54 protein-coding genes (1 of these 54 cut by a window edge) are annotated in these 56,251 nt (G+C 71.3%); 25 read left to right on the plus strand and 29 right to left on the minus strand.

Annotation, left to right across the window (positions count from 1 at the left end):
* Positions 1-1,512 (minus strand): formate-dependent phosphoribosylglycinamide formyltransferase (gene purT / locus ACM9LD_RS21400; RefSeq protein WP_415678552.1); only part of this gene is annotated, 1,512 nt, incomplete at its 3' end.
* A gap of 139 nt (positions 1,513-1,651) precedes the next feature.
* On the opposite strand from purT, the gene ACM9LD_RS21405 reads away from it, so the two are divergent.
* The 3 genes from ACM9LD_RS21405 (at position 1,652) to ACM9LD_RS21415 (ending at position 4,519) form a co-directional block, all read left to right on the plus strand.
* Entirely contained in the window at positions 1,652-3,055 is a 1,404-nt protein-coding gene (locus ACM9LD_RS21405; RefSeq protein WP_415678553.1) for a sugar porter family MFS transporter, read from the plus strand.
* 1 nt (position 3,056) lies between these two features.
* Positions 3,057-4,007 carry a carbohydrate kinase family protein gene (locus ACM9LD_RS21410; protein ID WP_415678554.1) on the plus strand — a complete coding sequence of 317 codons (951 nt, stop codon included), beginning with the start codon at positions 3,057-3,059 and terminating at the stop codon, positions 4,005-4,007.
* 128 nt (positions 4,008-4,135) lie between these two features.
* Entirely contained in the window at positions 4,136-4,519 is a 384-nt protein-coding gene (locus ACM9LD_RS21415) for a hypothetical protein (RefSeq protein WP_415678555.1), read from the plus strand.
* A 4-nt stretch (positions 4,520-4,523) separates the two neighbouring features.
* Here the strand turns inward: ACM9LD_RS21415 and ACM9LD_RS21420 are convergent, their stop codons facing one another.
* Positions 4,524-5,810, minus strand: a complete 1,287-nt coding sequence (locus tag ACM9LD_RS21420) for an adenylosuccinate synthase (protein WP_415678556.1) — start codon at positions 5,808-5,810, stop codon at positions 4,524-4,526.
* A gap of 81 nt (positions 5,811-5,891) precedes the next feature.
* On the opposite strand from ACM9LD_RS21420, the gene ACM9LD_RS21425 reads away from it, so the two are divergent.
* The gene (locus ACM9LD_RS21425; RefSeq protein WP_415678557.1) at positions 5,892-6,536 is read left to right on the plus strand and encodes a hypothetical protein; all 645 of its coding nucleotides are present in this window, start codon (positions 5,892-5,894) and stop codon (positions 6,534-6,536) included.
* Positions 6,537-6,542: 6 nt separating this feature from the next.
* Here the strand turns inward: ACM9LD_RS21425 and ACM9LD_RS21430 are convergent, their stop codons facing one another.
* Positions 6,543-7,733 (minus strand): FUSC family protein, encoded by a 1,191-nt coding sequence (locus ACM9LD_RS21430; protein ID WP_415678558.1) that lies wholly within the window; start codon positions 7,731-7,733, stop codon positions 6,543-6,545.
* Positions 7,693-8,112: a DUF3151 domain-containing protein gene (locus tag ACM9LD_RS21435; RefSeq protein WP_415678559.1), complete on the minus strand. Its 420-nt coding sequence runs from the start codon at positions 8,110-8,112 to the stop codon at positions 7,693-7,695. Before ACM9LD_RS21435 ends, ACM9LD_RS21430 begins: the two co-directional genes overlap by 41 nt.
* A 152-nt stretch (positions 8,113-8,264) precedes the next feature.
* Here ACM9LD_RS21435 and ACM9LD_RS21440 point away from each other — a divergent pair, with 152 nt between their 5' ends.
* Both ACM9LD_RS21440 and ACM9LD_RS21445 read left to right on the plus strand, forming a co-directional pair.
* Positions 8,265-10,295, plus strand: coding sequence for an Rv0361 family membrane protein (locus ACM9LD_RS21440; protein WP_415678560.1), 2,031 nt, complete (start codon positions 8,265-8,267; stop codon positions 10,293-10,295).
* Positions 10,292-10,753, plus strand: a complete 462-nt coding sequence (locus tag ACM9LD_RS21445) for a hypothetical protein (RefSeq protein ID WP_415678561.1) — start codon at positions 10,292-10,294, stop codon at positions 10,751-10,753. The genes ACM9LD_RS21440 and ACM9LD_RS21445 overlap by 4 nt, the downstream gene beginning before the upstream one ends.
* An 8-nt stretch (positions 10,754-10,761) precedes the next feature.
* On the opposite strand, the gene fbaA is transcribed toward ACM9LD_RS21445, so the two are convergent.
* Positions 10,762-11,790, minus strand: a complete 1,029-nt coding sequence (fbaA, locus tag ACM9LD_RS21450; protein WP_415678562.1) for a class II fructose-bisphosphate aldolase — start codon at positions 11,788-11,790, stop codon at positions 10,762-10,764.
* 47 nt (positions 11,791-11,837) lie between these two features.
* Between fbaA and ACM9LD_RS21455 the strand changes: the two genes are divergently transcribed.
* From ACM9LD_RS21455 to ACM9LD_RS21475, 5 genes are all read left to right on the plus strand, one after another.
* The gene (locus tag ACM9LD_RS21455; RefSeq protein WP_415678563.1) at positions 11,838-13,709 is read left to right on the plus strand and encodes a Na+/H+ antiporter; all 1,872 of its coding nucleotides are present in this window, start codon (positions 11,838-11,840) and stop codon (positions 13,707-13,709) included.
* A 58-nt stretch (positions 13,710-13,767) separates the two neighbouring features.
* Positions 13,768-14,451 carry a DedA family protein gene (locus ACM9LD_RS21460; protein WP_415678602.1) on the plus strand — a complete coding sequence of 228 codons (684 nt, stop codon included), beginning with the start codon at positions 13,768-13,770 and terminating at the stop codon, positions 14,449-14,451.
* A 9-nt stretch (positions 14,452-14,460) separates the two neighbouring features.
* On the plus strand, positions 14,461-15,096 hold the full coding sequence (locus tag ACM9LD_RS21465; protein WP_415678564.1) for a DedA family protein: 636 nt from the start codon (positions 14,461-14,463) through the stop codon (positions 15,094-15,096).
* Between the two features lies 1 nt (position 15,097).
* Positions 15,098-16,744, plus strand: a complete 1,647-nt coding sequence (locus ACM9LD_RS21470) for an ABC-F family ATP-binding cassette domain-containing protein (RefSeq protein WP_415678565.1) — start codon at positions 15,098-15,100, stop codon at positions 16,742-16,744.
* A gap of 197 nt (positions 16,745-16,941) precedes the next feature.
* The gene (locus tag ACM9LD_RS21475) at positions 16,942-17,832 is read left to right on the plus strand and encodes an oxygenase MpaB family protein (protein WP_415678566.1); all 891 of its coding nucleotides are present in this window, start codon (positions 16,942-16,944) and stop codon (positions 17,830-17,832) included.
* 6 nt (positions 17,833-17,838) lie between these two features.
* Here the strand turns inward: ACM9LD_RS21475 and ACM9LD_RS21480 are convergent, their stop codons facing one another.
* The 6 genes from ACM9LD_RS21480 to ACM9LD_RS21505 are packed head-to-tail and all read right to left on the minus strand — an operon-like array spanning position 17,839 to position 22,339.
* Entirely contained in the window at positions 17,839-18,762 is a 924-nt protein-coding gene (locus ACM9LD_RS21480) for an alpha/beta fold hydrolase (RefSeq protein ID WP_415678567.1), read from the minus strand.
* Complete coding sequence (locus ACM9LD_RS21485; protein ID WP_415678568.1) at positions 18,716-19,831, minus strand: glycoside hydrolase family 76 protein; 1,116 nt, start codon at positions 19,829-19,831, stop codon at positions 18,716-18,718. Before ACM9LD_RS21485 ends, ACM9LD_RS21480 begins: the two co-directional genes overlap by 47 nt.
* Positions 19,832-19,888: 57 nt before the next feature.
* Complete coding sequence (locus ACM9LD_RS21490) at positions 19,889-20,596, minus strand: TrmH family RNA methyltransferase (protein ID WP_415678569.1); 708 nt, start codon at positions 20,594-20,596, stop codon at positions 19,889-19,891.
* Positions 20,593-21,141 carry an orotate phosphoribosyltransferase gene (gene pyrE, locus ACM9LD_RS21495; RefSeq protein ID WP_415678570.1) on the minus strand — a complete coding sequence of 183 codons (549 nt, stop codon included), beginning with the start codon at positions 21,139-21,141 and terminating at the stop codon, positions 20,593-20,595. The genes ACM9LD_RS21490 and pyrE overlap by 4 nt, the downstream gene beginning before the upstream one ends.
* Positions 21,138-21,833, minus strand: a complete 696-nt coding sequence (locus tag ACM9LD_RS21500; protein ID WP_415678571.1) for a type III secretion system chaperone family protein — start codon at positions 21,831-21,833, stop codon at positions 21,138-21,140. The genes pyrE and ACM9LD_RS21500 overlap by 4 nt, the downstream gene beginning before the upstream one ends.
* A 32-nt stretch (positions 21,834-21,865) precedes the next feature.
* Positions 21,866-22,339: a hypothetical protein gene (locus ACM9LD_RS21505; RefSeq protein ID WP_415678572.1), complete on the minus strand. Its 474-nt coding sequence runs from the start codon at positions 22,337-22,339 to the stop codon at positions 21,866-21,868.
* An 86-nt stretch (positions 22,340-22,425) separates the two neighbouring features.
* On the opposite strand from ACM9LD_RS21505, the gene ACM9LD_RS21510 reads away from it, so the two are divergent.
* Positions 22,426-22,812, plus strand: coding sequence for a YidH family protein (locus ACM9LD_RS21510; RefSeq protein WP_415678603.1), 387 nt, complete (start codon positions 22,426-22,428; stop codon positions 22,810-22,812).
* On the plus strand, positions 22,809-23,051 hold the full coding sequence (locus tag ACM9LD_RS21515; protein WP_415678573.1) for a hypothetical protein: 243 nt from the start codon (positions 22,809-22,811) through the stop codon (positions 23,049-23,051). Before ACM9LD_RS21510 ends, ACM9LD_RS21515 begins: the two co-directional genes overlap by 4 nt.
* A 107-nt stretch (positions 23,052-23,158) precedes the next feature.
* Here the strand turns inward: ACM9LD_RS21515 and ACM9LD_RS21520 are convergent, their stop codons facing one another.
* On the minus strand, positions 23,159-23,533 hold the full coding sequence (locus ACM9LD_RS21520) for a PPOX class F420-dependent oxidoreductase (protein ID WP_415678574.1): 375 nt from the start codon (positions 23,531-23,533) through the stop codon (positions 23,159-23,161).
* Positions 23,530-24,555 (minus strand): alpha/beta hydrolase, encoded by a 1,026-nt coding sequence (locus tag ACM9LD_RS21525; protein ID WP_415678575.1) that lies wholly within the window; start codon positions 24,553-24,555, stop codon positions 23,530-23,532. Before ACM9LD_RS21525 ends, ACM9LD_RS21520 begins: the two co-directional genes overlap by 4 nt.
* Before the next feature lie 64 nt (positions 24,556-24,619).
* Here ACM9LD_RS21525 and ACM9LD_RS21530 point away from each other — a divergent pair, with 64 nt between their 5' ends.
* A complete protein-coding gene (locus tag ACM9LD_RS21530) occupies positions 24,620-26,089 on the plus strand; it encodes an FAD-dependent oxidoreductase (RefSeq protein WP_415678576.1) in 1,470 nt (489 codons plus the stop codon).
* Between the two features lie 63 nt (positions 26,090-26,152).
* On the opposite strand, the gene clpB is transcribed toward ACM9LD_RS21530, so the two are convergent.
* The 3 genes from clpB to ACM9LD_RS21545 all read right to left on the minus strand — a co-directional run bounded on the left by clpB (position 26,153) and on the right by ACM9LD_RS21545 (position 30,633).
* Positions 26,153-28,705 (minus strand): ATP-dependent chaperone ClpB, encoded by a 2,553-nt coding sequence (gene clpB, locus ACM9LD_RS21535; protein ID WP_415678577.1) that lies wholly within the window; start codon positions 28,703-28,705, stop codon positions 26,153-26,155.
* Between the two features lie 234 nt (positions 28,706-28,939).
* On the minus strand, positions 28,940-29,581 hold the full coding sequence (locus tag ACM9LD_RS21540) for an SGNH/GDSL hydrolase family protein (RefSeq protein WP_415678578.1): 642 nt from the start codon (positions 29,579-29,581) through the stop codon (positions 28,940-28,942).
* A gap of 227 nt (positions 29,582-29,808) precedes the next feature.
* Complete coding sequence (locus ACM9LD_RS21545; protein WP_415678579.1) at positions 29,809-30,633, minus strand: SGNH/GDSL hydrolase family protein; 825 nt, start codon at positions 30,631-30,633, stop codon at positions 29,809-29,811.
* A gap of 189 nt (positions 30,634-30,822) precedes the next feature.
* Between ACM9LD_RS21545 and ACM9LD_RS21550 the strand changes: the two genes are divergently transcribed.
* On the plus strand, positions 30,823-31,971 hold the full coding sequence (locus tag ACM9LD_RS21550; protein WP_415678580.1) for an FAD-binding oxidoreductase: 1,149 nt from the start codon (positions 30,823-30,825) through the stop codon (positions 31,969-31,971).
* Between the two features lie 95 nt (positions 31,972-32,066).
* Here ACM9LD_RS21550 and ACM9LD_RS21555 read toward each other — a convergent pair whose 3' ends face one another.
* From ACM9LD_RS21555 to dnaK, 4 genes are read right to left on the minus strand one after another with little or no spacing between them, the layout of a single operon-like run.
* Complete coding sequence (locus ACM9LD_RS21555) at positions 32,067-32,462, minus strand: heat shock protein transcriptional repressor HspR (protein ID WP_415678581.1); 396 nt, start codon at positions 32,460-32,462, stop codon at positions 32,067-32,069.
* A gap of 2 nt (positions 32,463-32,464) precedes the next feature.
* Positions 32,465-33,703: a molecular chaperone DnaJ gene (gene dnaJ / locus ACM9LD_RS21560; RefSeq protein WP_415678582.1), complete on the minus strand. Its 1,239-nt coding sequence runs from the start codon at positions 33,701-33,703 to the stop codon at positions 32,465-32,467.
* Positions 33,704-33,718: 15 nt separating this feature from the next.
* Positions 33,719-34,270: a nucleotide exchange factor GrpE gene (grpE, locus tag ACM9LD_RS21565; RefSeq protein ID WP_415678583.1), complete on the minus strand. Its 552-nt coding sequence runs from the start codon at positions 34,268-34,270 to the stop codon at positions 33,719-33,721.
* Complete coding sequence (gene dnaK, locus ACM9LD_RS21570) at positions 34,270-36,114, minus strand: molecular chaperone DnaK (RefSeq protein ID WP_415678584.1); 1,845 nt, start codon at positions 36,112-36,114, stop codon at positions 34,270-34,272. The genes grpE and dnaK overlap by 1 nt, the downstream gene beginning before the upstream one ends.
* 382 nt (positions 36,115-36,496) lie before the next feature.
* Here dnaK and ACM9LD_RS21575 point away from each other — a divergent pair, with 382 nt between their 5' ends.
* Complete coding sequence (locus ACM9LD_RS21575; protein ID WP_415678585.1) at positions 36,497-36,811, plus strand: hypothetical protein; 315 nt, start codon at positions 36,497-36,499, stop codon at positions 36,809-36,811.
* A 238-nt stretch (positions 36,812-37,049) separates the two neighbouring features.
* Here the strand turns inward: ACM9LD_RS21575 and lon are convergent, their stop codons facing one another.
* Both lon and ACM9LD_RS21585 read right to left on the minus strand, forming a co-directional pair.
* On the minus strand, positions 37,050-39,386 hold the full coding sequence (gene lon, locus ACM9LD_RS21580; RefSeq protein WP_415678586.1) for an endopeptidase La: 2,337 nt from the start codon (positions 39,384-39,386) through the stop codon (positions 37,050-37,052).
* Positions 39,387-39,475: 89 nt separating this feature from the next.
* Positions 39,476-41,494: a heavy metal translocating P-type ATPase gene (locus ACM9LD_RS21585; RefSeq protein WP_415678587.1), complete on the minus strand. Its 2,019-nt coding sequence runs from the start codon at positions 41,492-41,494 to the stop codon at positions 39,476-39,478.
* Positions 41,495-41,562: 68 nt separating this feature from the next.
* On the opposite strand from ACM9LD_RS21585, the gene crtI reads away from it, so the two are divergent.
* Entirely contained in the window at positions 41,563-43,011 is a 1,449-nt protein-coding gene (gene crtI / locus ACM9LD_RS21590; protein WP_415678588.1) for a phytoene desaturase family protein, read from the plus strand.
* Between the two features lie 62 nt (positions 43,012-43,073).
* On the opposite strand, the gene ACM9LD_RS21595 is transcribed toward crtI, so the two are convergent.
* The 3 genes from ACM9LD_RS21595 to ACM9LD_RS21605 form a co-directional block, all read right to left on the minus strand.
* Entirely contained in the window at positions 43,074-44,399 is a 1,326-nt protein-coding gene (locus tag ACM9LD_RS21595) for an MFS transporter (protein ID WP_415678589.1), read from the minus strand.
* Positions 44,400-44,556: 157 nt separating this feature from the next.
* A complete protein-coding gene (locus ACM9LD_RS21600) occupies positions 44,557-45,036 on the minus strand; it encodes an SRPBCC family protein (protein WP_415678590.1) in 480 nt (159 codons plus the stop codon).
* 11 nt (positions 45,037-45,047) lie between these two features.
* Complete coding sequence (locus ACM9LD_RS21605; protein ID WP_068523556.1) at positions 45,048-45,386, minus strand: ArsR/SmtB family transcription factor; 339 nt, start codon at positions 45,384-45,386, stop codon at positions 45,048-45,050.
* 157 nt (positions 45,387-45,543) lie between these two features.
* Between ACM9LD_RS21605 and ACM9LD_RS21610 the strand changes: the two genes are divergently transcribed.
* The 4 genes from ACM9LD_RS21610 to ACM9LD_RS21625 are packed head-to-tail and all read left to right on the plus strand — an operon-like array spanning position 45,544 to position 49,349.
* A complete protein-coding gene (locus ACM9LD_RS21610) occupies positions 45,544-46,440 on the plus strand; it encodes a metal-dependent hydrolase (RefSeq protein WP_415678591.1) in 897 nt (298 codons plus the stop codon).
* Positions 46,437-47,573: a PDR/VanB family oxidoreductase gene (locus ACM9LD_RS21615; protein WP_068523554.1), complete on the plus strand. Its 1,137-nt coding sequence runs from the start codon at positions 46,437-46,439 to the stop codon at positions 47,571-47,573. The genes ACM9LD_RS21610 and ACM9LD_RS21615 overlap by 4 nt, the downstream gene beginning before the upstream one ends.
* Before the next feature lie 10 nt (positions 47,574-47,583).
* Positions 47,584-48,480: an alpha/beta fold hydrolase gene (locus ACM9LD_RS21620; protein WP_068627081.1), complete on the plus strand. Its 897-nt coding sequence runs from the start codon at positions 47,584-47,586 to the stop codon at positions 48,478-48,480.
* Positions 48,477-49,349, plus strand: coding sequence for an alpha/beta fold hydrolase (locus ACM9LD_RS21625; RefSeq protein WP_415678592.1), 873 nt, complete (start codon positions 48,477-48,479; stop codon positions 49,347-49,349). Before ACM9LD_RS21620 ends, ACM9LD_RS21625 begins: the two co-directional genes overlap by 4 nt.
* Before the next feature lie 381 nt (positions 49,350-49,730).
* Here the strand turns inward: ACM9LD_RS21625 and ACM9LD_RS21630 are convergent, their stop codons facing one another.
* Complete coding sequence (locus tag ACM9LD_RS21630; protein WP_415678593.1) at positions 49,731-50,549, minus strand: phytoene/squalene synthase family protein; 819 nt, start codon at positions 50,547-50,549, stop codon at positions 49,731-49,733.
* A 59-nt stretch (positions 50,550-50,608) separates the two neighbouring features.
* Between ACM9LD_RS21630 and ACM9LD_RS21635 the strand changes: the two genes are divergently transcribed.
* From ACM9LD_RS21635 to ACM9LD_RS21645, 3 genes are all read left to right on the plus strand, one after another.
* On the plus strand, positions 50,609-51,475 hold the full coding sequence (locus ACM9LD_RS21635) for an exodeoxyribonuclease III (RefSeq protein ID WP_415678594.1): 867 nt from the start codon (positions 50,609-50,611) through the stop codon (positions 51,473-51,475).
* A gap of 140 nt (positions 51,476-51,615) precedes the next feature.
* On the plus strand, positions 51,616-52,935 hold the full coding sequence (locus ACM9LD_RS21640; protein WP_415678595.1) for an alkane 1-monooxygenase: 1,320 nt from the start codon (positions 51,616-51,618) through the stop codon (positions 52,933-52,935).
* Between the two features lie 110 nt (positions 52,936-53,045).
* Complete coding sequence (locus tag ACM9LD_RS21645) at positions 53,046-54,296, plus strand: oxygenase MpaB family protein (protein ID WP_415678596.1); 1,251 nt, start codon at positions 53,046-53,048, stop codon at positions 54,294-54,296.
* Here ACM9LD_RS21645 and ACM9LD_RS21650 read toward each other — a convergent pair whose 3' ends face one another.
* The 3 genes from ACM9LD_RS21650 to ACM9LD_RS21660 all read right to left on the minus strand — a co-directional run bounded on the left by ACM9LD_RS21650 (position 54,297) and on the right by ACM9LD_RS21660 (position 56,112).
* On the minus strand, positions 54,297-54,791 hold the full coding sequence (locus tag ACM9LD_RS21650) for an FBP domain-containing protein (RefSeq protein ID WP_415678597.1): 495 nt from the start codon (positions 54,789-54,791) through the stop codon (positions 54,297-54,299). It abuts the gene before it with no gap.
* Positions 54,792-55,090: 299 nt separating this feature from the next.
* Positions 55,091-55,609 (minus strand): TetR/AcrR family transcriptional regulator, encoded by a 519-nt coding sequence (locus tag ACM9LD_RS21655; protein WP_415678598.1) that lies wholly within the window; start codon positions 55,607-55,609, stop codon positions 55,091-55,093.
* The gene (locus ACM9LD_RS21660) at positions 55,606-56,112 is read right to left on the minus strand and encodes an SRPBCC family protein (protein WP_415678599.1); all 507 of its coding nucleotides are present in this window, start codon (positions 56,110-56,112) and stop codon (positions 55,606-55,608) included. The genes ACM9LD_RS21655 and ACM9LD_RS21660 overlap by 4 nt, the downstream gene beginning before the upstream one ends.
* A gap of 131 nt (positions 56,113-56,243) precedes the next feature.
* On the opposite strand from ACM9LD_RS21660, the gene ACM9LD_RS21665 reads away from it, so the two are divergent.
* Positions 56,244-56,251: the beginning of a flavin-containing monooxygenase gene (locus tag ACM9LD_RS21665; protein WP_415678600.1), read on the plus strand. Its footprint extends 1,504 nt past the window's final position; 8 of the gene's 1,512 nt are visible here — the first part of the coding sequence; its start codon is at positions 56,244-56,246; its stop codon lies off the right edge, out of view.

Below are 56,251 nucleotides of genomic sequence, written 5' to 3' on the forward strand. Positions count from 1 at the left end.
CGACGAGGGCTGCTGCGGCGGCACGACCGGGGAGGCCGCGGTCGGCGGGGCGGGCGGCACGACGGGCGAAGCCGCGGTCGGCGGGGCCGGCGGCGGCGTGGGCTGCTGCGGCTTCTGGGCAGGAAACTGCTGGGCCGGGGGCTGCTGCGCCGGAGTCGGCTGAGCGGGGCGCTGCACCGGCATCGCCCGGGTCGACGGGTCGTCGAGCGGCTGCGGCCGCTGGATCGGCACGGCGGTGGTCTCGGGCGCGCCCTGCTGGATCGGATCCGCGCTGTCGACGACGACCACCCGGCCCGCCGCCTCCGCGGCGTTGGCGCGCGCCACCTCGACGGTGTCGGCGGTCGCGACGGCGACGCCGAGCCGCCGCTTGGCGTAGCCCTCGGGCTTCCCGAACAGGCGCAGGTCGCTCTCGGGCACGTCGAGCGCGCGGGAGACGCTGTCGAAGGCGACGGAGCTGCTGTCCTTCGTCCCGTAGATCACCGCCGACGCGGCGGGCGACATGAGCGAGGTGTCCACCGGCAGGCCGAGGATGGCGCGGGCGTGCAGCTCGAACTCGGAGAGCCGCTGCGAGCCCAGGGTCACCAGGCCGGTGTCGTGCGGGCGGGGCGAGACCTCGGAGAAGTAGACGTCGTCGCCCTTGACGAAGAGCTCCACGCCGAAGACGCCGCGGCCTCCGGTGCCGCCGTCGCCGAGGGCGGTGGTGATGCGGCCCGCGACGGACGTCGCCGCGTCGTACGCGGCCTGGCTCATCGCCTGCGGCTGCCAGGACTCGACGTAGTCACCGTCGGACTGCCGGTGCCCGATGGGCTCGCAGAAGCGGGTGACCACCTTGCCGCGCTCGGCGTCGTAGACGCGCACCGTGAGCAGCGTGATCTCGTAGTCGAAGTCGACGAAGCCCTCGACGATCACCCGCTCGTTGCGGACGCGGCCACCCTCCACGGCGTACTCCCAGGCACCGTCGAGCTCCTCGATCGAGCGGACCACCGACTGGCCCTTCCCCGAGCTCGACATCACCGGCTTGATCACGCACGGGAAGCCGACCTCCCGGGAGGCGGCGCGCACCTCGTCGAGCGACGAGGCGAAGGCGTACGGCGAGCACGGCAGGCCGAGTTCCTCGGCGGCGAGCTTGCGGATGCCCTCGCGGTTCATCGTCAGCGCGACGGCCCGCGCCGTCGGGATCACCTCGGCGAGCCCGTCCTCGTCGACGGCGACCAGGGCGTCGGTGGCGAGGGCCTCGATCTCGGGGACCACGAAGTCCGGCTTCTCCGCCTCGATCACGCGGCGGACCTCGGCGGCGTCGGTCATGTCGATGACGTGACTGCGGTGCGCGACCTGCATCGCGGGCGCGTTCGCGTAGCGGTCGACGGCGATCGTCTCCACGCCGAGGCGCTGGAAGGCGATCACCACCTCCTTGCCCAGCTCGCCCGAACCCAGCATCAGCGCCTTCGTGGCACCGGAGGTGAGCGCCGTGCCGATCCGGGGGTTGCCACCGGTGTCGCTGAGGTTCGTCATGGGTCCATTCTGGCAAACGCGGCGCCCCGCGGTGCGCCTGCCGACCCGTCGATTCGTGTTTGCTTCCGATCGTTCTGCGGTGGTGAACGTTTCGCTTGTTATCGCTCGGGGTGCCGCGGAAGGCGCCTACGTTCGGGGGATGAAGGCACTCGTGATCAGGAGCGCCGTGGTCGCGGCGACCGGCGGACTCATCTTCGGCTTCGACACGGCGGTGATCTCCGGCGCCGAGGAGCAGATCCAGGAGCAGTTCCACCTGTCCGACGCCGCGATCGGTTTCACGGTGACGACCGCGCTGATCGGCACCATCGTCGGCGCGATCGTGTCCGGCAGGCTCGCGGACCGGTTCGGCCGGAAGAAGGTGCTGTACGCGATCGGCGTGCTGTACGTGGTGAGCGCCGTGGGCTGCGCGCTGGCGCCCACCTCGTCGGTGGAGGTGCTGCAGGCCTTCCGCTTCCTCGGCGGCCTCGGCATCGGCGCGTCGAGCGTCTGCGCCCCGATCTACACCGCCGAGATCGCGCCCCCGAAGTTCCGCGGGCGGCTCGTGGGCCTGGTGCAGTTCAACATCGTGCTGGGCATCCTGGTCGCCTACGCGTCGAACGCGATCATCCGCACCGTCCTGGGCGACGATCCGAACGCCTGGCGCTGGATGCTCGGGGTGATGGTGGTGCCCGCGGTGCTGTTCCTGGTCCTGCTCCCGACGGTGCCGGAGACGCCCCGCTGGCTCGCCGGGCACGGCGACCTGGCCGCGGCGCGCGCCACGTCCGAGCGGCTCTGCTCCACGCCGGCGGAGGCCGACGCGCAGATGGCGGAGATCCAGGAGACGCTCGCCGCCGAGCAGGGCGAGAAGGCGAAGTTCTACACCCGCGGCCACCGCAAGGTGATCCTCCTGGCCGTCGCGATCGCCTTCTTCAACCAGATGTCCGGCATCAACGCGATCCTCTACTACGCGCCGCGCGTCATGCAGGACGCCGGCGCCAGCACGAACGCCGCGTACCTGATGTCCGTCGCGGTGGGCGTGATGAACCTGGTCGCCACGATGGCCGCGCTGACCGTGATCGACCGGCTCGGCCGCCGTCGGCTCATGCTGGTCGGCTCCGTGGGCTACCTGGTCTCGCTCGGGTTCATGGCCGCCGTGATGTTCTACTACGAGAGCGACGGCCGCTCGTTCGACGGCACCTCGTCGATCCTGGTCCTGTTGGGCCTGATGGTCTTCATCGCCTCGCACGCGTTCGGCCAGGGCGCGGTGATCTGGGTGTTCCTCTCGGAGATCTTCCCCAACAGCATCCGCGGCCGCGGGCAGGCGCTCGGTAGTCTCACGCACTGGGTGTGGGCCGCCATCACGAGCTTCGCGTTCCCGCCCATCATCGGCGCCTTCGGCGGCGGCGTCGCCTTCTCGATCTTCTTCGGGTTCATGGTGCTGCAGCTGCTCTGGGTGATAAAGGTGATGCCGGAGACCAAGGGCATTCCGCTCGAGGAGATGGCCGAGCGGCTGGGCCTCGAGGCGGAAGCGACCGCCCCGCCACCGGCCACGAAGGGGAACTGAGATGACCGATCGGACGCTGTGCCTGGGCGAGGCGCTCGTCGACGTCGTACTGCGCGACGGTGCCGAGCCGTCCGAGCACGTGGGCGGAAGCCTGTTCAACGTCGCGTGCGGGCTGGCGTCGCTGGGCGATCCGACGTCGATCCTGTCGTGGTGGGGGCGGGACGTCCGCGGCCACCGGATCGCCGAGACCGCGGCCCGCGCGGGCGTCGACGTCGTCCCCGGGTCCGACGGTGCCGCCAACACCCCGCTCGCCTACGCGCACGTCGACGCCGAGGGTCGCGCGACGTACGAGTTCGACCTCACGTGGGAGGTGCCGCCTGTCGAATCGCTGGAGCGCTACGGGCACCTGCACACGGGCAGCTTCGCCGCGACGCTCGCGCCGGGGTCCGACGGCGTGCGCGATGTGGTCTCCCGGATCCGGGACCACGCCACGGTCTCCTACGACCCGAACATCCGGCCCGCGCTGATGGGCACGCCGGCCGAGGTGCTGCCGCGGGTGATGGAGATGATCGCGCAGTCCGACGTGGTCAAGGCCAGCGACGAGGACATCGCCTGGCTGCACCCCGACGAGCCCGTCGAGGACGTGATGCGGCGCTGGGTCGCGGCCGGCCCGGCGATGGTGGTACTGACCCGCGGGCCCTGGGGCGCGTACGCGCTGCTCGCCGGCAACCGGGACATGCTGCACGTCGACCAGCTGACCGTCGAGGTGGGCGACACCGTCGGCGCGGGCGACTCCTTCATGGCCGGACTCGTGTCCGGCCTACTCGACGCCGGCTACCTGGGCTCGCGGTACGCCGCCCGGCGGCTGCGGGCCGCGCAGTGGAGCGACGTGCAGCCCGCGCTGCACCGCGCCGTCATCACCTCCGCGCTCACCGTGAGCCGGGCGGGCGCGTACGCACCGTCGATGGACGAGGTGCACGCCGTGCGCGCGCAGGACCCGACGCTGCGCTGACAGGGCGCGGACCGGGCCCGGTCACGGACGTACGGATTCGCAGCGGCCTGCCAGGGAATCCGCAGGTAGCCGGATCATCATCGGTTCCAGCGCGGTCGCGGTGACCGCACCGACCGAAGCGAGAACCCATGACCGAGCCCACCGATCCGCATCCGACGCCCACCGCGCCGATCCCGCCCGCGCCGGCGGCCGCCCCCGCAGCCGCGGCACCCACCCCGGCCCAGCAGGAGGCGGCACCGTCGACGACCGGCCCGTCGAGGAAGCTGCTCATCGCTGCGATCGTGTTCGGGCTCATCGGGATCAGCGGCGTCAGCTTCACCGCCGGTTACTGGGTCAACGAGGCCACGGGCAAGCACAAGGGGCACTCGATGCAACAGCGCGGGCCGGGCGGCCAGGACGCCCAGCGGCACGGGCCCGGCCGCGGCGAGGGTCCGCGGATGTACCGCGTGACCCCGACCGCGGGCGCCCCGACCACCTCGCCGGCGCCGACCACTCAGGCTCCGACGCCCTAACGGCTCAGACGATGGCGCGGCGGACGATGGTCTCGTCGCGGCCCGGGCCCACGCCGATGCAGGAGATGTGCGCGCCGGAGAGCTCCTCGAGCCGCAGCACGTAGTCCTGTGCGTTCTTCGGCAGGTCCTCGAACGTACGGCACTCGGAGATGTCCTCCCACCAGCCGGGCATCGTCTCGTAGATCGGCTTCGCGTGATGGAAATCGGTCTGGTTGGGCGGCATCTCGTCGTACCGCACACCGTCGATCTCGTACGCGACGCAGATCGGCACGTTCTCGATGGAGCTGAGCACGTCGAGCTTGGTGAGGAAGTAATCGGTGATGCCGTTGACGCGGGTCGCGTAGCGGGCGATCACCGCGTCGAACCAGCCGCAGCGGCGCGCGCGGCCGGTGGTGACGCCCACCTCGCCGCCGTGCTTGGCGAGGTACTCGCCCCACTCGTCGAAGAGCTCCGTCGGGAACGGGCCCGAGCCGACGCGGGTGGTGTACGCCTTGAGGATGCCCAGCACCGTCGTGATGCGGGTCGGGCCGATGCCCGAGCCCACCGAGGCGCCGCCCGACGTGGGGTTCGACGAGGTGACGTACGGGTACGTGCCGTGGTCGACGTCGAGCAGGGTGCCCTGCGAGCCCTCCAGCAGGATCGTCTCGCCGCGCTCCAGCGCGAGGTTCAGCTCGAGACGGGTGTCGGCGATGCGGTGCTTGAAGCTCTCGGCCAGCTCCAGCGTCTCGTCGACCACCTGGCGCGGGTCCAGCGCGCGCCGGTTGTAGATCTTGGTGAGCACCTGGTTCTTGAACTCCAGTGCCGCCTCGACCTTCTGGGTGAGGATCGACTCGTCCAGCACGTCCTGCGCGCGGACGCCGACGCGGGCGATCTTGTCCTGGTAGCAGGGGCCGATGCCGCGGCCGGTGGTGCCGATCTTCTTGTTGCCGAGGAAGCGCTCGGTGACCTTGTCGATGGCCACGTGGTACGGCATGAGCAGGTGCGCGTCGGCCGAGAGCAGCAGGTTCGACGTGTCGACGTCGCGCGCCTCGAGGCCGTCGAGCTCGGCGAGCAGGACCGACGGGTCCACCACGACGCCGTTGCCGATGACGTTCTTCACGCCCGGGGTCAGGATGCCCGACGGGATGAGGTGCAACGCGAACTTGTCGCCGTTCGGCAGGACCACCGTGTGGCCGGCGTTGTTGCCGCCCTGGTAGCGGACCACCCACTGGAGCTTCTCCCCCAGCAGATCGGTGGCCTTCCCCTTACCCTCATCGCCCCACTGGGCGCCGATCAGCACGATCGCAGGCATGGACGATCTCCTTCCGGCCCGCACTCCTCGAAGATTCACCTGGATAACGTCGAGCCGTGCCGCAACCTTACAGTAGGTGCGGTGAGCTCCGTGACCCAGAGCACCGTCGTGGTGCGCGCCCCCGATGTCCGTATCCCGGGCAGCCTCCGCGACCTCGAAACGATCACCGTCGACCTCGACTCCGCCAAGGCGGAACTGAAGCAGAAGCTGACGTTCCCGAAGCGGATCGTGGTCGCGGGGCCCGATGACCTGCTGGCGGCGGTGATCGCCCGGCTCATGGCGTCGGAGCGGCTCGACGTGGAGGTCGCCTACGTCCCGACCGAGAACTCGCACGCCTCGTCGATCTATCCGCCCGGCGACCCGCTCACCGGCACCCCGCGCGCCATGCCGCTGATCCGCGACGACCGCGGCTTCGTCCTCGTCGGCAAGGCCAAGATCACGGGCCCCGACGGCGGTCCGCTCACCGGCGAGACCTTCGTGGACTCGGAGAAGCTGTTCACCGGGCAGGCGAAGGCCGTCATCATCGAGCCCTACGGCGCGGCGGGCGAGACCGGCGGGGTGCGGGCCCGGCTCGCGAAGGGCGTGCGCCGACGGTGGCTGTCCGGTCGCGCCGCGCAGACCGGCGGACTCGAACTCGTGGTGACCCGCGACGGCCGCACCGACTCCAGCGTCGTGACCCGGGCGACCTTCTACCGCAACACCGACGACTGGCTGCTCATCAGCTGACGCGCGCTACTCGGGCGGCTTCGGCGCGTCCTTCTTCTTCGGTACCTCCCGCATCTGCGCGACCGCCGAGGTGCGGGAGAGGCCGGCGACCTGCAGCAGGTCGACGATCGTCGAGCGCAGTTGCCCGTAGATCATCACCTCGTTGAGCGATTCGCTCTCGGAGATCTCGTCGTGCATCGGCAGCGCGTTGGCGCGCCGCGCCGCGGACCGGAGCACCCGCGCACCGTCGGCCTGATCGGGGTGCGCGCCCGGCTCCGCGAGCACCACGTCGCGCATCGTCTTGAAGGACTCGGCGAGCCGGCCGACCTCGGTGACCAGGGCGGGGTCGATCCGCTCGCCGTTCTGGTTCGAGGCGAGCGCGCGCCGGGCCATGACCCGCACGTTGCGCACGGCGTTGTCGAGGGGATCGGCGATGGCCTGGAGCTTGTCCATCCGGGGCCGCGAGCTCCAGAACATCGGCGAGACCTTCGCGATCTCGAGGCCGCCCGCGAGGTCGCTGGAGAGCTGGTCCAGGTCGGGCTGGGTGGCGCGGGCGGTCTCCAGGGCCCATTCCAGCGAGGAGATGTCCCGGTCGGTGAGGCCGGCGGCGATCGAGGCGACGACGCGCCGCATGGTGTCCAGCACCTTGGCGGCGTCCTTGCGCGGCCGCCGGGCCGGGTTGTTCGGGATCAGCGCCGCGATCACGACGCCGACGAGGCCGCCGATGAGCGCGTCGAGCATCCGCGTCCAGCCGCCCGTCGACCCGGGTGGGATGAGCGTCGCGACGAGCACCGCCGACGACGCCGCCTGCATCGGGACGAGCGGGCCCCGGTCGGCGAGCACCGCGACGGCCATCGCGATCGCGACGACGAGCGCGAGCTGCCAGGGCCCGGTGCCGATCACGGAGATCAGCAGGTCGCCCACACCGATGCCGACGGTGACGCCGCCGACCAGTTCCAGCGAGCGGCGCAGCCGCTGCTGCAGGGACAAGCCCAGCGAGATGATCGCGGCGATCGGCGCGAAGAACGGCGAGACGTGCCCGATCACGTCGTTCGCGATGAACCAGGCGATGCCCGCGGCGACCGCGCACTGCAGGATGGGCAGCTTGGCGTTCCAGAGCCGCTTGGTGCGGCTCTGGATCACCTGCGGCAGCGCGTTGTGCCGCCGGAGGAGTCGGCTACGCGCCGAGTCCGAGGGCGCCGGCGGCTTCGGGGTCACAGTCGTTCAACAGGTCCAGGCAACGGAGGTACTCGTCTTCCTCGCCGATCGACTGCGCGGCGCGGGCCAGCGCGGCCACCGCCCGCAGGAAACCGCGGTTGTTCTCGTGGCTGTAGGGCACGGGGCCGAAGCCACGCCAGCCCTGGCGGCGCAGCTGGTCGAGGCCGCGGTGGTAGCCGGTGCGCGCGTAGGCGTAGGCGGTGACGGCCTGCTCCTCGTCCAGCGCGCCCTCCGCGAGCACGGCCCACGCCAGCGACGAGGTGGGGGCGTCCGCCGCGACCTCGACCGCCGGGCGGCCCTGGTTCAACTGGAGTTCCGGCTCTTCGTCGATGTCGAGCAGGACCGGGGGCGGGCCGAGGAGATCACCGAAGGACGTCATTGCTCCAGTCTTCCATGCTGCGCCCGGCGGAGGGTGGACGACGTGCGTGCCCGCTCGCCGCGCCGGTCACCGCGGGTGCGCGCCCGCTAGGGTGTCAGGTGTTCCGTGTGCGGCGCGCCGCCGCGGAGGAGGAACGATTCACGAATGAGGGGATGGCGGAAGCGATGGCGCGGGATGACAACCGGGGACCTCTGTCGCGACTTCGTGACCTGCGCGGACGCCTCGCGGCGTGGCCCGCGGCGCCCCTCCACGATCACCCGGAGACCGCCGGCACGCTCGGCAACGCGCCCGCCGACGCCGTGATCCCCTCGCAGTCCGATTCCCTCGCGCAGCTCGTGCAGGACGCCGCGCCCGCCCCGTCGCCGGGAGAGGCCGAGACCACCGTCATCCCCGTCGACGGTGCCGCCGCGCCCGGCGGGGAGGGCTCCGGCGAGGCCGGAGCCGCGCCGTCCGACGCGGAGACGCGGGTGCTGCCCGCCGCCGGTCGCGCACTGGACGACGAGGACGCATCCGCCGACTCCGAGGACGGGGACGAGGCAGAGGCCGAGAACGGGGACGCCGAGACCGCGGCCGAGGCCGACGAGGCAGCGGATGCGGAGGCCGATGCCGACGACGAGGCCGAGGGCGCTACCGCGTCACCGCTGCGAACCGTCGGGCCCGTCGTCACCACCTCGCCCGCCGCCGACGAGTCGGAGACCACCGTGCTCCCCGTCGTGCAGCGCCCCAGCACCGCCGAGACCACCGCCTTCCCGGCGCAGAGCCGGCCGGCCGAGGAGACTCCCGCGGAGCCCGCCGACGATGCGGCGAGCGCTGACGACAACGCGGACGCGACCGCTGACGGCGACGAGCAGGATGCGGCCGACGAGCGCACCACCGTCGCGGACGACGAGGACGGCGCGGACAGTGCCGACGGGTCCGACAGCGCCGACGGAGCCGATAGTGCCGAGGAGGCCGAGGACGACGGCCCGTCGGTCGCCACCGCGGGCGCCGGGGTCGCGGGAGCCGCGGCCGTCGTCGCCGGCGCCGCCGCGCTCGCCGGCGACGAGGACGACAACACCGCAGAGGACGACAGCGCCGCGGAGGACGAGGCCGCCGACGACGGCGCGCGTTCGACCGAGAGCGACGACGAGCCTGAGCCCACTGCGGAGGGCGAAGCATCGGACGAGGCCGGTGACGAGGAGACCGCCACCGTCGAGGAGGGCGACGAGCCGGCCGCCGAGGACGAGGCGGCCGAGGACGACAGTGACGTCGACGACGCGGCCGTCGTCGAGGACGAGACGGCCGAGGCCGACGCGGACGAGGGCGTCACCGACGAGGCCGGCACGGACGAGGACGCCGCCGACGAGGAGGCCGCGTCGCCACTGCGGACCGTCGGACCGGTCGAGACCGAGGCGCCCGCGCCGGAGGCGACCACCGAGGACGAGACGGACCGGGCCACGACCGACGAGGCCGACACGACCGACGAGGCCGAGGATGCGGACGAGGCTGCGACGACGGCGATTCCGGCGGCTCCGCGGCCGGACCAGGCCACCATCGACACCGAGCAGAACGAGCTGCCGGACGCGACGCCCGCGACCGAGGCGATCCCGCTCGCGCCCCTTCCCGTGCCGGCGGCGACGGCCCCCGACCTCACGAAGCCCGCCCCCGACCTCACGAAGCCCGAGACGCCGCAGGAGAGCGCTGCGCGGCAGTCGCCCGAGTACTACGCGCCGCAGGGCGGGCAGGACGCCCCGGCGAAGGGCAAGCGCACGCTGTGGATCGTGGCGGCCGCGGTGGTGGCGGTCGTGGTGATCGTCGCGGCGATCGCGCTGCTGGTGCCCAAGTCGGGCTCCGGCTCCTCGAGCGATCCGCGGCAGCAGGCGGCGAATGCGACGACGTCGTTCATCGACGCCGTGGGCCGCGGCGACCTCGCCGCACTGCGCCAGCAGACGTGCGGCAACGCCAAGGCGTACTACGACGGGCTCAACGACGGCCAGTGGCAGCGCGTCTACGGCAACGCCAAGACCGACGGCCTGCTGCCCGAGCTCGACGGCCTGCAGGCCGTGGACGTGCGCGGCGACAAGGCCGAGGTCCAGGTCGAGGTGCACTACGCCAACAACCCGAGCGCGAAGGTGCGCAACACGCTCACGCTGGAGAAGGACGCGGACACCTGGAAGGTGTGCACCCGCGTCGGAGCACGATGAGCACCCCGTCGGAGGACCCCACGCTCCGCAACCCGAAGCCGGAGCCGCGGACGGCACCGTCGGAGCCCAAGCTCGCGTACTCCGAGGTGCCGGAACGCCCCACGCCCCGGACCGACCGGATCGCGCGCGGCGCGGGCCGCGTGACGCCGCCCCGGCGCACGGCGACCCCGCCGATGGCGGCGCCGCACCGGATGGCGCCGCGCCCGCACCCGACGCACGGCCCGCAGCCGCACCGTCCGCCCGCCCCGCAGGGCCGCGCGCCGCAGGCCCGGCCCCCGCAGGCTCCCCACCGACCCGCCGGGCTTGCGCAGGGCACACCGTCGAACCAGCCCGCCCCGCCCGCGCCGGATCCGGCCCCGAAACGCGCACGGCCGCTGCTCACCGGCCCGGAGTGGGCGGCGGCAGCGGCCATGATCGTGCTCGTGCTGGCGGTCCTCCTGGGACTGGCGCTGGCCTGAGCTACTAGCTATTTCGCGCTGATGGACTTGCCGGCGGAGTGCAGGTCGTTGCACGCCTCGACGACCCGCTCGGCCATGCCGGTCTCGGCCTTCTTCAGGTAGGAGCGGGGGTCGTAGGTCTTCTTGTTGCCGACCTCACCGTCGATCTTGAGGACCCCGTCGTAATTGGCGAACATGTGCCCCGCCACCGGACGGGTGAACGCGTACTGGGTGTCGGTGTCGACGTTCATCTTCACCACGCCGTAGCTCAGCGACTCCTCGATCTCGCTCTTCAGCGAGCCCGAACCGCCGTGGAAGACGAAATCGAAGGGCTTGCTGCCCGCGGGCAGGCCCAGCTTCTCCGAGGCGACGGTCTGGCCGTCGCGGAGGACCTCGGGCCGCAGCTTCACATTCCCCGGCTTGTACACACCGTGGACGTTGCCGAACGTCGCCGCGAGCAGGTAGCCCTCGGCCCCCAGCGCGTCGACGGTCTTCGCGAAGTCCTCGTTGCTGGTGAACAGCTTGTCGTTGATCTCGTTCTCGATGCCGTCCTCCTCGCCGCCGACCACGCCGATCTCGATCTCGAGGATGATCTTCGCGGCCTTCGACTTCGCCAGCAGTTCCTGCGCGATCTCGAGGTTCTCCTCCAGCGGCACGGCCGAGCCGTCCCACATGTGCGACTGGAACAGCGGGTTCTGGCCCTTGTCCACCCGCTCCTGCGAGATCGCCAGCAGCGGGCGCACGTAGGAATCGAGCTTGTCCTTCGGGCAGTGGTCGGTGTGCAGCGCGACGGTCACGTCGTACTGCGCCGCCACCACGTGCGCGAACTCCGCCAACGCGACCGCACCGACCACCATGTCCTTGACACCCAACCCGGAACCGAACTCGGCGCCGCCGGTGGAGAACTGGATGATCCCGTCACTGCCCGCATCGGCGAAACCCTTGATCGCCGCGTTGATCGTCTCGCTCGACGTGCAGTTGATCGCCGGATAGGCGTAACCGCCCTCCCGGGCGCGGTCCAGCATCTCCCGGTAGGCCTCGGGGGTGGCGATGGGCATGTCTGTCCTCCTGAGCGGTTCGGCGTTTCAGTGAAAGACTATCGCCCATGGAGCTCGCTGTTGGGCTGGTCGCCCTCGTCGCCACCGTTCTGGTGGTCAGTGCATTCTGTGACCGTCTCGGTCTCGCCGCGCCGTTGGTGCTGACGGTGGTCGGCATCGGGGTGTCGTTCATCCCCGCGGTGCCCGAGGTGCCGCTCAACCCGGACGTGGTGCTGCTCGGCCTGTTGCCGCCGCTGTTGTACGCGGCCGCGTCGAAGGCCTCGCTCGTCGACTTCAAGGAGAACATCCGGCCGATCGGGATGCTCTCGGTCGGGCTGGTGCTCTTCACGGCCGGCGCCGTCGGCGTGGTGGCGTCCTACCTGCTCGACATCCCGTTCGCCGCCGGGCTCGCGCTGGGCGCCATCGTCGGGCCGCCCGACGCGGTGGCCGCGACCGCGGTGGGCCGGCGCATCGGCCTGCCCCGCCGGGTGACGACGCTGCTCGAGGGCGAGTCGCTGTTCAACGACGCCACGTCGATCGTGCTGCTGCGGACCGCCATCGCGGCGGTCGCCGGCACCATCGGCTTCTGGCAGGTGCTGGGCTCGTTCGCGCTCAGCGCGGTGGGCGGCGTGGCCGTCGGTGTCCTCGCCGCCCTGCTCATCCGGTTCGCGCTGCGCCGACTGACGGACCCGGTGCTCACCACCGGCATCAGCCTGATCAGCCCCTGGATCGCCTACCTGCCCGCCGAGCACATCCACGCCTCGGGCGTCGTCGCGACGGTCGTCGCGGGGCTCATCGTCGCGTACCGGGCGCCCACCGACCAGACCGCGATCGGCCGGATGTCGGCGCGGATCAACTGGAGCACCATCCAGTTCCTATTGGAGAACGCCGTCTTCCTGCTCATCGGCCTGCAGATGCGGACGATCTTCGTGGGCGCGGACAACTCGCCGATCGGCTGGCCACTGATCATCACCACGTGCATCGCCGTGATGCTCACGGTGATCCTCGCGCGGATGGTGTGGTGTGCGCCGTCGGCCCTCATCGCGATCAAGGTGGACGACGCGGACGAGCGGCTCACCGCCGGCGAGACGACGGTGCTGTCCTGGGCCGGGATGCGCGGCGTGGTCACCCTCGCGGCCGCGTTCATCCTCCCGCTGGACTTCCCCGACCGCGAAGTGCTCGTCTTCGCCGCGATGGTCGTGGTGGCCGGCAGCCTCCTGATCCAGGGGTCGACGCTGCCCGCGCTCGCCAAGCTGCTCAAGGTGCAGGGGCCGAACGCCCGCACCGATGCGCTGCAGCAGGCCGTCGTCATGCGGGCCGCCCTCAACGCCGGCCTCGCGCGACTCGACGAGATCGCGGCGAGCACGGAGAACACCGTGCCCGCCACCGTGCTCGACGGGGTGCGGGAGCACACCATCAACCGCGAGCGCGCCTTCTGGGAGCGGCTCGGCCCGGACTCCGCGAACACCCCCGCCGCGCAACTGCGCGCGGTCCGGCTGCAGATGATCGACGCCGAGCGGGCGGAGGTGCTGCGGATGCGCGACGCCGGCCAGGGCGACCACGAGGTCCTCGAGCAGGTGCTGTCCAACTTCGACGTCGAGGAGGCGATGCTGGAGGTCTCGGCCGTCCGCAGCGAGCGCATCGCGGTGGCGGAGTTGCTCACCCCGCCGTGGGCGCAGGACGAATGTGACCATCTTCGCGTTTCGGACGATTTCGCCGACCCGGTGCCGCTCAGCGAGACCTGTCTCGAGTGCATCGCGGCGGGCCAGAACCCGGTCGCCCTGCGACTGTGCCTGACCTGCGGACACGTCGGCTGCTGCGACTCCTCCGAGGGCAAGCACGCGACGGTCCACCACGAGCTCACCAACCACCCGGTGATCCGCAGCTTCCAGCCGGGGGAGTCGTGGCGCTGGTGCTACATCGACGAACTCCTCAAATAGAGCCGGTATCCTGGCAGGCGTGCCTTTCAACGACCTGACTCTGGCCGCCTCGACCACCATGCAGGCGTTCGCCCTCAAGGACATCACCGATCCGGTGGCCGTCCTCAACGCCTTCGGCGGCATCGCCCTGGTGGGCCTGCTGCTGGTGGTGTTCATCGAATCCGGCGTGCTGTTCCCGGTGCTCCCGGGTGACTCGCTGCTGTTCGTCGCCGGCCTGCTGACCGCCGCCGGCACCGGTACCGCCGTCGGCGAGGCCACGTACACGGGCTCGGCGATGTCGCTGCCGGTGCTGCTGATCGCGACGCCCATCGCGGCGATCCTCGGCTCCCAGGTCGGCTATTTCATCGGCCGGTTCGGCGGCGAGAAGTTCTTCACGCCCGACGCACGCTTCCTCAAGACCAAGTACCTCGACGAGTCGCACGAGTTCTTCGAGAAGTACGGCCCCGCCACGCTGATCCTGGCCCGCTTCGTCCCGTTCGTGCGCACCTTCGCGCCGATCGCCGCCGGCGCCGCGAAGATGAGCTACGCCAAGTTCGTCATCTGGAACGCGATCGGCGCCGTCATCTGGGCCGACGGCATCCTGCTCCTGGGCGTGTGGCTCGGCAAGATCGACTGGGTCCGCACCAACATCGACAAGATCTTCATCGGCATCGTGCTGGTCTCGGTGCTGCCGATCGTGTGGGGCGTCGTCAAGAAGTACCTCGCGGGGCGGCGCGAAGCCGCCGCCGACACCGGCGCCTAGGCCCCGCCCGTGCTCGAATTCGTCCAGACCGCCGGGCCGGTGATGATCTGGCTCGTCGTGGCCGGGTTCGTGTTCTGCGAGTGCGCCTTCATCATCGGGCTGTTCCTGCCCGGCGATTCGCTGTTGCTCACCGCCGGCCTCGCCATGGCCACCACCGGCCACTCCGCGGCGTCGGTGTGGGGCCTCGCGCTGGCCGCGTTCCTCGCGGCGATCGCCGGTAACCACGTGGGCTACGGCATCGGCGTCAAGATGGGCGACCACGTGCTCGCCAAGCAGGACGGCCGCTATCTCAACGCGCACAACCTGCACCGGGTCAAGGAGCTGATGGACAAGCACGGCTTCTTCTCCGTGCTCATCGCCCGCTGGATCCCGTGGGTCCGCACGCTGTGCCCGTTGGTCGCCGGCGCGGTCGGCATGGACAAGCGGAAGTTCACCATCGCCTCGGTGCTCGGCTCGCTGATCTGGGCGCCGTTCCTGCTGCTGGTGGGCTACTACGCCTCGTCGGCGCTGCAGGACTACAAGTGGGTCCTCGACTGGGCGCTGCGCGGCATGATCGTCATGCTCGTCGCCGGCACCATCGTCGGGATCGTCGGCTACCGGCGCGAGATGCGCAAGCCGAACGTCACCGTCGACCTCGACGACTGACATGACCGTCCTCCAGACCCGCGACCTCTCGGTCGCCTACGCCGACCGCACCCTCTTCTCCGGCCTCGACCTCGTGATCGCGCCGGGCGACGTGGTGGGCCTCGTCGGCGCCAACGGCGCCGGGAAGTCGACGCTGCTCAAGCTGCTCGCCGGGGTGGGCGCGGACGGCGGGCCCGACGTCACCGGCACCGTCGACCTCTCCCCCGCCGACGCGGAGGTCGGGTACCTGGCGCAGGAGCACGAGCGCCGACCCGGCGAGACCGTCGCGCAGTTCGTCGCGCGGCGCACCGGCGTCGCGGCCGCGCAGGAGGCGATGGACGCGGCCGCTCTCGCCCTCGCCGACGATCCCGACACCGACCTCTACACGCCCGCCCTGGACCGGTGGCTCGCCCTCGGCGGCGCCGACCTGGAGCAACGCCTCGACGCGATCCTCGCCGACGTGGGGCTGGACCGCCCGGACGCGGAGATGACGGGGCTCTCCGGCGGGCAGGCGGCGCGCGCGGGCCTCGCGGCCGTGCTGGCCTCGCGGTACGACGTGCTGCTGCTCGACGAGCCCACCAACGACCTGGACCTCGCGGGCCTGGAGCTGCTGGAGCGCTTCGTCGCGGAGGCGGCGACCGCGATCGTCGTGGTCTCGCACGACCGGGAGTTCCTGGCGCGGACGGTGACCACCGTGGTGGAGCTGGACCTCGCGCAGCAGCAGATCGGCGTCTACGGCGGCGGTTACGAGGCCTACCTGGTGGAGCGGGAGGTCGCGCGGCGACATGCGCGCGAGGAGTACGACGAGTACGCCGGGAGGCTCTCCGACCTGCAGGATCGCGCGCAGATGCAGCGGAACTGGATGGAGCACGGCGTGCGCAACGCGCGCCGGAAGATGAAGAACGGCTCCGACCCGGACAAGGCCGGCCGCAAGGCGCGCCTCGAGTCGACGGAGAAGCAGGCGTCGAAGGCGCGGCAGACCGAGCGCGCGATCGAGCGGCTCGAGGTGGTCGCCGAGCCGCGCAAGGAGTGGGAGCTGCGGATGTCGATCCTCTCCGCTCCCCGCAGCGGCACGGTCGTGGTGACCGCGTCCGGCGCGTGCGTCACCTATCCCGGGCTGACCGTCGGGCCCGTGACCATGTCGGTCGAGTACGGCGACCGGATCCTGCTCACCGGCCCGAACGGCGCCGGCAAGTCGACGCTGCTGGGGCTGCTGCTCGGACGCCTGACGCCCTCCGCGGGGACGGTCACGCTCGGTGCCGGGGTCGAGGTCGGCGAGGTCGACCAGGCCCGCGGCCGCTTCCTCTCCGACGGTCCGCTGCTCGACGCCTTCTGCGCGGAAGTACCGGAGACGCCGCCCGCCGACGTGCGGACGCTGCTCGCGAAGTTCGGGCTGCGCGGGCACCACGTGCTGCGGCCCGCCTCATCGCTCTCCCCCGGTGAACGGACCCGCGCCGCGCTGGCGCTGCTCCAGGCCCGCGGCGTGAACCTGCTGGTCCTCGACGAGCCGACCAACCACCTCGACCTGCCCGCGATCGAGCAGCTCGAGGAGGCCGTCGAGTCCTTCGATGGCACCGTCATCCTGGTGACCCACGACCGCCGGATGCTCGACACCGTGCGCGCGACGCGCCGCTGGCGCATGGCCGACGGTGACCTGACCGAGGACTGAATCCGGTGCGGCGCTGCTGCGCGCCCTGTTCGTTCGGAGCGCTCTCGGATTCTGTCCGTTGCGGACACGATGTCCGTCGTGGACAGGATCCGAGAGTCACGCCGTCGCTCCCCACACCCGTTGTCGATCACCTGTGTGACCTCTTGCACATCTGTATAAGTCGACTTACAGTGAGGTCAGCCCACCGAGGAGACGTCATGCAGAAGATCGACCGCAACCGCGGCCTCAATCCCGAGACCGACTTCGTCGAGATCTCGCGGAACCTCGGGACGTACGACTTCCCGTGGGACATCACCCAGGCCCTGAGCTTCGCGCTGTTCCGCACCTACGCCGTGCCCAGCATCGGCCGTCTCCTGGCGGACACGGGCGAGTTCACCGAGCGGGTGCAGAAGCGCTACGACGACACGGCCCTGCTCCTCGAGGTGCCGCTGCTCAAGGGGTTCGCCAGCCCCGAGGGCAAGGCCGCCGTCCGGCGCATCAACCAGATGCACAAGATGTACGACATCTCCGACGACGACATGCGGTACGTGCTGTGCACCTTCGTGGTGGTGCCGATCCGGTGGAACGCCGACTACGGCTGGCGCGCGCTGACCGAGGCGGAGAACCTCGCGACGGTCCGCTACTACCAGACCCTCGGCAAGCACATGGCGATCCCGGACATCCCCGCCACCTACGACGAGTTCGCCGACTACATGGACCGCTACGAGGCCGAGCACTTCGCCTTCGACGAGGGCGCCCGGCGCGTCGCCGACTCCACCCTCGAGCTGCTCAAGAGCTTCTACATCGCGCCCGTGCGCCCAGCGATCGGCGTCTTCAGCCGCGCCCTCATGGACCCGCCGCTGCTCGCCGCGTTCCACTACGACGATCCGGGGCCCGTCGTGCGCCGCCTCTCCGTCGGGGCGATGAAGCTCCGCGCCCGGCTCCTCGCGGTCCTGCCGTCCCGGCGCCGCCCCGCGCTGGTGCAGAACAACCACCGGATCCGCAGCTACCCGAAGGGCTTCCGCACCGAGGGCCTCGGCACGTTCGCGCCCGGCTGCCCGGTGCACCGGGGCGCCGCGGCCGACGCCCCGACCCTCGAAGCGCGCTAGCCGCGCTCAGCCCTCCCCACCCAGCACGTGGCGGCGGAGCTCCGGGATCACGACGTCCCACGTCGCGGGCGGCGGGATCTCGTGGCCGGCGCCGTGCAGCACCACGAGGCGCGCGCCCGGGATCAGCCGCGCCAACGCCTCGCCGTGCGGCAGCGGGAACAGCGGGTCGTCGGCGCTGTGGATCACCAGCGTCGGTGCGACGATCGCCGCGGGGTCGACGGGCGGCGCCGGTTCCGCGAGGAAGTGGTTGTTCAGCGACGACTCCATCGTCCGCGTGCGGCGCACCTCGCGGGTCGCGATCGCCCGCGTCCGCTCCTCGTCGAGCCCCGCGGGCCCCGCGTAGGGCCGCTCGACGTCGACCCGGTAGTCGATGACCGCCGCCTCGTCGGACCAGTCGACCTCGGGCGGCGGCTCCGTGAAGGTCGCCGCCACGGCGGGGGTCGGGCCGGGCAGCGGGCCGGGATCGCCGCCCGCGGGGCTGGATTCGATCAGCGTCAGCGACAGCACTCGGGCGGGCGAGCCGACCGCCAGCGTCTGCCCGATCCCGGCGCCCATCGACATCCCGACGACGTGCGCGGCGCCGACGCCGAGGGCGTCGAGGATCCGCAGCGGGTCGGCCGCGAGGTCGGCGCCGGTGTAGGTGGGGGCGCCGGGCGGCGAGGTCGACGATTCGCCGCTGTCGCGGTGGTCGTAGCGGATCACCCGCAGGTCGTCGCCCGCGAGCCGCGCGCAGAACTCGGGCGTCCACCAGTCCATGGATTGCCCTCCGCCGGCGACGAGCAGCACCGTCGGACCGCCGGAGCGCCCGATGACGTCCACCGCGAGCGCGGCACCGTCGACCTCGATGACCTGCGTGGCGGCCTCCTGGGTCTCGGGGCCCGGCTCACTGTCGCGCGAGCGCTGCCGCGGCCTCCATCGCCATCCAACCACCGACCTGCACGGACAGGTCGCGTTCGGGCGTCTCGCTGGAGCGGACGGTGCCGCCGGTGAAGTACGCGGGCGCGTCGGTGCTGCCGGGGATGCGGGCGTCGCGGGTCCAGTCCGCGGAGAACAGCACGCGGCCGTCGAGCTCCCGCGTGCCGTGCCAGGCCGCCTCGGCGGAGGCGAAGACGATCTCCGACGCCAGGGTGCGCGCGTCCTCCGCGTCGGGACCGCGCAGGGCGCGGGCCGCAACAGCGAGGTACCGGATGAGGATGCCGTTGAACAGGCCGCCGTCGCCTCCGTCCCCGCCGGTGATGACGGCGCCGTCGGTCATGTGCTCGGCGACCGCGGCGATGAGGCCCGCGGCGCGGACCGCGTGCGTGGGCGCCAGGTCCGAGGAGAGCTCCGCGTCCAGGCCGATGGTGACGCCCTGGTTGTAGGAGTACTTCTCCGGATAGATCTTCCCGACGTCGGGGCTGTCGTAGTCGCCGTCGACACCGTCGTTGATGAGGCCCGTCTCCAGGTCCAGCAGGCGCCGGTACAGCCAGTCGGAGGTCTCCTCCGCGCGCTCGAAGCGGCCCATCCGGGCGAGGAAGATGCCGGCCGGGCCGTTGGCGGGCGCGTTGAGGAACAGGCCCTTGGTCCGCCAGGTGATGCCGCCGCCGGCGTCGGGCACCCAGGCGTCGTAGAGGGTGTCGCGCAGCACGCGCAGCCGTCGCGCCGAGTTCAGGCCCGCGTGCCGCTGCGCCCGCTCCAGCGCGAGCCCCATCCACGCCATGTCGTCGTTGTAGGAGTTGGTGACGCGGAACAGGTTCCGCACGCGGTGGCCGCGCGCGATGCGCAGCACCAGCTTCCGGGTCGACGGTGCGCCGTCCCGGACGTAGGCGTCGACCGCCACGTCGAGCAGGTGGGCCTGCCACCAGTAGTTCCAACTGACGAACAGCGAGTCGCGCCGGGTGGCGGGGTACGCGGGCGTGCCGAGCAGGGTGCCGGGGATGCCCCACACCGGTTTCAGGTGCCGCTCCACGACCGCGGCCTGCGCCGCGGCCGCGCGCTGATTCCACTCGACCGAACTCATGATGACATCACATCACGGGTCACCGACGAGTGCACGTCGCCGCAGGTCAGCGCACGGTCACCAGGCGGCGTCGAGGTCCGCGTGCTCGCGGACCCAGGCGTGCATGGCGATCCCGGCGGCCACGCCGACGTTGATCGACCGGGTCGAGCCGAACTGGGCGATCGACACCGTCGTACCCGCGACGTGCCGCGCGCCGCCGGAGACGCCCGGCCCCTCCTGCCCGAACAGGAGCAGGCACCGTCGGGGCAGGGAGGCGCGCTCGAGCGGCACGGAGCCCGGCAGGTTGTCGACGGCGACGATCGGCAGGTCGCGCTCCGCGCACCACGCGGCCAGCGCGTCCGTGTCCTCGTGGTGGTGCAGGTGCTGGTAGCGGTCGGTGACCATGGCGCCGCGCCGGTTCCAGCGGCGCCGCCCGACGATGTGCACGGCCCGCGCGCCGAAGGCGTTCGCGGTGCGCACGACGGTGCCGATGTTGGCGTCGTGGCCCAGGTTCTCGATGGCCACCTCGAAGGGGTGCCGGCGGGCGTCCAGGTCGGCGACGATCGCCTCGCGCGTCCAGTACCGGTAGGCGTCGACGACGTTGCGCCGGTCGCCCTCCGCGAGCAGGTGGGGGTCGTACCGGGGGTCGGTCGGAGCCGGGACGCCCGGATTCTCCGCAGCCCACGGACCCAGCCCGACGGTGTGCGGTCCGGGCAGGCCCGTCACCCACTCGGTCGGCCCGAGCTGCTCGTCCGGGCCGCCCTCGGCGTCGGACGGGTCGGTCACAGCCCCAGGTCGGCGAGGCCGAGCACCGAGCGGTACTCGAGGCCCTCGGCGGCGATGACGTCGGCGGCGCCGGTCGCGCGGTCCACGACGGTCGCGACGCCGATGACCTCGGCGCCGATGTCGCGCAGCGCGCGGACGGCGGTGAGCGGCGAGTTGCCGGTGGTCGTGGTGTCCTCGACGACGAGGACGCGCTTGCCGACCACGTCGGGGCCCTCGACCTGGCGCTGCATGCCGTGCGCCTTGGCGGCCTTGCGGACGACGAAGGCGTCGATCGGCCGGCCGGCGGCGTGCATGACGGCGGTGGCGACGGGGTCGGCGCCGAGGGTGAGGCCACCGACGGCCGTGAAGTCCCAGTCGGCGGTGAGCTCGCGCAGCAGCGCGCCGATCAGTGGGGAGGCCTCGTGGTGCAGCGTCGCGCGGCGCAGGTCGACGTAGTAGTCCGCCTCGCGGCCGCTGGAGAGCGTGACCTTGCCGTGCACGACGGCCAGCTCACGCACGAGCTCGGCGAGCCGGGCCTTGGCGGCCGGGTCGAGAGGTGCGGTCACCGGCCGGACTCCTTGCCCGAGCGGACGGGCACGGGCTGGCCCGGATCGCGGGGGCCGCCCGACGTGACGACGCGGGCGTGGCCCTCCGGCGGGAGGACGCGCAGCAGGTCGCCGAAGCGGCGCACGGCCTCGAGCGCCTCGTCGAGGTCATCCGGGTCGTCGGTCGCGGCCATGGACGCCACGGTCCACTCGCCTTCGTTCCACAGCGACTCGATGTAGTCGGGCACCTGCTCGGCGAACGTGATCATCCGGCGATCGGCGACGCGGCGCGCTACCTCGGCGTTGTTCGTGTACAGCACGCGCGGCCCCAGGGCGCCGAGCGGCTCCATACCGGGCTCCGCGGGGGCGGGGCGGCCCTCGGCCCGCAGGTCCAACAGCGCGCCGGACGCGGCACCGCGGCTGACCGCCACGATCGTCGCGGCCTCCTGCAGGTCGAAGACGTAGGCGGCGGCCCCGAAGTAGGCGCCGTGGGCCACGTCGACGATCGCGGGGTCACCGGGGACGGCCATGCCGCCGCGGTGGAATTCGTCGTGCAGCGACGGGTCGGCCGCGCTGTAGACGAACTCGCGCTGCGCGGCCCAGTCGGCGCGCTCGGAGTTCACGGCGGGCGAGTGGTTGCGCTCATACCAGATGAGCGCGGCGGCCAGCGCCGCGCAGACCACCGCGAGGATCAGGAACACTACGTACGACATCGCCACCTACACTAGCGCGTCGACCGGGGAGTTCACCCGACAGACGGGCTTCCGGCGACCGAGATCTGACCGGCGTAGATCGCGAGCGCCGACTTGCCGTCCGCGCTCACCTGGATCATGACCACGTCGCCGACCTCGAGATCGGACAGCGTGCTGCCGTGCGTCGTGGTCACCTGGGTGGTGGGGTCGGTGCGCAGGACGACGGTGCCGCCGTCGGGCGCCGAGCGCACGGTGATCGCGGCGTCGCCGACGGAGATGACCGCGCCGATGACCTCGCGGCCGGGCGTGATGGCGACGCTGCGCTGGTCGTTGACGGAGACGCCGGCGGACTGGGCGGCGGGGAGGACGCGGCGCGCGCTGCCGAGGTCGGCGGACAGATGCAGCGCGTAGGCGATGCCCGCACCGACGACGCCGATGCCCAGGAGGCACAGGACGACGGCGGGCCAGGGGCCGCGGGAGCGTGCGTCACCACCCACGGCGACCACCTCCTCGCGTCCGTTCGTCACTTCATCGTGCGCCTCGTCGAGCGCGCCCTGCGCGAAACTATTCGTCGTGTCTGAGACGGGCCTGTGAATGTGGCGGGCCAATGTCTATGCACCCCGCTAACGTTGTCGGCGTGGGACGACTGTGGCCGCCGCGCGCCCTCACCGATGGTGAGGCGCCGGACGCGCGGTTCACCCTGGCGAACGAGCGCACCTTCCTCGCGTGGATCCGCACGTCGCTGGGGCTGGTCGCCGCCGCGGTCGGCCTGGAGGCCTTCGCACCGCACGTCGTGCCTGAGCCCGTCCGCACGCCGCTCGTCGTGGCGCTGCTCCTCGTCGCGGCCGCGCTGGCGGGCTACGCCTTCGTCCGCTGGCTGGCAGTGGAGGGCGCGCTGCGCACCCATCGCGAGCTGCGCGGCACCCCGGCGACACTGGTCCTCGCCGCCCTGATCGTGCTCGCCGGTGCCGTCCTCGCCGTCTCGCTGCTGGTGACGTGAGCGCACCGTCGACCCAGGCGGCGGAGCGGACGTGGCTGGCGCGCGTGCGCACCGCCGTCGCGCTGGTCCTGACCTGCGCGATCGTCGCGCGGGCCGTGCCCACCCTGCCCGCGGCGACCACGTGTCTCGTCGTGTCCGTCGCCGCCGTCGTGACCCTGCGGACGCGGCCGCCGCTGTCGCACCTCGTGCTCGCGGGAGGTGTGGTCGCGCTCGCGGTGGTCGGGTTCGTCGGCGCCTGACCGTCGTCGAGTAGCGGCGCGGCACCTCGCGCTGACCGAAACCGCGCTCGAACTCGGCCACGATGGAAATACTTCGCCCAGACCGCGCTCGAGCCCGGTTTCAGAAATCACACGGCGTCGCGGACCCGGATCCCGACGGTGCCGCCGGCGCCCCGTCGGAGCTTGGACCCGGTGACGGTGAGCCAGCCGAGGACGCCGTACTTCTTGGCGATCTTCGACCCGGCCTCGCCGCCGTCGATGACCTCGCCGGTGCCGGCGACCTCGGGGCCGGTGGTCTTCTTGCCGCGGGCGTCGCAGGCCTGGACCAGCACCGACGGGTTGCGCCGCAGCCGCTTGACCTTCCACGAGTCGGCGACGGTCCACACCACGAGGTCGGCGCCGTCGCGGACGGCCCAGATCGGCGTGGCGACGGGGGTGCCGTCCTTGCGGAAGGTGGTCAGCAGGACGTACTTGGCATCGGCGACGTCAGCGACGGTGGTCATGCACCCAGCGTAACCGGGTAGGACGCGGGCACGCTGCGGGCGATCCAGCCCGCGATCGCGGCGCTGACCTCGGCGGGCTTCTCCTCGCCCGTCCAATGCCCGGAGTCGACGATCACCTCGGTGAGGTCGGTGCACGCGGCGCGCATCGGCTCGGCCAACCGCGTCCCGACGGTGTCGAGCGTCGCGTCGTAGCGGCCGTGCAGGAAGAGGGCCGGCTTGTCGATGCGGCCGCCGTTCAGCTCGGTCTTCGCGTACTCCGCGTCCGCCGGGGTGTTGACGTACCAGGAGTTGGGGCCGGCCATCCCGTTCCGCTCGAAGGCCGCGACGTAGACGGCGTGGTCCTCGGGCGTGAGCACCGCCGGGTCCAGCGGCAGCTGCGGAACCGGGCCGCCGCCGAACCAGCCGCCGTTGCGGGTGACCACCGCGGTGGGCGCGGGGCCGTCGAGGTGCCGCGGGTCGCCGCTGCGGAACAGCGCGGCGACGAGGCCCGGCAGGTCGCTCTCGAACTGGGCCGTCGCCTCCTCGAAGGACTTGAGGTAGTGCACCTGGTAGTCCCATTGGCCGTACGGGTACTCGTCCGCGGGGTACTTCTCGCGGTCGATGAGGTCGAAGGGCGTGGGCCCGCTCGACGGGAAGTGCGGCACGTTGAGCGAGGCCACGGCGTCGACGACCTCGGGGTGGTGGGTCGCGATGTTCCACACCACGGGCCCGCCCCAGTCGTGCCCGATCCAGATCGCGGAGTCGCGACCGAGCGCGGCGAGCAGCTCCAGCATGTCGGTGACCGCCTCCTCCCGGCGGTAGGCGTCCTTCTCGGGGTGCACCGTCGACTGGCCGTAGCCGCGCATGTCGGGCGCGACGCACCGGAAGCCGAGGGCACCGAGGGCGCGCAGCTGGTGCCGCCAGGTGTAGCCGAGCTCGGGCCAGCCGTGCACGAAGACGAGCAGCGGACCGTCGGCGGGGCCCGAGGCGAGGTAGGCGGTGGTGTGGCGCTCGGTCGCGGCGATGTGCGGCGTCAGGGTCATGCCTCCACCCTGACACGCGGCGCGCACCCTTGCCCGCGCGCGGCCCACGGCCCAGTATCGATGCATGCCCCACGTGATCGTCCAGAACTGCTGCAACGACGCGTCGTGCGTCCCCGAGTGCCCCGTCGATTGCATCCACCCCACGCCCGACGAGCCCGACTACGCGACGGCGGAGATGCTCTACATCGACCCGGACGTGTGCATCGACTGCGGCGCCTGTATCGACGCCTGCCCCGTCTCTGCGATCACGACGGATTACGAGCTGACCGCGGAGATGGCCCCGTTCGAGACGATGAACGCGGATTACTACGAGGCCGTGGGCTCGTCCGCGGACCGCGACCATCCGTTCACCGACCCGCGGATCGGCCGCAAGCGCCCGGCGTCGGACGCCGAGACGCTGAGCGTCGCCGTTGTCGGCGCGGGGGCCGCGGGGCACTACGTGGTGAGCGAGCTGCAGCACCGCATCGACGTCCGCGCGACGATCGACGTCTACGAGCGGCTCCCCGAGACCGGCGGGCTGGTGCGCTTCGGGGTGGCCCCCGATCACGCCGACACCAAGAAGGTCCAGGAGCAGTTCGCGAAGTCCCGCAAGGCCGCCGGCGTCACGACGCACCTGGGGGTGCGGATCGGCGAGGACGTCCCGCACGAGGATCTGGCGCGTGCACATCACGCCGTCGTCTACGCCGTGGGCTCGCTGCACGGCCGCGAGCTGGGCCTGCCGGGCGCCGACCTGCCCGGCGTGACCGCCGCCGCCGACTTCGTGGCCTGGTACAACGGCCACCCCGATTTCGCCGGGCTCGCCCCCGATCTCACGCACGAACGGGTCGTCGTGCTGGGCAACGGCAACGTCGCGCTCGACGTCGCGCGGATCCTCACCGCCGACCCCGAGACCTTCGTCGGCACCGACCTGACCGATGAGGCCCTGGCCGCGCTCCGGGATTCGCAGGTGCGGGAGGTCGTGATCCTCGCCCGACGGGGCCCGGGGCACGCAGCCTTCACCGCGCCGGAGCTGGTGGGGTTGGCCCGCACGGTGCCCGTGGTGGTTGAGCCCGCTGATCTGGACGACGCCGGCGACGAGCCCGCCGACGAGCAGGCCCGCTTCTACCGCGCGCAGAAACTCGCCCTGCTGCAGGCGCTTCCGGCGGCGGACTCCGCCCCGGAGGGCCGGCGGGTGGTGCTGCGGTTCGGTACGCCGCCCACCGGCATCACCGCGTCGGGCGGCGGACTGACCGTCGCCTTCGACGACCACGGCGCACCGTCGGAGCTGGCGTGCGGCCTGGTCCTGCCGTCGATCGGGCTGCGGGGCACGTCGGTCCCGGGCGTGCCCTACGACGAGGCGACGGGCACCATCCCGAACGCCGACGGGCGCGTCCTCGGGCCCGACGGTGCCGTCCTCCCCGGCGTGTACGTGGCCGGGTGGTGCAAGCGCGGCCCGACGGGCGTCATCGGCACGAACCGGTTCGACGCCCGCGGCACCGTCGACGCCCTGGTGGCGGACTTCCACGCCGGAGCGCTCGCGGGGCCGCCCGCATAGCCGCGAGACGACGAAGGGCGGGCGCGACCGTGTGGTCGCGCCCGCCCTCCTGTGTGGGACGAATCAGCCGACGATGAGCCGGTCGCCGTCGTCGCTGACGGTGACCTTCACCGTGTCGCCGTCGCGGACGTCGCCCGCGAGCAGCGCCTTGGCGAGCTGGTCGCCGATGGCCTGCTGCACCAGGCGGCGCAGCGGCCGGGCGCCGTAGAGCGGGTCGAAACCGCGCTCCGCGAGCCAACCCTTGGCCTCGTCGGAGACCTCGAGCTCCAGCCGACGCTGGGACAGCCGCTTGCGCAGCTGGTCCAGCTGAATGTCGACGATGCCGGTCAGCTGGTCCGAGCTCAGCGAGTCGAAGATCAGCACGTCGTCGAGCCGGTTGATGAACTCCGGCTTGAACTTCGCGCGGACCGCGGCCATCACCTGCTCGGGCGTGCCGCCCGCGCCGAGGTTCGACGTGAGGATCAGGATCGTGTTGCGGAAGTCCACCGTGCGGCCCTGGCCGTCGGTGAGCCGGCCCTCGTCGAGCACCTGCAGCAGCACGTCGAAGACGTCCGGGTGCGCCTTCTCGACCTCGTCGAACAGCACCACCGTGTAGGGGCGGCGCCGCACGGCCTCGGTCAGCTGGCCGCCGGCCTCGTAGCCGACGTACCCGGGGGGCGCGCCGACCAGCCGTGCGACGGAGTGCTTCTCGCCGTACTCGGACATGTCGATGCGGACCATGGCGCGCTCGTCGTCGAAGAGGAACTCGGCGAGCCCCTTGGCCAGCTCGGTCTTGCCCACGCCCGTCGGTCCGAGGAACAGGAACGAGCCGGTGGGCCGGTTCGGGTCCGCGACGCCGGCGCGGGTGCGGCGCACCGCATCCGAGACGGCGGTGACCGCGGCCTCCTGGCCGATCACGCGCTTGCCGATCTCCGACTCCATGCGCAGCAGCTTCGCCGTCTCGCCCTCGAGCATGCGGCCGGCGGGAACGCCGGTCCAGGCGGAGACCACGTCGGCCACGTCGTCGGGGCCGACCTCCTCCTTGAGCATGACCTCGCCGTCGGAGGCGGCGCCCGAGGAGGCGACGGCCTCGTCGAGCTGCTTCTCCAGCGCGGGGATCTGGCCGTAGCGCAGCTCGGCGGCGCGGCCGAGGTCGCCGTCGCGTTCGGCGCGCTCCGACTCGCCCTTCAGCGTCTCGAGCTGCTCCTTGAGCGAGCGCACCGAATCGATGGCACCCTTCTCGTTCTGCCACCGCGAGGTGAGCTGAGCCAGCTTCTCCTTGTGATCGGCGAGCTCGCCGCGCAGCTTCTCCAGGCGGTCCTTCGACGCGTCGTCGGACTCCTTGGACAGCGCCATCTCCTCGATCTCGAGGCGGCGGACCAGCCGCTCCTCGGCGTCGATCTCCTCGGGGCGCGAGTCGATCTCCATCCGCAGGCGCGAGGCGGCCTCGTCGACGAGGTCGATCGCCTTGTCGGGCAGGAACCGGCTCGTGATGTAACGGTCGGAGAGGGACGCGGCGGCGACCAGCGCGGAGTCGGTGATGCGCACGCCGTGGTGCACCTCGTAACGCTCCTTGAGGCCGCGCAGGATGCCGACGGTGTCCTCGACCGACGGCTCCCCCACCAGCACCTGCTGGAAGCGCCGCTCGAGCGCGGCGTCCTTCTCGATGTACTGGCGGTACTCGTCGAGCGTGGTGGCGCCGACGAGCCGCAGCTCGCCGCGGGCCAGCATCGGCTTGATCATGTTGCCCGCGTCCATGGCGGAGTCGCCGGTGGCGCCGGCGCCCACGATGGTGTGCAGCTCGTCGATGAAGGTGATGATCTGGCCGGAGCTGGCCTTGATCTCGTCGAGCACGGCCTTGAGCCGCTCCTCGAACTCGCCGCGGTACTTGGCGCCCGCGACCATCGAGCCGAGGTCGAGCGAGATCACCGTCTTGCCGCGCAGCGACTCGGGCACGTCGCCCGTGACCACGCGCTGGGCCAGGCCCTCGACGATGGCGGTCTTGCCGACGCCCGGCTCGCCGATGAGCACCGGGTTGTTCTTGGTGCGGCGGGACAGCACCTGCACGACGCGACGGATCTCGTTGTCGCGCCCGATGACCGGGTCGAGCTTGCCCTCGCGGGCACGCGCCGTCAGGTCGGTCGAGTACTTCTCGAGCGCCTGGTACTGACCCTCGGGGTCCTGCGAGGTGACCTTCGCGCTGCCGCGGACGGCCGTGAAGGCCTCGCGGATCTCCTGCGGGGTCGCACCGGCGGAAGTGAGCACCTGCGCGGCCTCACCGCCCGCCTCCGCGAGCCCGTAGAGCACGTGCTCGGTGGAGACGAACTGGTCGCCCATCTCGGTGGCGAGCTTCTGCGCCGCGCTGACCGACGCGATCGACTCGCGGCTCAGCTGCGGCGTGGTGGTGGAACCGCTGGCCTTCGGCTTGCGGTCCACGATCTCCTGCGCGCGGTTGCGCACGGTGACGGGATCCACGCCCACCGCCTTGAGCAGCGGCGCGGCGATCCCGTCGGTCTGGTCGAGCAGCGCCACCAGCAGGTGCGCCGGAGAGATCTCCGGGTTCCCCGCGGCGGACGCCGCCTGCAGAGCCGAGGTCAGCGCGGCCTGCGTCTTGGTGGTGGGCTGGAACGAATCCACTTCTGGTGACCTCCTGGGTCGTCTCGAACACGGTCGTGCACCCTGAGCCTTATCCACTCAAGTATGCCTTCTGTTGTTCTCAACGCACAGAACCTTGAGTCTGTTCCACTCAACCCGCAGATTCCGAGTGACCCATCACACAGGTCCGACAGTCGCGTTGAAACATCACCGTGAGAATCCGGAGATCGGCAGGGTTTCGCACGCGCAACGGCGCGATGCGCGGAGATCTTTCAATTACGCCAGCGCCGCGACACGCTCCGCGAGCTTCTGGTGCGCGGCGGCGTCGGGGTGGCCGTCGCTACTGGTGCCGTAGACCCAGCCCTCGCTGAGCGGGGAGATGACGGAGATCGACGGATCGACCGCGCGGGCGGCGCCGACGATCGCGGACTCGGTGGCGCGAGCGTTCGGGCCGCTGCCGTGCACCGACGGGAAGACCGTGATCAGCGCGACCTTGGCGTTCGGCGCCTGCGATCGCACCGTCGAGACGACCTGCCGCACCTGACCGTCGATCGCGGCGGTCGAGGCGCCCACGTCGTTGGACCCGGCCTGCACCACGACGAGCGCCGGATCGCGCTCCGGGAGCTTCGCCGCGCGGGTCAACCCGGCGATGGCGCCGTCGTTGTAGCCGGCGCCGCTGCGGGCGCTGAGGTACACCGACCGACCGGCGATGGCGCTGATCATCCGCGGGTAGGCGACGACGCCCTCGACCTCGTAGCCGGTCGAGATCGACGCCCCGATCACGACGATGGGCCGGGAGTCCGCGGTGCGCACGACGGTGCCCGGGTCAGCGGCGACGCCGCCGGCGGACACCCCGCCCGCCGACGCGATCACGACGGCTCCGATTCCGACCATTGCACCGAAACGCGACACGCTCATGCCGACATCTTGACACAACAGGTGTCACATGCATAACTTCCGCGACTTTCTTCACACAAGTCTCGTGCGCACCGCTCCCTCAGTGTCAGGACCGGCGATCCGTCCACCCGCCACCCGGGCGTATCGGGTGCGGATGACCTCCCGCACCCGAAATGCGCCAGCGCCCCCGGCATGCCGGGGGCGCTGGGGTGAAAGAGGTGCGGGAAGCCATCCGCACCCGGCTCGAGTCAGACCAGGCCGGAGACGCGCTCGGCGATCCGCAGGTGCGCGGCGGAACCGGGGTGGCCGTCCTCCGAGGAGGTGTAGTTCCAACCCTCGCTGAGCGGGGAGATCACGACGACGCTCGGGTCGACGGACCGGGCCGCGCCGATGATCGCGGCGTCCGTGGTGCGCGCCGCATCGCCGCTGTGGATCGACGGGAACACCGTGACCACGGCGATCTTCGCGCCGGGCGCCTGCTGGCGCACCGTCGAGACGACCTGCCGCACCTGGCCCGCGACGAGGGCCGGCGGCGCGCCGACGTCGTTGGTGCCCGCCTGGAGCACGACCAGCGACGGGTTCTGCGCGGGCAGGTTCGCGGCGCGGGTGAGGCGCGCGATGGAGCCGTCGGCGTAGCCGGCGCCCACGCGGGAGCTGACCTGGACCGGGCGGCCGGAGATCGCGGCGACGCGGCGCGGGTAGGCCTGCGCGGACGAGACCTCCTTGCCCGAGGAGACGGAGGCGCCGATCACGACGACGGGGCGCCTGTCGGTGGAACCGCCCCGGACCGCGGCGGGCTTCGCCGCAGCCGCCTTCGTGGCGGGCTTCGCCTCCACGGCCTTCCCGGAGACGGGCTTGGCCACCGGCTTCGCGGCCACGGGCCGGACGACGGCCCGGGGCACGACGACCGGCTTCACGCGCTGCACCGCCGCCGACGCGGCGGGAGCATCGGCGATCTGCCCGGTATCGGCGGAGGCGGCCCCGGCGGCGATCGGCGCGAGGGCGATGCCCGCTCCGAACGCGATGCCGTATCCGATGCGGCGCGCGCGGCGGCTGACTCGCACAACGATCATGGCGGTGGAACCCTCTCTTCGAGCTCGTCGATCCCCTCGGCACGATGTGCGCGCCCGGGAGAAAGATACTCGACGGCCCGGTTCGGCGCAGCACCGGGCGCGCCGTCCGCGCGGCGACGTGACGAACGCAAAGCCGCAGGTAGGATGGGCCCGTCAACGCAGGGTTCGGAAGGCAGGAGCGGAGCGGCAGTGGGTGCGCATGCACGGCACGGTCTGGCGCAGATCGCGGCCGATCTCCGGCCGGTGGCGGACGACTTCACCAAGGGGCTCTTCGCGCGCCTCTTCGCGATGGATCCGTCCCTGCGCGACCTCTTCCCGGCCAACATGTCGGGGCACCGCGCGACGTTCATGCGCGTGCTCGACCATGTCTTCACCTCGATCCCGAAGACCGAGGGGCACGACGAGCTGATCGAGTTCCTCGCGCAGCTCGGCCGCGATCACCGCAAGTACGGGCTCACCGAGGCGCACTACGCGACGATGTCGGCGGCGCTCATCGCGGAGGTGCACGCCGTCTACAAGCCGCACGGCGGGCTCGACGAGGAGGACGCCGCGGTGCTCGAGCAGGGCGTGCAGCTGCTCACCGGCGTGATGCGCGGGGGCGCGCACTCCGATCCGACGCCCGCCCGCCGCACGGCGCGGGTGGCGGAGGTCCTGCGCCCGCACCCGGGCCTGTCCGTGGTGCGGCTCGTCGCCGACGAGCCGCTGCTCTTCCGCCCCGGCCAGTACGTGGAGACGCAGATCCCGCAGGTGCCTCGCGTGTGGCGCCCGCTATCGCTGGCGATGCCGCCGAACACGCAGGGGCAGCTGGAGTTCCACGTCCGCGCGGTGCCGGGCGGCTACCTCTCCAGCACCGTCTTCGGCGAGACCCGGCCGGGCGATGTGTGGCAGTTCGGGCAGGTCCACGGGCTCCTCCGGCCCGACGGTGACCGCCCCGTCACGATGATCGCCGGGGGCACCGGCCTCGCGCCGATGAAGTCCATGCTGCTCGCGATGGCCATGAACGCGGACAACCCCGACGTGCACCTCCTGGTGGGGGCGCGATCGCCGGGGCTGCTCTACGACTCGGATTCGCTGGCGCCGCTGGCGGCGACGAATCCGTGGCTCAAGGTGACGCAGGTGACGGACGCGCGGCGGGATCCGTGGTGGCTCAAGCATCCCGCCACCGCCTACCGCGCGCTGCCGTTGCGGCACGGCTCGCTGGTGGATGCGATGGACGGCCTGGATCTCACCGGCCACCGGGTGCTCATCGCCGGCCCGAAGGGCCTCCTGCGTGCGGCGAGCGAGAAGGCCGCGGCGCGGGGCGCCGCACCGGAGGATGTGGTGCACGACCCGCTGTGAGCGGATCGGGGCGGTCGGCGCCGCTCGGCGACGGCTCAGGACATGCGACGGCCCCGGGGTCGTCTGACTCCCGGGGCCGTGGCGACGCCATCTGCTCAGCTCTGGCGGCGACTGCGCGGCTGCCAGACCACCATGGCGGAGGACTTCGGCACATGCACGAGTTCGCCTCCGCGGCGGACGTTCTCGACCTGCGCGGTGAGCTCCTCGACGCGCCGCTGCAGGGCGTCGACCTGATTGGTCAGGTCGATGATCCGCTTGATCCCGGCGAGGTTCACGCCCTCGTCCTGCGAGAGGCGCTGCACCTCCCGGAGCAGGTCGACATCGCGCGAGGAGTAGCGCCGGCCCCCGCCCGCCGACCGCTCGGGCGTCACGAGCCCGAGGCGGTCGTACGTGCGGAGGGTCTGCGCGTGCATCCCCGCGAGCTGCGCAGCCACCGAGATCATGAACACGTGGGCGTCCGGATCGTCGGGGAACTGCTGATCGACGTTCATCACTACGCCCCCGCGGCACTTCCTGCGCCGGCCCATCCGCCCCGCGGGTCGAAGCCCCCGGCACGCTCGGCCTCCGCGTAGTCCCGTAGCGCCTGCTGCGCCCGCTCGTTCAGCGACGGCGGGACCGCGACCTGCACCTTGACGAGCAGGTCGCCGTGGCCGCCGGCCCGCTTCGGCACGCCACGGCCGCGCACCCGGAGGGTACGGCCGTCGGTGGTGCCGGCCGGGATCTTCACGCCCACCGGCTGTCCCAGCGTGGGGACGGTGACGGTGGCGCCCAGCGCCAGCTCCGCGAAGCTCACTGGCAGCGTGACGAGCAGGTCGTCACCGTTGCGGGTGAAGACCTCGTCGGCGCTGACGTGGACCGTGACGAACAGGTCGCCCGAGGGCGCCCCGCGCATCCCGGCCTGCCCCTGGCCGGCCAGGCGGATGCGCTGGCCGTCCTTGACGCCGGGCGGGATCTTCACGTTCACCGTGCGGGTGCGCACGGTGACGCCGGTGCCGTTGCAGTCCGTGCAGGGGTCGTCGATCACCGAGCCGGTGCCGCGGCAGTCCGGGCACGGCTCGGAGAAGCTGAACGCCCCCTGATTCCGGCTCACGAGGCCGGAACCGTTGCAGGACTGACACACCCGCGGGCTGGTACCCGGCTTGGCGCCCGACCCGTGGCAGGTGGTGCACGGCGACGGCGAGGTCAGCGTGATCGGCGTGGTCACGCCCAGCGTCGCATCCCGGAAGCCCAGCGTCAGCTCGGATTCGAGATCGCTGCCGCGGCGCGGCCGCGTGGGCTGCGGGCCCGGGCCGGAGCCCTGCCCCGCGCCACCGCGGTTGAACAGGCCCTCGAAGATGTCCCCGAAGCCGCCACCGCCGTTGCCGGACGCGGCACCGTCGAAGATGTCCGAGAACGAGAACCCGCCCGAGCCGCCGCCGGTGTTGCCGAAGCCGCCGGTGCCGAAACCGCCACCGCCGCCGTAGCCGCCCGCGCCGCCGGAGCCGAAGCGACCGCCGCCGAACAGGCGCCGCGTCTCGTCGTACTCCTTGCGCTTGGCCGGATCGGAGAGCACCGCATGCGCCTCGGAGACCCGCTTGAACCGCTCCTCGGCCTGCGTGTTGCCCGGATTCGCATCCGGGTGCAGCTCACGGGCCAGCTTGCGGTAGGCCTTCTTGATCTCGTCGGCACTCGCACTGGAGCTGACGCCCAGCTCCTTGTAGAAGTCCTGCTCAACCCATTCCCTCTGTGCCACTGGGCATCACCTCCTTTATTGCTCGTCCTGGCTCGGGGCCTCCGCCGGACGGTCGACCACCGCGACCATCGCGTTACGGATCACCTTGCCATCGATCTGATATCCCTGGCGCAGCACCGCTCCCAGAACGGGATCGGCACCGTCGCCCTCGTGCTGCACGGCCTCGTGGATCGCGGGGTCGAACTCATCGCCCTCCGCACCGAAGGACTCGAGACCCAGGGTCTTGAGCACGCCGTCGAGCTTGTCGGACACCGACTTCAGCGGCCCGGCCTCGAGATCGCCGTGGTTGCGCGCGCGCTCCAGGTCGTCCAGGACCACGAGCAGCTCGCCGACCACGAAGGCCTTGCCCGCGGCGCGGGCGTCCACCACGTCGCGCGCGGTGCGCTTGCGGTAGTTGGCGTACTCGGCGGTCACGCGCTGCAGGTCGGCGGTGAGCTCCGCCTCCTTATCGGGCGCGGCCTCCTCCACGACCTCGGCGTCGGCCGGGGCCGCGGCGGATTCCTCCGCCGCGACCTCCGCCTCCGCGGTCACCTCATCCGGGTCCACCGGATTCTCGGGACTCGTCATTACTTGGCGTCCTTCGGGTCCTCGTCGACGACCTCGGCGTCCACGACGCCGTCGTCCTGCTGAGCGCCGGCGTCGGCACCGTCGGCCTGCGCCTCAGCGGCACCGGCCTGCGCGTAGAGCGCCTGGCCCAGCTCCTGCGACTCGGCCGAGAGCTTCTCGACGGCGGCCTTCACGGCGGCGATGTCGGTGCCCTGGAGCGCCTCGTTCGCCTCCTTGATGGCGGCCTCGACCTTCTCCTTGTTCTCGGCCGGGACCTTGTCCTCGTTCTCCTTGAGGAACTTCTCGGTCTGGTTGACCAGCGACTCGGCCTGGTTGCGGGTCTCCGCCTCCTCGCGGCGAGCCTTGTCCTCCTGGGCGTGCGCCTCGGCGTCCTTGATCATCCGGTCGATCTCCTCCTGCGACAGACCACTGCCGTCGGAGATCTTGATGGTGTTCTCCTTGCCGGTGCCCTTGTCCTTCGCGGTCACGTGCACGATGCCGTTGGCGTCGATGTCGAAGGTGACCTCGATCTGGGGCACGCCGCGCGGCGCCGGCGCGATGCCGGTGAGCTCGAAGCTGCCGAGCAGCTTGTTGTGCGCGGCGATCTCACGCTCGCCCTGGAAGACCTGGATCTGCACCGACGGCTGGTTGTCGTCGGCCGTGGTGAAGGTCTCGGACCGCTTGGTGGGGATGGTGGTGTTGCGCTCGATGAGCTTGGTCATCACGCCGCCCTTGGTCTCGATGCCGAGGGACAGCGGGGTGACGTCGAGCAGCAGCACGTCCTTGACCTCGCCGCGCAGCACGCCGGCCTGCAGGGCGGCGCCGACGGCGACGACCTCGTCCGGGTTGACGCCCTTGTTGGGCTCCTGGCCGCCGGTGAGCTCCTTGACCAGCTCGGTCACGGCGGGCATACGGGTGGAACCACCCACGAGCACGACGTGGTCGATGTCGCCCACGGCGATGCCGGCGTCCTTGATGACCGCCTGGAAGGGCTTGCGGGTGCGCTCGAGCAGATCGTTGGTGATCTTCTGGAACTCGCTGCGCGAGAGGTTCTCGTCGAGGAACAGCGGGTTCTTGTCCGCGTCCACCGTGATGTACGGCAGGTTGATCGACGTGCTCTGGCCCGAGCTCAGCTCGATCTTCGCCTTCTCCGCGGCCTCGCGCAGACGCTGCATGGCCATCTTGTCCTTGGTCAGATCGATGCCGTGCTGCGCCTTGAACTTCTCGACGAGCCAGTCGACGATGCGCTGATCCCAGTCGTCACCACCGAGGTTGTTGTCGCCCGAGGTCGCGCGGACCTCGACGACGCCGTCGCCGATCTCCAGCAGCGAGACGTCGAAGGTGCCGCCACCGAGGTCGAAGACCAGGATGGTCTGCTCCTTCTCGCCCTTGTCCAGGCCGTACGCGAGCGCGGCGGCGGTGGGCTCGTTGACGATGCGGAGCACGTTCAGGCCCGCGATCTGGCCGGCCTCCTTGGTGGCCTGGCGCTGCGCGTCGTTGAAGTACGCGGGCACCGTGACGACGGCGTCGGTGACGTCCTCGCCCAGGTAGGCCTCGGCGTCGCGCTTTAGCTTCATCAGCGTGCGGGCGCTGATCTCCTGGCTGGTGTAGTCCTTGTCGTCGATCTTCTGCGACCAGTCGGTGCCGATGTGGCGCTTGACCGAGCGGATGGTGCGGTCGACGTTCGTGACGGCCTGGTTCTTGGCGGGCTGACCCACCAGGACCTCACCGTTGCGCGCGAAGGCGACCACCGAGGGGGTGGTCCGCGAGCCCTCGGCGTTCGCGATCACGACCGGGTCGCCGCCCTCGAGGACAGCGACGCACGAGTTGGTGGTGCCGAGGTCGATGCCTACTGCACGTCCCATATTGATTTGCCTCCTGAATAGTTCTGCTACAGATCCAGACTTCAGCGCCCCGGACTCAAGGGGCGAACGACTCCGTTCTACCCCATTGAGTGCGATGCGCTCAAGTAGTACGCCAGTTCCAACGGGCGACCGGACGGGAATGTTCCCGATTTCGGAAAAAAGTTGAGCGCGGGTCACTCAAGGTACGTTCTCCCAGGTCGCGCGGTCCGACGGTGCCGCGGCTCTATCCCCCGACGTCCCCCGCGCGGCGTGCACGTCCCCCGCGCGGCGTCGCAGGCCGTCACGCCGCATCACCCGGCGTCACGGGACCGCGGGGAATCCCAGGGGTCGACTGGGTAGTTCCACGGATCCGCCGCCACGTCGAACCGAGTGGACTGGACGCATGACGAACACGGTCTGCACCGAACACCGCGACGCCCTCCGCACTCGCGTCGCCCGCGGCGCGCTCTTCGCCTGCGGCGGGGCGTACGGGTGTTTCATCCTGGTCGTCGTCGGCGCGTTGAGCAGCAACCTCGAGAACTTCGACGCCCTCCTGGGGACAGCGGTGATCCTCGCTCTCGCAACTCCCGTACTCGCCGCGATCGGCAGCTTCTGGGGACTCGGCCCGTGCCGTATCGCCTGCACCACGGTGCTCCTCATGACCGCCCCAGTCGTCGCGATAGTCCTCGTCACCGTGCTCGCGGCCTCGTCGAACTGAACCGCGTTTCGTGCAGCACGGGCACACCGGACGGAGTTCGTCCCCCGCGCCGCGCCGAATCCCCTCGGAACCGTTCACTCCCCCACGAGAAGCCGCTCCCCTGGAGGGGGAGCGGNCGTCCCCCGCGCNNCGCCNATTCCCCCACCGAACGCCGACTCTCCCCCATCACACGCCGACCTCCCCCTGAAACGCCGAGCGGACGGGCCGCCGAGGCGACCCGCCCGCACCGTCGAACCGGTTATGCGGCGACCTGCGCGCCCTCCGCCACCGGCTCGAGGGCCAGCGCGACGATCTCGGCGACGTCGACCATCGGCTTCACGTCCAGGGCGTCGAGGACCTCGGCCGGGACGTCGTCCAGGTCGGGCTCGTTGCGCTGCGGGACGAACACCGTCTTCAGGCCGTTGCGCTGCGCGGCCAGCAGCTTCTGCTTGACGCCGCCGATGGGCAGCACCCGGCCGTTCAGCGTGACCTCGCCGGTCATGCCGACGTCGCTGCGGACGCGCCGCCCCGTCAGCATCGACACCAGCGCGGTGACCATCGTGACGCCCGCCGACGGCCCGTCCTTGGGAACGGCGCCGGCCGGGAAGTGGATGTGCACCGTGCCGTTCAGCGCGGCGGGGTCGATACCGAAGTCGGCGGCGTGCGCCTGCACGTACGACAGCGCGATCTGCGCGGACTCCTTCATCACGTCGCCGAGCTGGCCCGTCAGCTTCAGCTCCGGCCCGGAGTCGCCGGGCGTGTGCAGCGCCTCGATGAACAGGACGTCGCCGCCCATGCCCGTCACGGCGAGCCCGGTCGCGACGCCCGGCACCTCGGTGCGCTCGGCGGTCTCCGGCGTGAACCGGGGCCGGCCGAGGTAGCCCTTGAGGTCCCCGACATCGACGACGGTGCGCCCGCCCTCCGAGGAGGAGGACTGCTCCACCGCGACCTTGCGCAGCGCCTTCGCGAGCAGCCGCTCGAACTGCCGCACGCCCGGCTCCCGGGTGTAGTTCGCGGCGATCTCGCGCAGCGCCTCGTCGGTGACGGTCACCTCGTCGGCGGTCAGCGCCGCCCGCTCGAGCTGCCGCGGCACCAGGTAATCCCGGGCGATCGCGACCTTGTCGTCCTCGGTGTAGCCGTCGAGGGTGACGAGCTCCATGCGGTCGAGCAGCGCCGACGGGATGTTCTCCACCACGTTGGCCGTCGCCAGGAAGACCACGTCGGACAGGTCCAGGTCGAGGTCGAGGTAGTGGTCGCGGAAGGTGTGGTTCTGCGCGGGGTCGAGCACCTCGAGCAGGGCAGCCGCGGGATCGCCGCGGTAGTCGGAGCCCACCTTGTCGATCTCGTCGAGCAGCACCACCGGGTTCATCGCCCCAGCCTCGCCGATCGCGCGCACGATCCGGCCGGGCAGCGCACCGACGTAGGTGCGACGGTGCCCGCGGATCTCCGCCTCGTCGCGCACGCCGCCCAGGGCCACGCGGACGAACTTGCGCCCGAGCGCCCGGGCGACGGACTCGCCGAGCGAGGTCTTGCCGACGCCGGGAGGTCCGGCGAGCACCATGACGGCGCCCGAGCCGCGGCCGCCGACCAGCGACATCCCGCGCTGCGACCGGCGCGACCGCACGGCCAGGTACTCGACGATGCGGTCCTTCACGTCGTCGAGGCCGTGGTGGTCGGCGTCGAGGATCGCCCGCGCGCCGGGCAGGTCGTCCGAGTCCTCGGTCGTGACGTTCCACGGCAGATCGAGGACGGCGTCGAGCCAGGTGCGGATCCAGCCCGCCTCGGGGCTCTGGTCGGTGCCGCGCTCCAGCTTGCCGACCTCGCGCAGCGCCGCCTCGCGGACCTTGTCCGGGAGGTCGGCGGCCTCGACGCGGCCACGGTAGTCGTCGGCACCGTCGGGCTCGTCCTCCCCGAGCTCCTTGCGGATGGCGTTGAGCTGCTGCCGGAGCAGGAACTCCTTCTGCTGCTTCTCCATCCCGTCGCGGACGTCGGAGGCGATCTTGTCGCTCACCTCGGTCTCGGCGAGATGCTCGCCGGTCCAGTCGACGAGCCGCTGCAGGCGCGAGTCGACGTCGCCGGTCTCGAGGAGCTCGCGCTTCTGCTCGTTCGTCAGCCAGGACGAGTAGCCCGACGTGTCCGCCAGCGCGGCGGGATCGGTGAGCCGGTTGACGGCGTCGATGACCTGCCACGCCTCGCGGCGCTGGAGCATCGCGAGCACGACCTTCTTGTACTCGGCGGCCAGCTCGCGGGTGCGCTCTGTGACGGGCGCGTCGTCGACGAGCTCGACCTCGACCCACAGCGCCGCGCCGGGGCCGGTGGTGCCGGAGCCGATGTGGGCGCGCTGCTCGCCGCGCAGCACCGCGACGTACTCGGACTGCCCGGGAACGCGGCCGACCTGCACGATCGACGCGACGACGCCGTGCGTCGGGTAGCGATCGTCCAGCCGCGGGGCGATGAGGAGCTTGCCGCGCTCGCTCGCGCGGCCGGCGTCGACGGCCGCCTGCGCGGCGTCGTCGAGGGTGATCGGCACGACCATGCCGGGGAGCACGACGAGGTCGGGGACGAAGAGAACGGGCAGCGAGATCTGCTCAGACATGGGACCTCCAAAGTTCAGTCTGCCCCGCTCAACGCCGACGCCCGGCCGGGTTGTTCCGGCCGGGCATCGGCGTTCGCCCTCAGCGGATTTCAGGCCGCCGCGGGCTCCCGCTCCGGGCGCGCCTCGTGCTCCACGCCCTCGTGCTCCCTTCCCACCTCGAAGCGCAGCAGCCGCAACGCGTTGGCCACGACGATCAGCGTCGAGCCCTCGTGGATGAAGACCACCGGCCCCATCGGCATGCCGAGGAAGGTGACGATCACCAGGAAGACGACGATGCCGAGCGCGGCGATGAGGTTCTGCCGGATGATCCGGCTCGTCTGCCGGCTCAGCCGCACCGCGAAGGGCAACCGGCCCAGGTCGTCGCTCATCAGCGCGACATCGGCGGTCTCCAGCGCGACCGCGGAACCGGCGGCGCCCATCGCGATGCCCACGTCGGCCTGCGCCATCGCGGGGGCGTCGTTGACGCCGTCGCCGACCATGGCGCACCGTCGGGCGTCCGGCCCGGCGCCCGAGAGGCCCCGGACCTGCGTGACCTTGTCCTCGGGAAGGAGCCCGCCGAGCGCCCGGTCGACGCCCACGTCCCGGCCCACGGCCTCCGCCACCTGCTGGTGGTCGCCGGAGATCATCACGATGTCGGTCATGCCGGACTCCCGCAGGCGGTCGAGCACCTGCCCGGCCTCCCGACGGGGCGTGTCCATCACGCCGATCACGCCGAGGAACCGGCCGCCGCGGCGCACGATCATCAGCGTGCGGCCGCCCGCCTGCAGTCGCTCGACGTCGGCGGCGACGGCACCGTCGATCTCGATGGCGGCGTCGGTGAAGAGGCGCTCGTTGCCGATCTCGACCCGCTCCCCGTCGACGAGGGCGCGGACACCCCGCCCGGTGACGGACTGGAGGTTGGAGGCGGTGAGCACCGTCGACGTGCGGGCGGCGACGGCCTCGGCGACCGCGGCCGCGAGCGGGTGGTCCGAGAGCTTCTCGACGGCGAGGGTGGTCGCGAGCAGCTCGTCGAGCTCGACGCCGGGCGCGGCGACGGTGTCGGTGACCCGCGGCTCGCCCCAGGTGAGCGTGCCGGTCTTGTCGAAGGCGATCGACGTGACGCGACCCAGCGTCTCGAGCGGGGCGCCGCCCTTGACGAGGACGCCGGCGCGGGCGGCACGTGCGACGCCGGCGAGCACAGCCGACGGGGTGGCGAGCGCCAGCGCGCAGGGGCTCGCGGCGACGAGGACGGCCATCGCGAGGTAGAAGGCGTCGTCGAAGGGGTTGCCCAGCGCGAAGTACCCGACGGCGAAGACTCCGATGACGAAGGCGATCACGGCCGGCACGTAGATCCGCTGGAACCTGTCGAGGAAGCGCTGCGTGGGCGACTTGGCCTGGTCGGTGGACGCCACCAGCTCGACCACCTTGCTCAGCGTGGAATCCTTCGCCAGCGCCGTGACCTGCACGACGAGCGCGCCGGAGCCGTTGACGGTGCCCGCGAAGACCTTGTTCTCGTCGGCGACGCGACCCGTGCGGGAGGGATCGAGGGGCTCCTTCTCCACCGGCATCGACTCGCCGGTGACGGCGCTCTGATCGATCGCGGACCGGCCGTCGACGACCACGCCGTCGGAGCTGACGCGGGCGTTGGGGCGGATCAGCACGAGGTCGCCGACGGCGACATCCTCCACCTGCCGGTCGACGAACTCGCCCGCCGTGGTCGACGGTCCGCCGACGTGCACCAGCGCGGTGCGGGGCGCGAGGCCGGCGAGGGCCTCGATCGACTTCGATGCCCGGGCCAGCGCGAACTCCTCCAGCGCGTGGCCGAGGCTGAACAGGAACAGCAGCACCGCGCCCTCGGCGAACCGCCCGATGGAGGCGGCGCCGATCGCCGCGACCAGCATGAGGAAGTCGACCTCGAACTTGCCGCTGCGCGTGGACTTGATGGCGGAGCGGATGGTGAAGAAGCCGCCGAAGAAGTAGGTGGCGAGGAAGAGGGCGGTGCCGACGTCGGGCAGCTTCAGGGCGTACTCGGCGATCATGCCCGCGGTGTAGGTGACGCCCGAGGCGATGGCGAAGCCGATCTCCCACCGCGCCGAGTGGCCGGACTCGTGGTCGTGTTCTGCGCTCATGGCCTGAGGGTATGCCACATATGCATACATTGCAATATATTGCTCCGCGGTCTTTCTAGACTCGTCCCGTGCACATCGGAATCATCGGGGCGGGACTGTCCGGACTGTCGGCGGCGCTGCACCTGCTCGGGGCGGGTCACGAGGTCACCGTGATCGAGCGGTCGCGACACGTGGGCGGGCGCGCGGGCACGGTGCGGATCGGCGGCCACGTCGTCGATCCGGGCGCGAGCGTGCTGACCATGCCGGAGCTGGTCTTCGACGCCCTCGCGGCGGGCGGCCTGGACCGGTTCGCCGCCGAGGACGAGCTGGACCTGCTGCCCGTCACGCCCGCGTACGCGGGCCGCTTCCCCGCGCTCGACGGACTGCCGCCGAGCGTGCTGCACGTGCCCGACGACCTCGCGGTGGACGAGCACATGCGCTGGCAGGAGGCCATGTTCGACGCCGCCTACGAGCGCTTCATCGGCGGCGACGCGGCGTGGGGCTCGTACGCGAATCCGCGCGACCTGGCCGCCCTGGGGCGGCTGGTGAAGCTGGGTGCGCTGCGCTCGATGCAGCACCAGGTGGACCGCCGCGTCGACGACCCGCGCGCCCGCCGCATGCTCACCTTCCAGGCGCTGTACGCAGGGGTCGCGCCGTCGGCGGCGCGGGCGGTGTACGCCGTGATCTCGCACATGGACGTCGGCCTGGGTGTCTGGTACCCGCGGGCGGGCATGGGCTGGGTGGCGTCCGTCATGGCCCGGCAGATCCAACGGGCCGGGGGCCGGCTCCTCTTCGACCACGAGGTGATCGGCCTCGACGGCCGACGGGGCCGTGTCACGGGGCTGCGGGCCCGGACCTCGGCGCGCGTGCACCAGCTGCCCTTCGACGGGGTGGTCATCACCGCCGACGCCCCCATCACCGACCGGCTCATCGCGCCGCTCGGCGGGCGGGCGCCGCGGAAGGTGCGGTTGTCGCCGTCCGCCGTGGTAGCCCACCTCGACGTGGACCCGGACCTGCAGGACCACTGGCCGACGCAGGCGCACCACACGCTGGACTTCGGCGCCGCGTGGGAGCAGACCTTCGCGGAGATCACCGCGACGCGGGGCCGCGGGCGGCTGATGAGCGACCCGTCGTTCCTCATCACGCGGCCGTCCGTCACGACGGGCGAGCCCGGACCGGTGAGTGTGCTCGCGCCGTGTCCGAATCTGGAATCGGCTCCGCTGGACTGGGATTCGATCGGCGGCGATTACGTGCGCGACGTGCTGCGCACCCTGGAGGGCCGCGGCTACCGCGGGATCTCCGACGCGGAGGTGCTCCACGTGGACACCCCGGCGGACTGGGCGCGACAGGGCATGTCGGCGGGCACCCCGTTCGCCGCGGCCCACACCCTCACCCAGACGGGGCCGCTCCGGCGCCCGCAGCGGGTGCCCGGCATCGCCAACGCGGTGCTCGCGGGGTCGATGACGCACCCCGGCGTCGGGGTGCCCCCCGCGCTGATCTCCGGCCGACTGGCGGCGGAGGCGATCAGTTCCTCGTGAAACCGGCGGAATTCTCCATCACGAGGGAAGATCCGGCCTCGTGCCGCAGAATTCCGCCGAATTCACGAGCGCAGCGCGGCGGAGGCGGCGAGGGCGGCCAGGCAGACGACCGCCGCGAGCACCATCGCCCCGGGCAGTGCGCCGTGGGCGAGCACCGCGGCGACCGCGGCCGCACCGAACGCCGAGCCCAGCTGCCGCGTCGTGTTGAAGACGCCGGCGCCCGCGCCGACCAGGTCGCGCGGCAGCTCGGAGGTCGCGAGCAACGACATCGGGCCCCACATCATCGCGCTGCCCACGCCGACGACAGCGGCCGGCACCGTCAGCCACCCTGCAGGCAGCGCAGCGGCGAGGACGGCCACGAACAGCGCCAAGCCGAGGGCGCACACCGCGAGACCGGCCGACAGGACTCGGCGCGGGTCGCGCCGGCGCAGCGACCGCCCGACCCGCGGCGCGAGCAGGGCCGAGACCAGAGCCGTCGGCGCCAGCAGCAGCGCGGCGCCGCCCGGCGAGACGCCGTGCCGGGCCTGCGCGTAGAGCGTCGCCGGGAAGACGTAGGCGGTCACCCACGCGCCGGCGAGCAGGTTGACGCCCGACGACGCGGCGAAGCTGCGGATGCGGAAGAGCCGCAGCGGGACGAGCGCGTCCTCGCCCCGTCGGCGCTGGCGGGAGAGGAAGGCGAGAGTCGCTGCGGCGCCCGCTGCGAGCGCGATCCACGGCATCGCGCCGGGCCGCCCGAGCTCCTGCAGGCCGAGGATCAGCCCGAATACGGCGGCTGCGGACAGGACGGACCCCGAGAGGTCCAGTCGGCGAGCGACCACGGCCGACCGCGGGACGAACCGCAGGGTCAGCACGATCCCCGCGACACCCACGGGGACGTTGAGCCAGAACACCCAGCGCCAGCTCGCGACGTCGGCGAGAAGGCCGCCGAGGAGCGGTCCCGCCAGCGTCGCGACACCGGTCACGGAGCCCCAGACGCCGAGGGCCGCACCGCGGGTCTCGATCGGGAAGACGAGGGTGATGATCGCCATGACCTGCGGCGTCATCAGCGCGGCGCCGATCCCCTGCACGACGCGCATCGCCACCAGCACGCCGAGGGTCGACGCGAAGCCGCACGCGAACGACGCGAGGACGAAGACGGCGAGGCCGAGCAGGTACATGCGGCGGTGCCCGAACCGGTCACCGAGGCGGCCGCACAGCAGCATCGGGACGGCGAAGGCGAGCAGGTACGCGGACGAGACCCACAGCACCGAACGGACGTCGGTGTGCAGGCCCTCCATGAGGCGGACGGTCACGACGGACAGCGCCGTCGCGTCCACCAGGATCATGGCGTAGCCGAGGGCGAGAGCGCCGAGCGCGGCCCACCGATCGGCGGAGACGGACGTGGACATGGGCGCGGAAGTACGCAAAGAAGAGACTCCTGACACTGGAGGCACGGATGGGAGCATCCGTCGACGCCACGCTGGGCGTCGACACGTGTCAGGAGTTCATGCGCGGCAGCCTATCCCGGGACGACGGGGCGCCGTCAACGGGATTTCCGGCACACGCTCAGAGCAGGGCGTCGATCTGGTTCATCGCCTGGGTCATGCCCTCCTCCATGCCCATCTCGAGGACCTGCTCGAGCTGCTCGAGCGACCGGTGAGTGGCGGTGAGGGTCATGCGGGTGACGTCGCCGTCGGGCGTGATGACGACGGTGGTCGTGGAGTGATCCTCGGGGTCGACGGGCTCACCGTCGTCGCCGGCGAAGCCGTCGCGGAAGGTGAAGGTCGACGGGGCGTCGGTGGTCACCGTCGAGAACCAGCCGCCGGCCTTGGTGCCGTCCGGGCCGGTCATGTAGTAGCGGGACTCGCCGCCGGGCCGCAGCTCGTGCCGGACGAAGGTGGCGGGCCATCCGGGCGGACCCCACCACTTCTCGAGCAGCCGCGGGTCCTCCCACAGCTGCCAGACGCGCTCCGGGGAGGCGGCGAACTCCGCCTCGAGGGTGAAGGTGAGCGCCTCGCGATCGGCGCCGGTGGTGAGCACGGGCATGACGGGACTCCTCAATCGGTCGGTGGGTCGAGCAGCGCGTCCATACGCGCGACTCGTCCCCGCCACAGGTCTTCGTATCCGCGCAGCAGACGGGTGCCGCGCGCGATGGTCTCGACGTCCGGGCCGACCAGGACCTCGCGGCCCCGGCGGGTCTTGACGACCAGGCCGGCCTTCTCCAGCACCGCCACGTGTTTCTGCACCGCCGCGAAGCTCATCTCGTAGCCGCGGGCGAGCTCCGAGACGGAGCACTCCCGGCCGATCACCCGGACGACGATGTCGCGCCGGGTGCGATCCGCGAGGGCGTGGAAGAGGCGGTCCGCCTCGTCCGGTGCCAGTTCATCTACAACCATCAAGTTGTACGTTAGCGCCGTCACACCGGGCCCGCAAGAGCTTCGGCCCCGGCGCCCGAAAGTGATAGGTTCCGTGCCGAGCGCTCTCACCGCCGGTAGCGCTCACTGGACATCAGGGTGTTGAATGTCAAGACACCCACGTGGAAGGAGTCGGACGATGAGTTCGCGCACATCGGCTCAGCAGCACGAGCCCGCGGAGGTCGAGATCCACGCCCGGAACGTGGAGTTCGACTGGGACAACGTGCCGCTGGAGTGGATCCCCGGCGAGCCCGTGGCCAGCGACATCATCAGCAGCATCCTGCACTCCGTGCTCCCCGAGGGCGAGCGCTGGTTCTGCGAGGTCTACACCGAGGCGCTGCCCTACGTGAAGGACGAGAACCTCGCCCGCACGATGCGCGGCTTCATCGGCCAGGAGGCCATGCACGCCGAGTCGCACGACCGCGCCCTCTCCGAGTACCTGCAGCGCTGCGGCATCGACACGCAGCCCGTGGCCCGGCAGTTCGAGTACATCTTCCGCAAGATCCTCGCGCCGCGGACCTACCACTCCGACCGCGCCCAGTACAACGACATGGTGCAGCGGCTCTGGCTCATCGCGGCGGTCGAGCACTACACCGCCATCCTCGGCGTCTTCGCCCTCAACAACGCGTGGGACGACTACGACGTCGACCCGACGATGGCCGACATCTGTCGCTGGCACGGCGCCGAGGAGGTCGAGCACCGGTCCGTCGCGCACGACGTGGCGAACTACTTCGACCCGAGCTACTTCCACCGCTGCCGCGCGATGATCGTGGGCATCGTCTTCCTGATCCTCGCGCTGCACCGCACGTCGGGCTACATGCTCCGCAAGGACCCGAACTTCAGCTACTCCTACCCGCGCCTGTGGTGGGAGTACCTCAAGGGCTCGCGCAAGAACATCCTGCCGAAGCTGCGCGACGTCCTGAAGTTCACGCTCATCTACTTCAAGCCGAGCTTCGATCCCGCCTCGATCGGGTCGACCGCGCAGGCCGTCGCGTACCTCGCGAAGTCGCCGGCCGCCCGGGCGGCGAACGGATGACGGGCGAGCGCAAGGCACCGTCGGTCTTCCGGCCCTGGGGCGAGCCCGTCACCGAGATCCCCCCGCACCTGTACGGCCGCTGGAAGCGGGATCCGCTGCTGCGCTTCGCCAACGCGTTCTTCGGGGTCACCATCCCGGCGTTCGCGCACCTGATGAAGCCGCGGAACCTGGCCGAGCCCAGCACCAGCCGCGACCTGCGGGTGGTCTCGCGCGAGATCGTCGCGCACGACAAGGACGTCGTTGCCCTCACGTTCGTCTCGGCCGACGAGTCCCCGCTCCCCCGCTGGACGCCCGGCGCGCACCTCGACCTGCTGCTGCCCTCGGGCCGCATGCGCGAGTACTCGCTGTGCGGCGACCCCGCGGACTCCGACACCTACCGGATCGCGGTGCGCCGCATACCGAACGGCGGCGGTGGCTCCGTCGAGGTGCACGAGACCCTGCACGTCGGCGCGACGGTGACCGTCAAGGGACCCCGCAACGGCATGCCCATGGCGGTGCCCGGCCACGGCTCCTCGGCGGAGCACCTGCGCTTCGTCGCGGGCGGCATCGGCATCACGCCGATCCTGCCGATGATGATCGCCGCCGAGCGCCTGGGCCTGAGCTGGTCGATGCTCTACTCCGGTCGGTCCACCGACACCATCCCGTTCATCGCCGAGGTGGCGCGGTTCGGCGACAAGGTGGAGATCCGTACCGACGACGAGCACGGCATCCCCACCGCCGAGACCCTCATCGGCGAGACGCCCGGCCCGACGGCGCTGTACGCCTGCGGCCCCATCCCCATGCTGGAATCCCTGCGGGTGGGCCTGATCGGCCGCACCGACGTCGAGCTGCACTACGAGCGCTTCTCGGCCCCGCCGGTGGTGGACGGGAAGCCCTTCACCGCCACGCTGGCCCGGTCCGGACAGACCCTGGACGTGGCCGCCGACGAGACGCTGCTGGCCGCGATCCTCAAGGCCAAGCCGGACGCCCCGTACTCCTGCAAGCAGGGCTTCTGCGGCACCTGCCGGATGACGGTGACCGAGGGCACCGTCGACCACCGGGACAGGACCCTGACGCCCTTCGAACGGGAGCAGGGCCAGATGCTGACCTGCGTCTCGCGCGCTGCGGGCGATCATCTGACCATCGATCTGTAAGGCGCACACCATGACTGATCAGCACCGCTTCGACGTGACCACGTCCGACGGCCTCACCCTGGCGGGCTTCCGCTACGGCAACCACGACGCGGCGCGCCCGACGGTGCTCGCGATCCACGGCTATCCCGACAACCACCACGTGTGGGACGGCGTGGCCGCGGCCCTCGACGGTCGCGCGAACGTCTACACCTTCGACGTCCGCGGCGCAGGCGACTCGGAGGCGCCAGCGGGCAAGGCCGGGTACCGGTTCGACCGCCTCATTTCCGACATCTCGCGGGTCATCGACGCGGTGCGCGAGGTCAGCGGCGACCGCTCCAAGCTGCACCTCATCGGCCATGATTGGGGCTCGATCCAGGGCTGGCACGCCGTGGTCGATCCCGCAGTGGCCGACAAGACCGCCTCGTACACCTCGGTATCCGGCCCGAACCTGAACCACGCGGGCGAGTACCTCCAGGGCGTCCGCAGCGCGAAGGACCTGCCGGCGCGGCTGCGCCAGGCGGCGGGCTCGACGTACATCCCGTTCTTCCTCGTTCCCGGACTGGCGGATTCGCTGTACAAGCGCGGTTGGGGCCAGAAGCTCATCGAGACGCTGGAGAAGCGCGGCACCGGCGGCAAGGTCGCCGAGGGCTACACGCGCAGCGACCGCGACTTCACCAACGGCCTGAACCTCTACCGGGCCAACATGCCCGCGCCGTTCCTCAAGCCGGCGGACGCCACCACCTCGGTGCCCGTCCAGGTGATCACGCCCGAGGGCGATCTGTTCGTGACGCCGCCGCTGCAGCTGGCCGGCCTGGAGAAGTCGCCGAAGTCGCGGCACGTCTCGGTGCCCGGCGGGCACTGGGTGGTGGCGCAGAACCCCGGCCCCCTGGCCGATGCGACCTTCGAGTGGGTCGAGGCGAACCGGTGACCCGCAGCATCCCCGTCCGCGGCCGCTGGGTGCGGGTCCGCGAGTCGGGCGACGCCTCGCTGCCCACTCTGCTTCTGCTGCACGGCATCACGCGCAGCCTGGAGGACTGGGACCCGACCTTCGAGGCACTCGAGGGTGAGTACCGGCTCATCGCGCCCGACCTCGCCGGGTACGGCTGGTCCGCTCCCCATCCCGACGGTGCCGGCCTCGCCGCGCTCGCCGACGGGGTGGCGGAGACGCTCGCCGCGCTGAACGTCGCGGGCCCCGTGCACGTCGCGGGCAACTCGCTGGGTGGCGCGGTGACGATGACGCTGCTCGCCCGGCACCCGGAGCTGGTCGCGTCGATGACTCTCGTGGATCCCGCGGGCTTCGGCAAGGAGGTCACGCCGCTGCTGCGCCTGCTCGGGGTTCCCGTGCTGGGCAAGCTGATCGCGACCACCCCGAGCCGCCCCGGTGCGATCGTCCAGGAACGGCTGATCTTCGCCGACAAGTCCTACGCCACCCGCGCGCGGATCGACCACGCGATGGCCATCGCCCGCGAGACCGACGCCGGCCTCACCGCGTGGAGGACCGCCGACGCGCTCGGTTCCGTGCTGGGCGGCGTGCGCCAGGACTGGCGCGACGAACTGCACCGGACCATCGCGACGACGCCCCGGCCGACGATGGTGCTCTGGGGCGCACGCGACAAAGTGCTCCCGCCCGCGCACCTCGAGGCCGCCCGGAAGCTCATCCCGCACGCGGAGACGCACCTGATCCCGGGTGTGGGGCACATGCCGCAGCTCGAGTGCACGCGCGAGTTCGCGGCGCTGATCACGGCGTTCCTGCAGCGGAATCCCGTCGCCGAGCTGCCGCGGGCCGCGTCGCAGTAGGCATCGGCGCCGCCGCGGGTGGTAGTCGTTCACGGAGGGTATGCGTCCGACGCATACCCTCCGTTTCGCTGTGCCGCACCAGCGTTGACGCATGCGCCTACGGAGCCTGCACCGCACTCACACCGGACCGCGGTCCTCAGCCCGTTTCCGCTTCTTCATACCGTTGCAACGCTATGAGGAAGCGGAAATGTCAGCGGGAAGGTGGACCGCGACGACTCAGCGCGCGGGCGCGGCCCCGCGATCGCGGCCGACGCTTCCGCGGACAACACCACCGGCGGCGAGGTTATGCGCACAACGCATAGCCACGCGGCACAGCACATGCCTGACCAGGCTTTTCATGGGTATGCGGCGGGCGCATAGCCGGGACGAAGGACTAACCCATCATCGGGAGCTCGAGAGGGAGCGGGCGAGGACCGCCGCCTTCCGTGCGGCGGGGACGCGGACCCGACCGGACCGCGCACCGTCGAGCCCGGCGGCCCGGAGACGGACCAGAAGCTCGCCGTAGAGGTCCGCGGCGGCACGGACGCCGCGCCGAACGTCCCGCGGGAGCCGCGCGATGCCGTCGCGCCCGGCGTCGAGGTCGGCGGCGGCGTCGTCGAGGGCCTCGTCGTAGGCGCGCTGCGTGAGCTCGGGCAGGTAGGCCCGGCCGAGGCGGAGCTCGTCGTCGGTGAGGTCGCGGAGGAAGTTGACCTTCTGGAACGCCGCGCCGAGACGCAGGGCATCGGGGGCGAGCCGCTCGTAGTCCGACGGTGCCTCTCCCACGAGGTACGCGCGCAGGCACATCAGGCCCACGACCTCGGCGGAGCCGTGGATGTACTCGGCGAGGGACTCAGCGGTATGCGGAGCGGGGGTCAGGTCCGCGCGCATCGAGCCGAAGAAGGGCCTCGTCAGCTCCGTGCCGAACCCCGTCGAGCGGGCGGTGCGAGCGAAGGCGTGCACCACGAGGTTCGCGCTGAACCCCTCCTCGATCGCCCGCTCGACGGCCTCCTCGAGGGCATCGAGATGCGCCCGCGGATCGGTCGGGCAGGCACCGTCGACGATCTCGTCCGCGACGCGCACCAGGCCGTAGATCGACGTGATGTGGTCGCGGACGCGGCGCGGCATGAGGCGCGCGGCGAGGGAGAACGACGTGGAGTAGTCGCGGATCACCACCGCGGAGGCCGCGACCGCGGCGCGGCTGTACCGCTCATTCGGATCCATGCCTCCAGTGTCCCGACCGCCCCGCCGAGCCTGTCAGGGCACCCCGATACGGTGGGTGCATGCGCGTCGCCACGTGGAATGTGAACTCGGTCAAGCAGCGGCACGGCAGGCTGCTGGAGTGGCTGGACTCGCGCCGGCCGGACGTCGTCTGCCTGCAGGAACTCAAGATGACCGACGATGCCTTCGCCACCCTCATCGGCCCCGACCTGGCGGAACGCGGCTACGAGTTCGCCACCGCGGGGCAGCCGCAGTGGAACGGATCGGCGCTGCTGTCCAGGGTGGGCCTGGAGGACGTGGTCGTCGGCATCCCCGGCGGCCCCGCATTCGACGGGGTCGTCGAGGGGCGGGCGATCTCGGCCGTCTGCGGCGGGATCCGGGTCTACTCGCTGTACACACCGAACGGCCGCGAGATCGATTCCGACCACTACGCCTACAAGCTCGAGTGGCTCGCAAAACTTTGCGATCAAGTATTTTCGTACACCGTTCCCCAGCTCGTCTGCGGAGACATGAACATCGCGCCGACCGATGCCGACGTCTTCGACCCGGCCGCGTTCGCCGGCCACACCCACGTCACGGCCCCCGAGCGCGCCGTTCTGGCAACCCTCGCGGAGGCCGGCCTGCGGGACGTCGTGCGCGAGCACTGGCCCGATGAGCAGGTGTTCTCGTACTGGGATTACCGCGCCGGCATGTTCAACAAGAACCTCGGCATGCGCATCGACCTCATCCTGGCCAGCGGCGACGTCGCCGATCGCACCGCGGCGGCGTGGGTCGACCGGCAGGCCCGCAAGGGCAAGGGCCCGTCGGATCACGCACCCGTCATCCTCGACCTCGACACCGCCCCCGACGGCGACATCGGCCCGATGGTGCCGCCGCCGTCGGCGGGTAGGGTGTCTCCGAGCGGCGCCTCGCTTCCTCAGCAGAAGTAGCCATTCTGTTATCGCAATCGCTCCTAAATAAGGGTCAGTTTTCGCTTTAACAGCCGTTTGACTTCCTGTTTGCAGTCGTTATTGTTCTGCAAGTGCAAGGTAACTACTTCCGTTGTAGACGACGACGGACGACGTGGCTTGTGGGCCTCATTCCGGCGCTGTGCGCCCCGGGGCCCTCCTTCCTCGTGATGGTCACGGGGAGTCCGGTCTTCTGGTGGAGCGGTGTTCTGCTCTACATCGCCGGAGCGATCATCGAGGCCTTCGGCCGCTCGAACCGGCGCAACCCGTCGGACGAGGAGATCGAGGCCCTCACCAACGCCCCGTTCTACAAGTGGTGCACGTGGGCGTTCGTCCCGGTCTACCTCGCCGGACTCGCCATCGCATGCTTCATGTGGACGGATCCCGCACTGACAGCGGTTGACCGCATCGGCCTCATGGTCACGATCGGCCTCATGGGCGGGTTCGCCATCAACGTCTCGCACGAGCTCGGCCACCAGAAGGCATCCGTCGAACGGTGGCTGTCGAAGGTCGCGACCGCGCCGTCGTGGTACGCGCACTTCTACACCGAGCACAGCCGCGGGCACCACACCCGGGTCGCGACGCCCGAGGATGCCGTCAGCGCGCGGTACGGAGAGTCGTACTGGCATTTCCTTCAGCGCAGCATTATCGGCGAGTTCCGGTTCGCCATCGGCGCGGAGCGCGAGCGCCTCGGCCGCAAGGGAAAACCATTCTTATCTGCAAACAATGACATTCTTCACGGCTGGATCATCAGCGCCGGCCTCTATTCGGCCCTGATCGCGATCTTCGGCTGGGGCGCGCTGCCGTACCTGCTCGGCCACGCCGTCATCGCGATGTCCTTCCTGGAGTGCGTGAACTACGTCGAGCACTACGGCCTCCTCCGCGAGCAGCGGCCCGACGGCCGCTACCATCGGCCCGGCCCGCAGCACAGCTGGAACAGCACCCGCGCCGTGACCGGCCTCGCCACCTTCCACCTACAGCGGCACAGCGACCACCACGCCCATCCGGGCCGCCGGTACCAGCTGCTGCGCATCGAGGACGAAGCCCCCGAACTGCCCGGCGGCTACGCCCAGATGGTGCTGCTCGCGCTGGTCCCGCCGCTGTGGCGCCGGGTGATGGACCCGCGCGTGCTCGCGCTCTACGACGGCGACGTCCGGCGCGCGAACCTCACGCCGAAGCTCCGCGCCCGCCACGGCCACGCCGCGCCCGTACAGGCGGCGCGGCCGCCGAGATCGGCCGCACGCGCGGCGGCGGGTGTCGACGGCACCGTCGGGCCCCGCGTCGAGCCCGCTTCTCGGACGTTCGAGCAGATGGCCGAGCCGAGCGAGCTCACCGACACCGTCGTGATCCGCCTGCGCGATTTCGCGCCGGACCACCTGCGGGAGACGGGCCCCATCAACCTGCGGGCCATCGCCGCTCTTCGGGAGCGCGACACAGTCTGACCGCTCGCTCCCTCTCTTGCGTGCGGTCCGAACGACCCGGTGTTGCAATAGCAACACCGGGTCGTTTACTGTTCGCCCGATACGACAGGGCGGACGAAGGCGGAGTACACGTGGGTGGGATCGTCGAGGGAATCAGCCGGCGGGGCGCGCTCCGCGCCGCCGGCGTGGGCGCGGCCGCGGCCGGCGTTGCCGCGCTGGGCGGCACGCTGGGCACGGGGCTCGTCTCGGCGGCGCCGGGCGTCCGCACGGACGGCACCCCCGACCCGCAGCGGACCTGGGACGGGGAGTGCGACGCGCTCGTGAAGTCCGTGCTCGAGCGCGGCGATGGGCATCGGGTCAACCGCGCCCTCGCGGCCTGGGAGACGAACGATCAACCGGTGCCGGCCGGCATGCCCTCGGACGTGCGCGACTTCATCGAGGAGGCGCGGAAGCTCCCCGACTGGCTCGACCCGCGCCTGATGAAGGGCGCCGACAAGTTCTACACCACGCGCAGCCTCTATCTCTCGATCATCATCGGCTTCTCCGGCGGCGTGATGATGTCGGTGATCCCCCGGGAGTCGCAAGCCGTGTACTGGTCGGCCGGCGGCGCGAACATGAAGGACCGCATCGCCAAGACGTACCGCCTGGTGTACGACCAGATCGCCGTCGGCGCGTACGGCCCCAGCGGCCGCGCCGCGACGACCGCCGTCAAGGTACGACTCACCCACAGCGCCGTGCGGCACCTCCTCCCGCAGTCGCCGCACTGGCGCCGCGTCAACAAACAGGCCATGCCCATCTCGCAGGCCGACATGATGGTCACGTGGCACAGCCTGGCGACCATGGGCATGCGGATCATGCGCAACTGGGGCGTCCACCTGCCGCAGGACGAGGTCGACGGCCTGCTGCACTCCTGGCAGGTGAACGGCCACATGCTGGGCATCCACGACGCCTACATCCCGTCGAGCTGGGACCAGGCCGAGAAGCAGGCGCAGGTGGACCTCGACGCGATCATGGGCCCGACCCCGGAGGGCGTGAAGATCGCGAGCATGTTGATGGACCTGGGCAGGTCCGTCGACGCCACGATCCTCTCCCGGCCCTCCCTCGAGGCCTTCACCCGGTACTCGTTGGGCGACAAGCTGACCGACTGGATGCAGCTGCCCCGGCAGCCGCTGCTGCAGGGGCTGCTCGAAGCGGGCTGGCCGACGTACATCGCGATCCGCGAGGGGATCCTCACGCAGACCGCGATGCCGCCGGAGATCTACCGCCAGTTCGACCAGCTCGCCAACACCCTGGAGCTGGTGTACCTCGGTGAGTTCCGCCCGATCAACATCGAGCTCCCCACCAGGAACAACCCGAACTACGGCAAGCCGCTGTACAAGTGATCAGTCCTCGGTACTGAGCACCTCGGCGACGAAGCCGTTCACCCGGCGCCGCAGGTCGGCGAGGTTCTGCTCGCGGATCAGCTCGGTATCGGTGCCCTTGTGGAACGCCGGCGGCAGCTTGCGCGCGTTCGCGGCACAGCGGAAGTCCTCGCACACGAGGACGCCGAGGGTGTCGCCCTTGCGGCCGGCGGAACCGCCCCGTCGCACCGAGTACAGGACGGCCTGGCTCGAGATGTTGACGTCCCGGCACCATGTGCACATGGCCTTCGCCTTCGGCTTCGCCTCGGCCTGGGTGAGCAGGATGGTCACCAGCCCGTCGTCGGTGGGCACGCTGACGTAGGCGCGGCGCGGGATCTTCTTGTCGCGCCAGCCGACGAATTCGAGTGCGGCGAAGTCGAGGTCGTCGAAGTCCGGCGGGAACGTGACGCGCTTGACCTCGCTCTTGGTGGCGCCCCGGAAGGCGTCGATGATCTGCTGCTGGGATACGGGATCCATGAGTGAACCGTTCTGTGTGCTGCCCCGTGCGGGCGCGCCACGGGGGGGGGNGGGAGTGTGAAGGCAGGGCTGCGCGGCCGGTCCGGTGGATCGGCTGCGGGGCGGGATCATCTGCCGTGGCGCAGGGCGCCGGACACTCCTCCTCGGTTCATACGCCCCACCCTACGCTGGGTGTCACGCGAGTTTTCCGAGTCCGGCGTGCGTCGCGCGGTGGAAGCCGCCTGTGAATGCACGGCTCGCAGCGACAGGAGGCCATATTCGGCTTCGTACCGATCTCAGCCGTGGATTCACAGACGCTTTCACGTGAACCGGCGTGCGAGTTCCCCCCACGTCAGGTCCAGCTCACCGGCGGGAAAGCGACCGTCGATCTCGAGGATCGCCATGCCGTGCGCGGCCGCCCAGAGGGCCTGCGCCGCATGCTCATCCCCGGTGACCTCGAAGAACGGTGCCCCCGACCACTCCTCGAGACCGTCCGGCAGCGCCTCCCGGTCGAGCGGCCCGACGGTGGCGAGCCGGTACAGGTTCGGGTGGGCGCGCGCGATCGCGCGGTAGTCCCGCAGCAGCGCCGCGACCTCCGTGACGGGCCGCAGCGCCGCCCCGGACTCGGCGAGCGCCACCCCGACGAGCGCGGCCTTCAGCGCGTCCTTGCTCGCGAAATGCTTGTAGAGCGACGGTGCGCGGATGCCGACCTCATCGGCGAGGTCGCGCATGGTGATCCGCTCCCAGCCCCCGCGTTCCAGCAGCGCGCGGGCGGTCTCCACGATCTGGCGCGCACGCGGGGTCGCTGCGCGGAGCGGTGCCAGCTCGTCGGGGATCACCGGGCGATCGTAGCCAGCACGCGGTCGCGCAGCGCGGCGTTCATCGCGTCGAAGCCGCTCGCCACGTCGATCGCCGAGCCGGCGAGCGGCACGAGGACTCCCCGGAATCGCTCCCCCTGCGTGAACCGCGTCCCGTGTGCCGTGGCCTCCAGGCGGAACGAGTGCTCACCGTCGAGCAGCCCTGGAATCAGGATGCGGCCCACCCACCGCAGCTCGCGGTCCGGCTCCACTGCCAGCACCGCGGGCCGGAAGCCCGTCTCGGACCCGCCGTTGCTGATCCGCACGTCGAGGTCGCTCCCCACCTTCAGGCCGTCGGGTGCGGCCGCGCGGATCACGAACGGGTTCCACTGCGGGTAGGCGGGGAAGTCGACGAGGACGCGCCAGACCTCGGCCGGCGAGGCGGCGATGTCGATGGACCGCTCGACCGTCCGCTCCCGATGGAGCACGACGGCCACGCCCGCGACCAGCGTGATCACCGCTGCGATCGACAGAATCCACTTCATGACTCCTCCTTGGCTAACATCATTAGCTTCACGCTAGGCGAACAACGTTAGCCGTGCAATCCGAAGCAATTGACCGCTGAGTCAATCCGTGCTTATATGACTTGATAGTCATATCGAGGAAGGGACGGGACATGGCCTC

The organism is Tsukamurella hominis, from assembly GCF_965137015.1.
Lineage (GTDB): Bacteria > Actinomycetota > Actinomycetes > Mycobacteriales > Mycobacteriaceae > Tsukamurella > Tsukamurella hominis.

Bases quoted from the DNA above. Each gene is read 5' to 3' on its own strand.
- ACM9LD_RS21420 (WP_415678556.1), bottom strand. From the start codon at position 5,810: ATGCCTGCGATCGTGCTGATCGGCGCCCAGTGGGGCGATGAGGGTAAG.
- ACM9LD_RS21540 (WP_415678578.1), bottom strand. From the start codon at position 29,581: ATGAGCGTGTCGCGTTTCGGTGCAATGGTCGGAATCGGAGCCGTCGTG.
- ACM9LD_RS21440 (WP_415678560.1), top strand. From the start codon at position 8,265: ATGGCGGAAGCGATGGCGCGGGATGACAACCGGGGACCTCTGTCGCGA.
- ACM9LD_RS21575 (WP_415678585.1), top strand. From the start codon at position 36,497: ATGACGAACACGGTCTGCACCGAACACCGCGACGCCCTCCGCACTCGC.
- ACM9LD_RS21470 (WP_415678565.1), top strand. From the start codon at position 15,098: ATGACCGTCCTCCAGACCCGCGACCTCTCGGTCGCCTACGCCGACCGC.
- ACM9LD_RS21620 (WP_068627081.1), top strand. From the start codon at position 47,584: ATGACTGATCAGCACCGCTTCGACGTGACCACGTCCGACGGCCTCACC.
- ACM9LD_RS21410 (WP_415678554.1), top strand. From the start codon at position 3,057: ATGACCGATCGGACGCTGTGCCTGGGCGAGGCGCTCGTCGACGTCGTA.
- dnaK (WP_415678584.1), bottom strand. From the start codon at position 36,114: ATGGGACGTGCAGTAGGCATCGACCTCGGCACCACCAACTCGTGCGTC.
- ACM9LD_RS21485 (WP_415678568.1), bottom strand. From the start codon at position 19,831: ATGAGTTCGGTCGAGTGGAATCAGCGCGCGGCCGCGGCGCAGGCCGCG.
- ACM9LD_RS21435 (WP_415678559.1), bottom strand. From the start codon at position 8,112: ATGACGTCCTTCGGTGATCTCCTCGGCCCGCCCCCGGTCCTGCTCGAC.
- ACM9LD_RS21615 (WP_068523554.1), top strand. From the start codon at position 46,437: ATGACGGGCGAGCGCAAGGCACCGTCGGTCTTCCGGCCCTGGGGCGAG.
- ACM9LD_RS21455 (WP_415678563.1), top strand. From the start codon at position 11,838: ATGGAGCTCGCTGTTGGGCTGGTCGCCCTCGTCGCCACCGTTCTGGTG.
- ACM9LD_RS21520 (WP_415678574.1), bottom strand. From the start codon at position 23,533: ATGACCACCGTCGCTGACGTCGCCGATGCCAAGTACGTCCTGCTGACC.
- ACM9LD_RS21660 (WP_415678599.1), bottom strand. From the start codon at position 56,112: ATGAAGTGGATTCTGTCGATCGCAGCGGTGATCACGCTGGTCGCGGGC.
- ACM9LD_RS21605 (WP_068523556.1), bottom strand. From the start codon at position 45,386: ATGGTTGTAGATGAACTGGCACCGGACGAGGCGGACCGCCTCTTCCAC.
- ACM9LD_RS21585 (WP_415678587.1), bottom strand. From the start codon at position 41,494: ATGAGCGCAGAACACGACCACGAGTCCGGCCACTCGGCGCGGTGGGAG.
- ACM9LD_RS21545 (WP_415678579.1), bottom strand. From the start codon at position 30,633: ATGATCGTTGTGCGAGTCAGCCGCCGCGCGCGCCGCATCGGATACGGC.
- grpE (WP_415678583.1), bottom strand. From the start codon at position 34,270: ATGACGAGTCCCGAGAATCCGGTGGACCCGGATGAGGTGACCGCGGAG.
- ACM9LD_RS21610 (WP_415678591.1), top strand. From the start codon at position 45,544: ATGAGTTCGCGCACATCGGCTCAGCAGCACGAGCCCGCGGAGGTCGAG.
- ACM9LD_RS21510 (WP_415678603.1), top strand. From the start codon at position 22,426: ATGCACCCCGCTAACGTTGTCGGCGTGGGACGACTGTGGCCGCCGCGC.
- ACM9LD_RS21445 (WP_415678561.1), top strand. From the start codon at position 10,292: ATGAGCACCCCGTCGGAGGACCCCACGCTCCGCAACCCGAAGCCGGAG.
- ACM9LD_RS21475 (WP_415678566.1), top strand. From the start codon at position 16,942: ATGCAGAAGATCGACCGCAACCGCGGCCTCAATCCCGAGACCGACTTC.
- ACM9LD_RS21630 (WP_415678593.1), bottom strand. From the start codon at position 50,549: ATGGATCCGAATGAGCGGTACAGCCGCGCCGCGGTCGCGGCCTCCGCG.
- ACM9LD_RS21635 (WP_415678594.1), top strand. From the start codon at position 50,609: ATGCGCGTCGCCACGTGGAATGTGAACTCGGTCAAGCAGCGGCACGGC.
- ACM9LD_RS21555 (WP_415678581.1), bottom strand. From the start codon at position 32,462: ATGAACGTCGATCAGCAGTTCCCCGACGATCCGGACGCCCACGTGTTC.
- ACM9LD_RS21595 (WP_415678589.1), bottom strand. From the start codon at position 44,399: ATGTCCACGTCCGTCTCCGCCGATCGGTGGGCCGCGCTCGGCGCTCTC.
- ACM9LD_RS21530 (WP_415678576.1), top strand. From the start codon at position 24,620: ATGCCCCACGTGATCGTCCAGAACTGCTGCAACGACGCGTCGTGCGTC.
- ACM9LD_RS21500 (WP_415678571.1), bottom strand. From the start codon at position 21,833: ATGTCGTACGTAGTGTTCCTGATCCTCGCGGTGGTCTGCGCGGCGCTG.
- lon (WP_415678586.1), bottom strand. From the start codon at position 39,386: ATGTCTGAGCAGATCTCGCTGCCCGTTCTCTTCGTCCCCGACCTCGTC.
- ACM9LD_RS21460 (WP_415678602.1), top strand. From the start codon at position 13,768: ATGCAGGCGTTCGCCCTCAAGGACATCACCGATCCGGTGGCCGTCCTC.
- ACM9LD_RS21650 (WP_415678597.1), bottom strand. From the start codon at position 54,791: ATGGATCCCGTATCCCAGCAGCAGATCATCGACGCCTTCCGGGGCGCC.
- ACM9LD_RS21525 (WP_415678575.1), bottom strand. From the start codon at position 24,555: ATGACCCTGACGCCGCACATCGCCGCGACCGAGCGCCACACCACCGCC.
- ACM9LD_RS21405 (WP_415678553.1), top strand. From the start codon at position 1,652: ATGAAGGCACTCGTGATCAGGAGCGCCGTGGTCGCGGCGACCGGCGGA.
- fbaA (WP_415678562.1), bottom strand. From the start codon at position 11,790: ATGCCCATCGCCACCCCCGAGGCCTACCGGGAGATGCTGGACCGCGCC.
- ACM9LD_RS21600 (WP_415678590.1), bottom strand. From the start codon at position 45,036: ATGCCCGTGCTCACCACCGGCGCCGATCGCGAGGCGCTCACCTTCACC.
- ACM9LD_RS21415 (WP_415678555.1), top strand. From the start codon at position 4,136: ATGACCGAGCCCACCGATCCGCATCCGACGCCCACCGCGCCGATCCCG.